At 71.6% G+C, this 56129-nt stretch carries 48 protein-coding genes and 2 pseudogenes (2 of these 50 running past the window's edge); 21 read left to right on the top strand and 29 right to left on the bottom strand.

Annotated features, from left to right (window positions below; all coding sequences use genetic code 11):
• Together adhE and ACFY6U_RS25115 are read left to right on the top strand one after the other, a co-directional pair.
• On the top strand, window positions 1–752 hold the 3' end of the coding sequence (gene adhE / locus ACFY6U_RS25120; protein ID WP_390041616.1) for a bifunctional acetaldehyde-CoA/alcohol dehydrogenase. The gene continues 1912 nt to the left of window position 1, outside the view; 752 of the gene's 2664 nt are visible here — the last part of the coding sequence; its start codon lies off the left edge, out of view; the stop codon is at window positions 750–752.
• Window positions 753–850: 98 nt separating this feature from the next.
• Window positions 851–1003: pseudogene (locus ACFY6U_RS25115) on the top strand (hemin transporter); the annotation flags it as partial.
• A gap of 308 nt (window positions 1004–1311) precedes the next feature.
• Here the strand turns inward: ACFY6U_RS25115 and ACFY6U_RS25110 are convergent.
• Entirely contained in the window at window positions 1312–2142 is an 831-nt protein-coding gene (locus ACFY6U_RS25110) for a universal stress protein (RefSeq protein WP_390041615.1), read from the bottom strand.
• Window positions 2143–2448: 306 nt separating this feature from the next.
• On the opposite strand from ACFY6U_RS25110, the gene ACFY6U_RS25105 reads away from it, so the two are divergent.
• The 3 genes from ACFY6U_RS25105 (at window position 2449) to ACFY6U_RS25095 (ending at window position 6307) form a co-directional block, all read left to right on the top strand.
• Window positions 2449–2898, top strand: a complete 450-nt coding sequence (locus ACFY6U_RS25105) for a hypothetical protein (protein WP_390041614.1) — start codon at window positions 2449–2451, stop codon at window positions 2896–2898.
• A gap of 396 nt (window positions 2899–3294) precedes the next feature.
• Window positions 3295–5718, top strand: coding sequence for a SpoIIE family protein phosphatase (locus ACFY6U_RS25100; RefSeq protein WP_390041783.1), 2424 nt, complete (start codon window positions 3295–3297; stop codon window positions 5716–5718).
• Window positions 5719–5857: 139 nt separating this feature from the next.
• Window positions 5858–6307: a pyridoxamine 5'-phosphate oxidase family protein gene (locus tag ACFY6U_RS25095; protein ID WP_390041612.1), complete on the top strand. Its 450-nt coding sequence runs from the start codon at window positions 5858–5860 to the stop codon at window positions 6305–6307.
• 203 nt (window positions 6308–6510) lie between these two features.
• Here ACFY6U_RS25095 and ACFY6U_RS25090 read toward each other — a convergent pair whose 3' ends face one another.
• The 5 genes from ACFY6U_RS25090 to ACFY6U_RS25070 form a co-directional block, all read right to left on the bottom strand.
• On the bottom strand, window positions 6511–8466 hold the full coding sequence (locus ACFY6U_RS25090; RefSeq protein ID WP_390041610.1) for a PAS domain S-box protein: 1956 nt from the start codon (window positions 8464–8466) through the stop codon (window positions 6511–6513).
• A gap of 113 nt (window positions 8467–8579) precedes the next feature.
• Window positions 8580–9563 carry a LysR family transcriptional regulator gene (locus ACFY6U_RS25085; RefSeq protein ID WP_390041609.1) on the bottom strand — a complete coding sequence of 328 codons (984 nt, stop codon included), beginning with the start codon at window positions 9561–9563 and terminating at the stop codon, window positions 8580–8582.
• A 72-nt stretch (window positions 9564–9635) separates the two neighbouring features.
• Complete coding sequence (locus tag ACFY6U_RS25080; protein ID WP_390041607.1) at window positions 9636–10997, bottom strand: aminomethyl transferase family protein; 1362 nt, start codon at window positions 10995–10997, stop codon at window positions 9636–9638.
• A gap of 376 nt (window positions 10998–11373) precedes the next feature.
• A complete protein-coding gene (locus ACFY6U_RS25075; RefSeq protein WP_390041605.1) occupies window positions 11374–12300 on the bottom strand; it encodes a LacI family DNA-binding transcriptional regulator in 927 nt (308 codons plus the stop codon).
• 146 nt (window positions 12301–12446) lie between these two features.
• On the bottom strand, window positions 12447–13685 hold the full coding sequence (locus ACFY6U_RS25070; RefSeq protein ID WP_390041603.1) for an NAD-binding protein: 1239 nt from the start codon (window positions 13683–13685) through the stop codon (window positions 12447–12449).
• A gap of 718 nt (window positions 13686–14403) precedes the next feature.
• On the opposite strand from ACFY6U_RS25070, the gene ACFY6U_RS25065 reads away from it, so the two are divergent.
• Window positions 14404–15039 (top strand): TetR/AcrR family transcriptional regulator C-terminal domain-containing protein, encoded by a 636-nt coding sequence (locus ACFY6U_RS25065; protein ID WP_390041601.1) that lies wholly within the window; start codon window positions 14404–14406, stop codon window positions 15037–15039.
• Window positions 15040–15155: 116 nt separating this feature from the next.
• Window positions 15156–16280: a cobalamin-independent methionine synthase II family protein gene (locus ACFY6U_RS25060; protein ID WP_390041599.1), complete on the top strand. Its 1125-nt coding sequence runs from the start codon at window positions 15156–15158 to the stop codon at window positions 16278–16280.
• A 32-nt stretch (window positions 16281–16312) separates the two neighbouring features.
• Here ACFY6U_RS25060 and ACFY6U_RS25055 read toward each other — a convergent pair whose 3' ends face one another.
• The 6 genes from ACFY6U_RS25055 to folP form a co-directional block, all read right to left on the bottom strand.
• Complete coding sequence (locus ACFY6U_RS25055; protein WP_390041598.1) at window positions 16313–17371, bottom strand: chorismate-binding protein; 1059 nt, start codon at window positions 17369–17371, stop codon at window positions 16313–16315.
• Window positions 17372–17448: 77 nt separating this feature from the next.
• Entirely contained in the window at window positions 17449–18312 is an 864-nt protein-coding gene (locus ACFY6U_RS25050; RefSeq protein ID WP_390041596.1) for a bifunctional 5,10-methylenetetrahydrofolate dehydrogenase/5,10-methenyltetrahydrofolate cyclohydrolase, read from the bottom strand.
• A gap of 239 nt (window positions 18313–18551) precedes the next feature.
• Window positions 18552–19460, bottom strand: coding sequence for a formyltetrahydrofolate deformylase (gene purU, locus ACFY6U_RS25045; RefSeq protein ID WP_390041595.1), 909 nt, complete (start codon window positions 19458–19460; stop codon window positions 18552–18554).
• Window positions 19457–20329, bottom strand: a complete 873-nt coding sequence (locus tag ACFY6U_RS25040; protein ID WP_390041593.1) for a methylenetetrahydrofolate reductase — start codon at window positions 20327–20329, stop codon at window positions 19457–19459. The genes purU and ACFY6U_RS25040 overlap by 4 nt, the downstream gene beginning before the upstream one ends.
• Before the next feature lie 134 nt (window positions 20330–20463).
• Window positions 20464–21810 (bottom strand): aminomethyl transferase family protein, encoded by a 1347-nt coding sequence (locus tag ACFY6U_RS25035; RefSeq protein ID WP_390041591.1) that lies wholly within the window; start codon window positions 21808–21810, stop codon window positions 20464–20466.
• Between the two features lie 100 nt (window positions 21811–21910).
• Window positions 21911–22876, bottom strand: a complete 966-nt coding sequence (gene folP / locus ACFY6U_RS25030; protein WP_390041781.1) for a dihydropteroate synthase — start codon at window positions 22874–22876, stop codon at window positions 21911–21913.
• Between the two features lie 208 nt (window positions 22877–23084).
• Here folP and ACFY6U_RS25025 point away from each other — a divergent pair, with 208 nt between their 5' ends.
• The 3 genes from ACFY6U_RS25025 to folE all read left to right on the top strand — a co-directional run bounded on the left by ACFY6U_RS25025 (window position 23085) and on the right by folE (window position 26646).
• Window positions 23085–24044: a LacI family DNA-binding transcriptional regulator gene (locus tag ACFY6U_RS25025; protein ID WP_390041589.1), complete on the top strand. Its 960-nt coding sequence runs from the start codon at window positions 23085–23087 to the stop codon at window positions 24042–24044.
• Between the two features lie 497 nt (window positions 24045–24541).
• Window positions 24542–25888: an aminomethyl transferase family protein gene (locus ACFY6U_RS25020; protein ID WP_390041587.1), complete on the top strand. Its 1347-nt coding sequence runs from the start codon at window positions 24542–24544 to the stop codon at window positions 25886–25888.
• Between the two features lie 152 nt (window positions 25889–26040).
• Complete coding sequence (folE, locus tag ACFY6U_RS25015) at window positions 26041–26646, top strand: GTP cyclohydrolase I FolE (protein ID WP_390041585.1); 606 nt, start codon at window positions 26041–26043, stop codon at window positions 26644–26646.
• Between the two features lie 80 nt (window positions 26647–26726).
• Here folE and ACFY6U_RS25010 read toward each other — a convergent pair.
• Window positions 26727–26900: pseudogene (locus ACFY6U_RS25010) on the bottom strand (FCD domain-containing protein); the annotation flags it as partial.
• Window positions 26901–27007: 107 nt separating this feature from the next.
• Here ACFY6U_RS25010 and ACFY6U_RS25005 point away from each other — a divergent pair.
• A complete protein-coding gene (locus ACFY6U_RS25005) occupies window positions 27008–27988 on the top strand; it encodes a D-cysteine desulfhydrase family protein (RefSeq protein WP_390041779.1) in 981 nt (326 codons plus the stop codon).
• A 135-nt stretch (window positions 27989–28123) separates the two neighbouring features.
• On the opposite strand, the gene ACFY6U_RS25000 is transcribed toward ACFY6U_RS25005, so the two are convergent.
• Together ACFY6U_RS25000 and ACFY6U_RS24995 are read right to left on the bottom strand one after the other, a co-directional pair.
• On the bottom strand, window positions 28124–29797 hold the full coding sequence (locus ACFY6U_RS25000; RefSeq protein WP_390041583.1) for an esterase-like activity of phytase family protein: 1674 nt from the start codon (window positions 29795–29797) through the stop codon (window positions 28124–28126).
• Window positions 29798–29943: 146 nt separating this feature from the next.
• Complete coding sequence (locus tag ACFY6U_RS24995) at window positions 29944–32706, bottom strand: lectin (protein ID WP_390041581.1); 2763 nt, start codon at window positions 32704–32706, stop codon at window positions 29944–29946.
• A gap of 363 nt (window positions 32707–33069) precedes the next feature.
• On the opposite strand from ACFY6U_RS24995, the gene ACFY6U_RS24990 reads away from it, so the two are divergent.
• On the top strand, window positions 33070–34557 hold the full coding sequence (locus ACFY6U_RS24990; RefSeq protein ID WP_390041579.1) for an FGGY-family carbohydrate kinase: 1488 nt from the start codon (window positions 33070–33072) through the stop codon (window positions 34555–34557).
• A gap of 46 nt (window positions 34558–34603) precedes the next feature.
• On the top strand, window positions 34604–35032 hold the full coding sequence (locus tag ACFY6U_RS24985; RefSeq protein WP_390041577.1) for a VOC family protein: 429 nt from the start codon (window positions 34604–34606) through the stop codon (window positions 35030–35032).
• A 54-nt stretch (window positions 35033–35086) separates the two neighbouring features.
• Here the strand turns inward: ACFY6U_RS24985 and ACFY6U_RS24980 are convergent, their stop codons facing one another.
• Window positions 35087–36076, bottom strand: a complete 990-nt coding sequence (locus tag ACFY6U_RS24980) for a helix-turn-helix transcriptional regulator (protein WP_390041575.1) — start codon at window positions 36074–36076, stop codon at window positions 35087–35089.
• Between the two features lie 92 nt (window positions 36077–36168).
• Between ACFY6U_RS24980 and ACFY6U_RS24975 the strand changes: the two genes are divergently transcribed.
• Complete coding sequence (locus ACFY6U_RS24975) at window positions 36169–36567, top strand: VOC family protein (RefSeq protein ID WP_390041573.1); 399 nt, start codon at window positions 36169–36171, stop codon at window positions 36565–36567.
• A 28-nt stretch (window positions 36568–36595) separates the two neighbouring features.
• Here the strand turns inward: ACFY6U_RS24975 and ACFY6U_RS24970 are convergent, their stop codons facing one another.
• Window positions 36596–37111, bottom strand: coding sequence for an adenylate kinase (locus tag ACFY6U_RS24970; protein ID WP_390041571.1), 516 nt, complete (start codon window positions 37109–37111; stop codon window positions 36596–36598).
• Window positions 37112–37238: 127 nt separating this feature from the next.
• Here ACFY6U_RS24970 and ACFY6U_RS24965 point away from each other — a divergent pair, with 127 nt between their 5' ends.
• A complete protein-coding gene (locus ACFY6U_RS24965) occupies window positions 37239–38444 on the top strand; it encodes a cytochrome P450 (RefSeq protein WP_390041569.1) in 1206 nt (401 codons plus the stop codon).
• A 79-nt stretch (window positions 38445–38523) separates the two neighbouring features.
• Here ACFY6U_RS24965 and sbnA read toward each other — a convergent pair whose 3' ends face one another.
• The 7 genes from sbnA to ACFY6U_RS24930 form a co-directional block, all read right to left on the bottom strand.
• Window positions 38524–39615: a 2,3-diaminopropionate biosynthesis protein SbnA gene (gene sbnA / locus ACFY6U_RS24960; RefSeq protein ID WP_390041567.1), complete on the bottom strand. Its 1092-nt coding sequence runs from the start codon at window positions 39613–39615 to the stop codon at window positions 38524–38526.
• A 36-nt stretch (window positions 39616–39651) separates the two neighbouring features.
• Window positions 39652–40722, bottom strand: coding sequence for a 2,3-diaminopropionate biosynthesis protein SbnB (sbnB, locus tag ACFY6U_RS24955; RefSeq protein WP_390041565.1), 1071 nt, complete (start codon window positions 40720–40722; stop codon window positions 39652–39654).
• Window positions 40719–41723, bottom strand: a complete 1005-nt coding sequence (locus ACFY6U_RS24950) for a TauD/TfdA family dioxygenase (RefSeq protein ID WP_390041563.1) — start codon at window positions 41721–41723, stop codon at window positions 40719–40721. The genes sbnB and ACFY6U_RS24950 overlap by 4 nt, the downstream gene beginning before the upstream one ends.
• Window positions 41724–41762: 39 nt before the next feature.
• Window positions 41763–45035: an amino acid adenylation domain-containing protein gene (locus ACFY6U_RS24945; protein WP_390041561.1), complete on the bottom strand. Its 3273-nt coding sequence runs from the start codon at window positions 45033–45035 to the stop codon at window positions 41763–41765.
• Window positions 45036–45048: 13 nt separating this feature from the next.
• Window positions 45049–47625: a Pls/PosA family non-ribosomal peptide synthetase gene (locus tag ACFY6U_RS24940; RefSeq protein WP_390041559.1), complete on the bottom strand. Its 2577-nt coding sequence runs from the start codon at window positions 47623–47625 to the stop codon at window positions 45049–45051.
• A 321-nt stretch (window positions 47626–47946) separates the two neighbouring features.
• Entirely contained in the window at window positions 47947–48225 is a 279-nt protein-coding gene (locus tag ACFY6U_RS24935; RefSeq protein ID WP_390041558.1) for a hypothetical protein, read from the bottom strand.
• Window positions 48226–48302: 77 nt separating this feature from the next.
• Window positions 48303–48743 carry an ATP-binding protein gene (locus tag ACFY6U_RS24930; RefSeq protein WP_390041556.1) on the bottom strand — a complete coding sequence of 147 codons (441 nt, stop codon included), beginning with the start codon at window positions 48741–48743 and terminating at the stop codon, window positions 48303–48305.
• Between the two features lie 268 nt (window positions 48744–49011).
• On the opposite strand from ACFY6U_RS24930, the gene ACFY6U_RS24925 reads away from it, so the two are divergent.
• From ACFY6U_RS24925 to ACFY6U_RS24915, 3 genes are read left to right on the top strand one after another with little or no spacing between them, the layout of a single operon-like run.
• Window positions 49012–49887, top strand: a complete 876-nt coding sequence (locus ACFY6U_RS24925) for a helix-turn-helix domain-containing protein (protein WP_390041554.1) — start codon at window positions 49012–49014, stop codon at window positions 49885–49887.
• Entirely contained in the window at window positions 49884–50156 is a 273-nt protein-coding gene (locus ACFY6U_RS24920; RefSeq protein ID WP_351495562.1) for a DUF397 domain-containing protein, read from the top strand. The genes ACFY6U_RS24925 and ACFY6U_RS24920 overlap by 4 nt, the downstream gene beginning before the upstream one ends.
• Before the next feature lie 35 nt (window positions 50157–50191).
• Window positions 50192–50998: an SAM-dependent methyltransferase gene (locus ACFY6U_RS24915; protein WP_390041552.1), complete on the top strand. Its 807-nt coding sequence runs from the start codon at window positions 50192–50194 to the stop codon at window positions 50996–50998.
• Window positions 50999–51070: 72 nt separating this feature from the next.
• On the opposite strand, the gene ACFY6U_RS24910 is transcribed toward ACFY6U_RS24915, so the two are convergent.
• Window positions 51071–51928, bottom strand: coding sequence for a chitosanase (locus tag ACFY6U_RS24910; RefSeq protein WP_351495566.1), 858 nt, complete (start codon window positions 51926–51928; stop codon window positions 51071–51073).
• 141 nt (window positions 51929–52069) lie between these two features.
• Window positions 52070–52270: a hypothetical protein gene (locus tag ACFY6U_RS24905; protein ID WP_390041550.1), complete on the bottom strand. Its 201-nt coding sequence runs from the start codon at window positions 52268–52270 to the stop codon at window positions 52070–52072.
• A 188-nt stretch (window positions 52271–52458) separates the two neighbouring features.
• On the opposite strand from ACFY6U_RS24905, the gene ACFY6U_RS24900 reads away from it, so the two are divergent.
• Window positions 52459–53241, top strand: coding sequence for an Fpg/Nei family DNA glycosylase (locus ACFY6U_RS24900; protein WP_390041548.1), 783 nt, complete (start codon window positions 52459–52461; stop codon window positions 53239–53241).
• A 29-nt stretch (window positions 53242–53270) separates the two neighbouring features.
• Here the strand turns inward: ACFY6U_RS24900 and ACFY6U_RS24895 are convergent, their stop codons facing one another.
• The gene (locus ACFY6U_RS24895) at window positions 53271–53843 is read right to left on the bottom strand and encodes a dihydrofolate reductase family protein (protein ID WP_390041546.1); all 573 of its coding nucleotides are present in this window, start codon (window positions 53841–53843) and stop codon (window positions 53271–53273) included.
• Between the two features lie 199 nt (window positions 53844–54042).
• Between ACFY6U_RS24895 and ACFY6U_RS24890 the strand changes: the two genes are divergently transcribed.
• Window positions 54043–54339 (top strand): hypothetical protein, encoded by a 297-nt coding sequence (locus ACFY6U_RS24890; RefSeq protein WP_390041544.1) that lies wholly within the window; start codon window positions 54043–54045, stop codon window positions 54337–54339.
• A gap of 2 nt (window positions 54340–54341) precedes the next feature.
• Here ACFY6U_RS24890 and ACFY6U_RS24885 read toward each other — a convergent pair whose 3' ends face one another.
• Window positions 54342–54686: a DUF6343 family protein gene (locus ACFY6U_RS24885; RefSeq protein ID WP_390041542.1), complete on the bottom strand. Its 345-nt coding sequence runs from the start codon at window positions 54684–54686 to the stop codon at window positions 54342–54344.
• 138 nt (window positions 54687–54824) lie between these two features.
• Here ACFY6U_RS24885 and ACFY6U_RS24880 point away from each other — a divergent pair, with 138 nt between their 5' ends.
• Window positions 54825–55184, top strand: a complete 360-nt coding sequence (locus tag ACFY6U_RS24880; RefSeq protein WP_390041540.1) for a tetratricopeptide repeat protein — start codon at window positions 54825–54827, stop codon at window positions 55182–55184.
• A gap of 84 nt (window positions 55185–55268) precedes the next feature.
• Here ACFY6U_RS24880 and ACFY6U_RS24875 read toward each other — a convergent pair whose 3' ends face one another.
• Window positions 55269–56129, bottom strand: partial view of a M56 family metallopeptidase gene (locus ACFY6U_RS24875; RefSeq protein WP_390041538.1) — the 3' portion only. The gene runs 60 nt beyond the window's last position; the window shows 861 of its 921 coding nt (coding positions 61–921); its start codon lies beyond the right edge, outside the window; it ends in the stop codon at window positions 55269–55271.

Genomic DNA, 56129 nt, shown 5'->3' with positions numbered 1-56129 from the left:
CCACCGGCAAGAAGTACCCGTTGGCCGACTACGCGCTCACCCCCAGCGTGGCCATCGTGGACCCGCTCCTCACCGCCGGACTCCCGCCCGCGCTCGCGGCCGACAGCGGCTTCGACGCGCTCACCCACGCCATCGAGGCGTACGTGTCGGTCTACGCCAGCGACTTCACCGACGGACTCGCCCTGCACGCGATCCGGCTGGTCTTCGAGAACATCGAGGCGGCGGTGAACGACCGTGCGGCCCGACCCGAGGCCCAGGAGAAGATGCACAACGCCGGCACCATCGCCGGCATGGCGTTCGGCAACGCCTTCCTCGGCATCGTCCACGCCATGTCGCACACGCTCGGCGCCACCTTCCACATCGCGCACGGCCGCACCAACGCCGTCCTGCTGCCCCACGTCATCCGCTACAACGGCACCGTCCCCACCAAGCTCACCGGCTGGCCGAAGTACGAGCACTACCGCGCTCCCGAACGCTTCCAGGACATCGCCCGCGCCCTGGGCCTGCCGGCCGCCACCGCGGCGGAGGGCGTCGAGTCACTGGCCGCGGCGGTGGAGCGGCTCCGGAACGCCGTGGGCATCGAATCGTCGTTCCAGGCTCTGGGCGTCGACGAGACGGCCTTCCTCGACGCACTCCCCCAGCAGGCCCTGAACGCCTTCGAGGACCAGTGCGCCCCCGCCAACCCTCGGATGCCCCTGCTCGACGACATGCGACGGCTCATGCGGGCCGCCTACTACCGGCGCGACGCGTAGCCCGCCCGGCCGCATCCGGCCACCGCCGGTCCGTTCCCCTCATCCGTCCTGACAGGGAGTTTCCATGCTGTCCGCAGAGTCCGCCGCCCCACGACCGGCCAGAACTTCTCGACGGCATGTTCAACCGCGGCAACCAGGCGAGCGGCGGCCAGCGCCGTGCGCTGGCCGGTTCGATCGCCGGATTCGCCCGCGCACTGCTGGAGAGTCCCGGGACCCGGCCGGACCGGCTGCTGTCGAGGATCGCGCACGAGCCGATGAGGCTACGGCCACGGAGGCCGTCGACCGGCTCCAGGACCGACTGCGCCGCCAGACGGACAGGGCCGCCCGGTCCTGGAGCGACGGACGCCGAACGGCCACCCCGCCGTGGCGCGGCGGCCGCACGCGGTCCCCCGGCACGGACACCGACGGCACCGACGAGGGCTCTCGCCCGGCATGACACCACGGTCCCGGGCGCTCGGAGGAGCAGCGCGGGAGACGCAGGACGACCGGAGCGGCACCGCTTCCCCGCGGTGCCGCTCCGGATCCCGGGTGGCAGGACGTCGGCCGTGGCAGCGGGCTTTCATCCCTCCGGTACGACGATCAGGGGGCAGTGCGACCGGTGCAGCAGCGTGTGGACGACCGGACCCAGGCGCGGTCCGAACACACCGGTACGGCGGTGGGCACCGACGACCACCACGGCGGCTTCCCGGGACGAGGTCAGCAGTGCGGGGGCGGGGGCGGTACGGACCGTATCGGACTCCACGACGATGTCGGGGTGCTGGTCGTGGAGGTGACCGAGGGCGTAGCGCGCCACGGCCTCCTCGGCCCGGCTCTCCATGGCCGTCCGCTCCGGCCCGGAACTGCGGACCCCCGTGAGCGAGGGCAGTTCGGGGGTGGTGTGCCGACGCGTCCGGGAATGCAGGACACGGAGGTTCACGCCGCGCCGTTCGGCCTCCTGGAAGGCGTACTCCGCCGCCCGCATGTCCGAGTCGTCGGCAAGACCCAGCACCACGGGCCTGCCCTCGTCGCAGGGGTGGTCCCCGCGGACGACCAGGAGCGGTCCGCGGGCGAGGGCGGCCAGCCTCAGGCTCACCGAACCGAGCGCCGAACCCGCCACCGTGCCCAAGCCGCGGTTGCCCACCACGGTGAGAACCGCGTCCTCGCTCGCGCGCGCCAGGGCGTGCACCACGCCCCCCTCGACCGCGACGGTCTCGACGGACAGCCCCGGACACCGCTCACCGGTGCGGGAGACGGCGTAGGCCAGGACCGGTGCGGCCTCGTCGAGGTCGGGAACCGCGTACAGCACGCGCAGCGTGCCACCGTGCCGTACGGCCTCGGCCGCGGCCCGGTCCAGAGCTCGCACGGAGGTCAGAGAGCCGTCGACTCCGACGGCTATGTGACGCAGGGTCATGGTCGTACCTCTCCTTCCCTCGGCCGGCGGTGCGACGGCAGCGCCGATCGACACCGCGCGGCGGATTCTCCGGACGATGCTCCTCGTGCGCCCCGGCCCTCAGCAGATGCCGATGGAACCCGGGCAACGGCCGAACGGCCCACGGGGCAGGGGCCGTTCAGCCCGGATGGCGTCACTGGGCGCCCCAGGCCGCGGAGTTGGTGCCGATCGGCCCTGTGACGGCACCAGGTCGGCTCATGCACCGGCACGGCGCCGGCTGTCACCTTCGGGGATGTCACCAGGACGACTGGAAGGAGGTGCGGACCGATGCCCAGTGGCAAGTACGCGAGGAAATGGCTGTGGCGGTGGCGGAGCAACCCGCTGCGGCGCCACGACGGCATCGTGCTTCTCGACGACGTGCCGCGCGCGACCCCCGCCATCGGCACCACGACCGATCGCCGGGCGACGACGGTGCGCTGGACCACAGCCGACGGCGCGACGCACACGGGCCGGACCCTGGCGGACGCCGGTCTCAAGGCAGGGTCCGAGGTCACGGTCTGGCAGGACCGCGCCGGCCGGTTGGCCTCGGCGCCTCCGGACCCCACGGAAGCCGCGATCGAGTCGGGCGCCCTGGGCACCGCGGCGGCGGCCGCTCTCGGAGGCCTTGTCTTCGGTGGGGGCGCGGTCGCCCGACGGCTGCTCGACCGGCGCCGCATCGAGGAGTGGGGCAGGGAATGGGCGCTCGTGGGACCCCGGTGGGGCGACAAGACCAGCTGAGCGCACGCCGGGGTCCGGGCCGCCGGTCCGGGGCACCCTCGACCGCGAGCCGCGCCTCCTGCAGCACCCCGCGCGGCCGGCCCGCTACGGCCTGTGGCAGGTGGCTCGCACCGCACGTCATCGCGGCCGTCGCCTCCGCGCCGAAGCCCTTCGGCCCACCGGTGGCGACACCGGTAAGGCCGCTGTCCGCCCCGGAGGCCGGACGGTTCCGCGCGAGGGGCGACGGCAGGAAGGGCGATGGAAGTGCCGCGCGGGAGCGAGTGGACAACGATGGGAACGACAGAAGCGAGGGACGTGGTCGACGCGGTGAGAGCGGCCGTCTCGGGCATCCCCGGCCCTTCCGGCGTTCGTCCGGAGGCCACGGTGTCCGAGCGGGCAGAACAGGCGGTGACCGACATGCGCGATGCCAACCCACTCGGCGGGAGTCCCGGCACACCGCCCGATCCGGTCGACCCGGCCACGGCGGTCGTCGACGACCGGGGAATCGTGAGGCGGTGGAGCCCCGGCGCCGAGCGTCTGCTGGGCTACCCCTGCCAGGAGGCCGTCGGCAACCACGTCAGCCGTCTGGTCGCCTCGGAAGCGGGGAGCGTGAACGGCCTTCCGCCCCTTGGCGGGACCGCGACGACGGCCCTGCTCCGGCACCGGGACGGCCGCCCCGTGACCGTGTGGGTGCGTGCGTATCCGTTGGTCGACCGCGAGGGCCGCGCCCAGCGGCTCCTCGTGGTGACGCCACCGGAACGGCCACGGCCCGACCTGGTGACGGGGGACGAGGCGTTCGCCCAGTGCCGGCTGCCCGTGATGGTGTACGACTCCGCGCTGCGGGCCGTGCGGGCGAGCGCCGGTGCCACGCGGGAACTCGGACTGAGCGAGGAGCGGATGCGCGGCCGGCGTGTCACGGAGATCCTGCCGCCGCACCTGTGCCACCGGGTCGAGGACGGCATGGGCCGGGTCCTCGAAACAGGTGAACCCGAGGACTTCCACGTCCGGGGGCGGGCCCAGCCGGACGCCCCGGAGAAGGTCTGGTCCGTCACCGTCTCCCCGCTCGTCACACCGGCGGGCCGGGTACGGCACGCCGAGGTCTCCGCGCTCGACGTCAGCGAGCAGTACCTGGCCAGGGAGCGGCTCACGCTGCTCAACGACATCAGCGCCCGGGTGGGCAGCACCCTGGACATGATGCGCACCGCGCAGGAGATGGCCGACGTCACGGTGGACCGGCTCGCCGACTTCATCACCGTCGACCTGCTCGACTCCCTGTGCCGCGGCATCGAGCCGAAGCCTTCCACGGCAGGCACCGTCCTGCTGCGCCGCGCGGCGCAGCAGTCCGTGCTGCCCAGCGCGCCCGAGGCACTGATCCGGCCCGGGGAGACCGACAGCTACCCGGCCTCCGCGCCCCCCGTCCGCTGCCTGGCCACCGGCAGGTCCTCGCTGCACACCACCGAGGACCAGGCGATCCGGGCCTGGGTGCAGGCCGATCCCGAGCGGTCGGGTGTGGTCCGCAGGTTCGGGATCCACTCGATCATGGTCGTCCCGTTGCGCGCCCGTGACATCACGATCGGCGTGGCGGTCCTCGTCCGGCACCGGCGCGAGGACCCCTTCACCCATGACGACCTGCTGCTGGCCGAGGAGATCGCCGCCCGTACCGCCGTGGCCGTCGACAACGCCCGCCGGTACACCCTCGAACGCGGCACCGCCCTGGCCCTGCAGCGCAGCCTCCTGCCGAGCCGGCTCTCGGCCCAGGACGCGGTCGAGGTGGCCCACCGCTACCTCCCGGCCCGCACCCGGGCGGGGCCGGGCGGCGACTGGTTCGACGTGATCCCGCTCTCCGGCGCCCGGGTCGCCCTGGTGGCGGGCGACGTGGTGGGCCACGGGCTGCGGGCCTCGGCCACCATGGCACGGCTGCGGACCGCCGTGCGCACCCTGGCCGACGTCGAGCTCCCCGCCGACGAACTGCTGACCCACCTCGACGACCTGGTCACCCTCCTCGCGGCCGAGGAGGAGAGCAGCGCGGACCACGAGCCCGAGCTCGCCGTCCCGACCGATGTCATCGCCACCTGCCTGTACGTGGTCTACGACCCGGTCTCCCGCCGGTGCACGGCCGCCAGCGCCGGCCATCCGCCACCCGCCGTCGTCCGGCCGGACGGAGCTGCGGAGCTCGTCGACGTGCCGCCCGGCCCGCCGCTGGGAGTGGGGGGTCTGCCGTTCGAGACCGTCGAGTGGGAACTGCCGACGGGCAGCCTCCTCGCGCTGTACACCGACGGCCTGCTGCAGGGTGCCCGGCACGATCTGGGGAACGGGCAGGCGCGGCTGCTCCGATGCCTCGACCAGTCCGTGCCCCGGCCTTTGGAAACGCTGTGCGACGAGCTGCTCCGGGCGCTGCTTCCCCCGCGGCCCGAGGACGACGTCGCCCTGCTCCTCGCGCGCACCCGGGCGCTCGACGCCGACCAGGTCGCCGCCTGGGACGTGCCCGCCGACCCGGCCCGGGTGGCCGACGCCCGCGCCCGGGTACTCGCGCAGCTGGAGGCCTGGCACCTGCCGGACGTGGCGTTCACGACCGAGCTGGTGGTCAGCGAACTCGTCACCAACGCGATCCGCTACGGGCAGCCGCCCGTCCAGCTGCGGCTGATCCGCGGCGCCGCGCTGATCTGCGAGGTCGCCGACGGCAGCGGCACCGCCCCGCACCTGCGCCGGGCCCGCACCTACGACGAGGGCGGGCGCGGCCTCCTGCTCGTCGCCCAGCTCGCCCAGCGCTGGGGCACCCGCCACCAGACCGGCGGCAAGACCATCTGGGCCGAGATCGGACTGGGCGTGGGAGACGGATGACGGCACGCGGTCATGACGCCCGCGTCCACTCGCCGTGTGCGCACGCCCGGCCGGCAGGGTCCGGGTGTGCCTACGGGCCGGCCCGACATAGGGCCTGTCGGCCCTACAGCGACGAATACACCAGGAGGACCATGGGCCAATGCTCCCGAACGACGGCTTTCACGTACTCGACCGCCAGGAGTGCCTGCGCCTGCTCGCCAAGGTACCGGTCGGTCGCGTCGTCTACACCCAGCAGGCGCTGCCCGCGGTCCTCCCCGTCAGCTTCTCGGTGGACGCGGATGCCTCGGTGCTGCTGTGCACCGCTGCGGGTTCCGCTCTGGTCCGTGCGATCGCGGGCGTGGTGGTGGCCTTCGAGGCGGATGAGTTCGACGCGGAGAACCGGTCCGGTTGGAGCGTGGTCGTCACCGGACGGGCCTCCGTGGTGCGCGATCCCGCGGAGCACGCCCGGCTGGCGCAGGGTGGCCCCCGCTCATGGATGCCGATGACGGACCCGGTGTTCGTCCGGATCGAGTCCGAGATGATCACAGGGCGCGAACTGGGTCGACCCGGCGGTCCCGGGGCCCCGCGGGACCGGCAACCGGAAAGCTGACTCCGGCGACCCGCCTGGTGACCGCGATCGTAGGACGGCCGTCGCCGCCGTCGCGTCCGGCAGCGGACGGCCGTTCCGTCGCAGCCGTCATCGCAGGCCGTTTCATGGTCGGGGCGCCGGCCGGCCGTGGGGGAAGTGGCACCGCCCGCGTGCGTTGCCGAGGATGCCGTCAGTCCGCGCGCCCGTGAGCGGCGTGCGCCGCGTCACAGCCGCAGCGTGAACCAGGTCGTCTTGCCCTCGTCGGTGGGACGCACGCCCCAGGTGTCCGCGAGGGTGCGGACCAGGAACAGGCCGCGGCCCGACTCCTCGTCCCCGGCCGCGTTGCGGGGCTGGGGCAGGTGTGGGCTGCGGTCGCTGACCTCGACGGTGAGGTCCGTGGCGGTGCGGCACAGGTGCAGTCCGATGGGACCCTCGGCGTGCTGCACGGCATTGGTGAGGGTCTCGGACAGCAGCAGGAGGGCCTCGTCCGCCGGGCCCGTGCAGTCCCAGGAGAGCAGCGCCTTGCTGAGGAAAGCGCGGCCCTCGGGCACGGAGGAGGCGACGGCCGGAAGGTCGGTCGTGGCGGCCGCCGGGGGTGCGGCCGGCAGTTGGGCGAACAGGAGCGTCACGTCGTCGTCATGGCTGTCGGCCTCCGGCAGCAGCCGGGCCAGGACGTGGTCGGCGGCGGTCTCCAGACTCGGTGGGGCGGTGAAGAACCCGCCCAGTACCGAGGTGAGTTCGGCGATCCTGACCTCGATGTCGCTGCCGGGCGTCTCGACCAGGCCGTCGGTGTAGAGGATGAGGGTGGCGCCGGGCGGTACGGACGTCGAGGACTGCTCGTAGAGGATGTCACCCACCCCGAGCGGGGCGTTGACCTGCGCCGGAAGTCTGCTGACGGAGCCGCCGGGGGTGGCCACCAGGGTCGGGAGATGACCGGCGGAGCAGACGGTCACCGTGCCCGCGTCCGGGGCGATGGTGAGGTAGCAGCAGGTCACCAGCTGGTCCGGTACGTCGAGGTCCTGGACGCAGGTGTCGAGGGCCTGCATCAGCTGCCGGGGCTGCATACCGGTCTTGGCCAGCGCGTGCGCGGCCGACCGCAACTGGCCCATCACCGCGGCGGCTTCGAGGCCGCGGCCCATCACGTCCCCGATGAGGACGCCGACCCGGCCGGCGCCCAGCGGTATCAGGTCGAACCAGTCGCCGCCCACGCCCGCGCCCTGCGTGGCCGGCCGGTAGCGGCTCGTGGTGGCCAGCCCCGGGATCGCGGGCGGCGTGCCCATGAGGCTGCGCTGCAGGGTGAGCGCGATGTGCCGCTGCTGCTCGTACAGCGCGGTCAGTTCGGCCTCCGCACGCTTGCGGTCGCTGATGTCCCGCACGATGGCGCACGCCCCGACGACCGTGCCGTCGGTGTCGCGGGTCGGCCAGAGGGTGACGTCCACGTCGAGGAGACCGCCGCCCTTGGTCATCCGGAGCGTCTCGAAGTGCTCGACCTTCTCGCCGTGCAGCAGCCGCTCCAGGAGCGCTCTGATCTCGCCGCGCAGTTCGGGCGGGGAGAGCAGCGACACGTGCCGGCCTATGACCTCCTCTGCCGTGTAGCCGTACAGCCGCTGGGCGGCCGCGTTCCAGTAGGTGATGTAGCCGTCGAGGGTCTTCGCGAGGATCGCGTCCTGGGACGACTCCACGAGCGCGGCGAGTTCGTTGATGCGGGCCTCGGCCGCCTTGCGGTCGCTGACGTCGCGGACGGCGGCGGAGACCAGCAGTCCGTCCGCGGTCTCCAGCGGGCTGAGGCTGATCTCGACGGGGAACTCGGTGCCGTCCTTGCGCAGCCCGTGCAGGTCGAGCCCCGCGCCCATCGGGCGGACCTGGCGGTTGGCGGCGTACCCGTCGCGGTGCACCGTGTGGTGGCCGCGGAACCGGTGCGGCATCAGCAACTCGACCGGACGGTCGAGGAGTTCCTCGCGGCCGTAACCGAAGAGGGCCTCGGTCTGGGCGTTGACGAGTCGGATGGTTCCGGTGTCGTCCACGATCACCATGGCGTCGGGTGCCGCCTCCAGCAGGCCGCGGAACCTTTCTTCGGCGGCCTTCGGCCCGTCCGTTCCGACGGCCTCGCCACACCGGCAGGCCCCCCGGTCCGCTCCGGTCGCCGAACAAGCCAGACCCGACTCGGCAAACGTGCCCATGCCGCCCCCTCCCGCCGGTTGCGATGAATCAGGCCATCTCAGCGCAACAGGACTTCGACCGTGGTGGCATGTCGCTTACTGTCCGCCGTCCGGCCGAACCTGTCCGTCGGGGCTCACTGCGGCACGGTTCCGTGAGAGGACACGGAAGCAACGAGGCCGCCGAGCGCGCACGGCCGTGTCGAACGCGGTGCAGGCCGGCCGTCCCGTGGCCGGTCCTTGTACCAGCGGGCGAGGAAGTCGAGGAACACGGTGATCTTGCGGGGGACGGGCTGCCCGGGCCCGTAGACGGCGTAGAGCGGCCGGTCGGGCACCGTACGTCCGGGAAGCACTGCCAGCAGCTTGCCGGACATCAGGTCGTCGTGGGCCGGCCCCTCCGGAAGGAGGGCGATGCCCCGGCCGTGCACGGCGGCCTTCTGCAGCGCGAGGTAGGAGTTGGACGAGTACGCGACGTTACGGATCTTGTGCAGTGTCGAGGTGGCTCCGTGCCCGAGCCGCCACACGGGCTCGTTGACGTGCACGAGGCAGTCATGTGCCGACAGGTCGTTCGGGTGGGCGAGCGCCCCGTGCCTGTCGATGTACTCCTTCGACGCGCAGAGCACGAAGGGCAACGAGGTGATCTTCTTGAGGCGAACGCCGGAGTCCCGCAGATCTCGGGTGTGCAGGGCGACGTCGAAGCCGGTGTCCAGGAATTCGTAGGTGCGGTCGGACAGGGCGCCCAGTTCGAACCGTACCGAGATCCTGGGATGGGCGGTGGCGAAGGCGGCGATCGCGTCACCGAGGTCCAGGCTGCCGATCCACTCGGGTGAGACGACGGCGAGGTTCCCCTCGGCACGGTCGTGGACGCACGCGATGCCGGCGTCCTCGGCCTCGATCTCCTTGAGGATGCGGGTCGCGAACTCGGCGTAGCGCACTCCGGCCTCGGTGAGGCTGACCGAACGGGCCGTCCTGTTGACGAGCCGGACACCGACCTGCCGCTCCAGCTCCGCGACATGGCGCGAGACGAGCGATCCCGAGGACCTGAGGGTTCGGGCGGCCTGGCTGAAGCTGCCCGCCTGCGCGACGGTCACGAAACTGTTCATCAGGAGAATGCGGTCCATGGCGTTCCTCCCCTCGGCCTGGGCGTCGGCCCGAACCGCCGATCCGGATCCGCCCGCCTGCCTGCCTTCACCTCACAACGCGGATGTGTCGGTTCGCCGCCGGTCGGGCTTGAAGGGAAGCGCCGTCACGGTTGCCCTGACCTCGCGCTGCGCCGTACCGGGCCTGCCCCACACCACGACGACGTCGGTTCCGGGTGCCGCACGGCTCTCGTCGATCACGCACAGCGAGATGGTCGACCGGAGATTCACGCTGACGGTCCGCCCCGTGGAGACGCCCACCGGAAGTCCGTCCACGAGAACCTGGTCGAAGACGGGGCCGCGGCCGCGCGGAAGCTCCATGGGGTCGGGCAGGTCGCCCTCGCCCAGAGAGGCGGCGAGGATGCCGACGACGTCCGCCGTGTTCCAGTGCAGTCCCACCAGGATCCGCCGGGGTTCCCCGCCGGCCGCGTCCGCGACCAGCGCGTCCCGCCCGAGGAAGTCCCGGCCGGGCACTCCCTTGCGGAAGCCCCAGCCGAGCTCGGCGGGCTTGCGGAAGTAGTCCGTGATGCCGTTCTCCGGCACGTAGCTGCCGCCGGGCCTGCCGGTCCGGAACTGGGTGGGCGCCCCGGGGGTGAGGATCGAGGCGGGGAGGTAGTCGAGACCGTTCGTCGCGATACCGGCCTCGATGTGCTGCACCGGCTGGGACCTCAGGCCGAGTTGACTGATCCCGAACTGACGTCCGGTCTCCACGGTTGCCGACCAGATCTCGTTGGCCTGTTCGGCGGGACCGTGGATCTCGTAACCGAGTTCACCCGAGATCCCCGTACGCAGGAGCCGCACCGGGACTCCGGCGAGCCGCGACATGCGGCTCCGGCTGAAACCGATGTCCCGCAGGCTTTCGCCGGTCAGCTTCTCCAGCGTCGCCAGGGACGCCGGACCCTGGACACCGAAGATGAACCGCTCGGGGCTGACATCCTCGAACTCGGCGTCCCAGCCGCCCTCGCCGAGCTGCCACATCAGCCAGTCCCCGCTGCCGGCCGTGTACAGGAATTCCTCCTCGGACAGGCGGCACAGGATCCCCTCGGAGGCCACCCACCCGTGGCCGTCGAGCTGGACATGATGCTTGATCCGACCGTGCTCGAAGCGGGACAGGTCCCGCATCCCCAGCCAGGCGAGGAAGTCCAGCGCCTGCGGCCCCCTGACGACGACCTTGTGCAGGCTGGACCAGTCTCCGATGTAGCACGCGTGCACATGCGCGGCGCTCTCCTCGGTCCAGTCCGTGTACTCGAGGGGCAGGAGCGTCTGCGCGAACTCACCGAAGCCCCCACGGGCGTTGCTCTCGTCCTGGGCCGCCGCGGCGGGGCTGAAGTACGCCGGCCGCCGAGTGACGAAGGGGGCGCCCTTCGACCGCTGGACCGCGTCGTACGTGGTGCGCTGGATGCCGGCTGTACCCATGACGTTCTCCTGCTCGCGGGCGCTTCTGACGTTCACCGACCCAGCCCGGTCGCACCGGCCGCAGCCCAGGTCGCACGGAACGGTCCGGCGCGGGCGGGCGGGGGCGTACGACGAGCTCTCGAAGCCGCTCGAATCGTGCGTGGCCTCTTCGTTCGTCCATAACGAAGAAGCAACTAGATCGGTTAAGTGGGACGGTAGCAGACGCGTCCGGCATCGGCGAAGGTCCTGACGGAGATCAGTTTTTCCGATCGGCGCAGAGCATGCGGCGGGCCTGTGCCTCCGAAGGCGCCCGGCTCCGGACCACGGCGCGCCCGGTCGACGGCATCCGGCCTCGCGCACGGTTTTGCCGGCATGCGGCCCCGGCGACCGCACGGCCTCATGCCGACGCGCGCACCACGACCCGGCCGGGTACCGGGGCCAGGTCCCCGGTGTCCAGCCCGAGGGCCTCTCGCGCCGCGATCCGCCCGAGGACCTCGGCGTCGATACGGACGGTGGTGAGGGCGGGAGTGGACAAGGAGCCGTACTCCGTCTCGTCGAAGCCGATCACGGCCACGTCGTCGGGCACCTGACGTCCGAGATCACGCAGGGCCGTGAGGCTGCGCAGCGCGATGTCGTCGTCGAACGCGGCGAGCGCGGTCACTTCCGGGTGCGCCGCCAGTGCCGCCGCCACCGCGGCCTCGCCGGCCCTCCGCGGCCGCGGTACGACGAAACGCCTCAGGGACGGCAGCCCCAGACGCCGGGCTGCCTCCCGGGCGAATCCGAGACGTGCCTCGGTCAGCGGGAAGTCATGATCGGGCATGGCCATGGCGATGTGGCTGTGCCCGCGTTCCGCGAGGTAGCCGATCTGCAGGCCGGCGTTGAAGGCGAATCCGCGCTCCCAGTCCTCGTCGTCGGGCTCGTGGCCCTGCATGTAGGCCTCACCGAGCCGGAGGACCGCTCGCGGGGCGATGGCGTCGAGGATCCTCTGCAGGTTCTCCGGCGCCGCACGCCCGTGCCGTACGAGAAGCACGTGGTCGTGTGCGGCCAGTTCCTCGTCGAGGCCCAGGACGTAGCTCCGGGAGAAATTGCCCTCAAGCCCCTGGTCGACGTTGAGCACGACGATGCGCGACGCCCCCTCGCGCAATGCCCGGGCGATGCCGTGCGGGACATACCCGAGCTCGCGGGCGGCCGCCAGGACGCGTTCGCGGGTGGCGGTGGAGATGGTCTGCCGTGGGTCGTCGTTCAGTACGAAACTCACCGTCGCCCGCGACACGCCGGACGCCTTGGCCACGTCGGTCAACGTCACCCGGCCGGAACGGGCCATGTCGGACGGACTCCCTCTCCTCGGAGCACACCGGCCCGAGCGATCACCGGTGGGCCGGCCCGCCAGGACGATGAAGCGGCTGTCCGCCAACCTTACGGGACGGGATCGTTGCGGACGGGGGCGTCTCGTTCTCCCTCTTCCTCGTCTCACCCCAGGTAGGGGAGGAAGAGCGGCGATGCCCTTTCCTGGCGCGGCACGGACGGATGGCCGCAACGGGCCCGGGCGGGCAACTCGCTGCGCCTGAAGGAGCCCTCGGAGTCGTGCAGGTAGATGTGTTCCCTGTGGGCGACCACTCCGGCGACCGGCTCGCCGAGGAGGCGAGCGACGACGTACGCGGCGGCCATCCCGGTGACGTCTCGGACCGTTCCCATCGGGAGCAGCGAACGGGTCTCCGCGATGGCCTCGTGTTCGCCGGCCCTGATGAGAACACGGACTTGAGGGGCGACACCGTGCGCGGCGATGGCGACGGCGATGTTGTCGAGGTCGTCGGAACCGACCGCGGCGAGTGCGCGGGCGTGCCTCAGGCGCACCCGCTCCAGTACGTGCCGGTCACCGCCGTTCCCGGTCATGACCGGCACCCCCAGAGTGCGCGCAAGCCTCGCGGCGGATGCCTGTGGGTCGCGCTCGACGCCGACGACGGGGACGCCCAGGCGTCGCAGCTCGACACAGAGGCGCATGCCCACCTGGCCCATACCGACCACGACGACGTGGCCGGTGCGCGGCAGGGTACGCGGCCCGATGAGGCCGATCAGCCGGGGACCAAGCATCCGTTCGACGACCCCGGCCGTGAACAGCGCGGTGAAGGCGACGGTGCCGAGCATGGCGAGGGCCGCGAGGGTCTGGTACTCCGCATCGTCCGGCGGAGCCACGGCGGGGCCGACACCCGAGACGACGCGCGCCGCGTCGAAGAACGCTTCTGCGGCGGGGCGGCCGTGCCCGGTGAGCCAGGCCCAGTCAGCGGCCAGGACCGCCAGCATGGCCAGCATCCCCAGGACCAGCAGGCGGGTGCCGCCGTCGTGCGGCCGCAACTGGCTCAGGGCTCTGCCCGCCCGGTTCCGCCATCGCGCCCGTGGCCTCTCCTGCCAGTCCTCGGCGTACAGGCCGTCCTTCCTCTGACGCACCGCTCGGACCTGGCCCCCGTACCGTCGGACCGAGACGATCCCGGGGTCCAGGGACGGGCCGGCCAGCGCGGGCGCCACCAGGTCCGCCGGCGACGTGATGTCGCACTGCGGCAGCAGGCGCCGCAGTTCCTCGGCCACGGTGCGGTCGAAGACCGTGGCGACCAGCGGAGTGGCGGGCGAGAGGTGGGCGACGGCGAGGGCGTAACGCAGCGCTGCCACGTCGTCGTGCAGGAGCACGGCCACGCCTCGCGGCCGGGTGCTCATCGCGGTGCGAAGGTCCTCGTCACCGGGCCGCGCAAGGTGTTCGACCGTCCGGGGGCCGGCGCGCAGCGTGGCGCACACACGACTGGCCACGTGCGTTTCACCGATCAGGATGTAGTGGTGGGGACCGGGGCCTGGCGAGTGCGTGGTCACGTTCCGGGCTTCCTGCCGTAAGAGGGCTTGAGTCGGCCTCGCCACGCCGGCCGTGAGCCGCGTCGGTGTGCCGACGACGGTGTCCGCACGTCGTCGACGCGCCGGGCTGTCGTTGAGGGCGAGGGTGTTCGGTCACTCTTGCGGTGGGGGGATACTAAGCGGCACGGACGCGCTGTGGGCGCAAGCTAACGTTGCGAGCGGATGGGCGGACTCTCCAGGGCGTGACGCTCGATCAGCAGGCGCTCGCCGTTGGCCATGCCGGTCCGGAGGCGCCGCGACCGCGCCGGACTCACCCTCCGACGGGAAGAGTCAGCAGGCCCTCCCCCTCCCAGGAGCGCCGAGCCGGTGAAGCCGCCTCGGCGTGCGCTGTCCTTGCGCACCCGGCGCCAGGTCGCATCGGATACCACGTCCGGGTCGCCGGGCCGAGATGGGTGACGACCAGCATTCCCACGTCGGCCTGCGCCGCGATCCGCCGGCCGGCGGCGCCGGACCGGCGTTCCTTCCGGCGGCGGGCCGGGCCGCCCCGACCCGCAGGGAGCGGGCTCGGCCGTCCCATAACATCCAGGACATGGCAAGCGAGCGGAGAATGACCGCGACGGACCGACGGCGACTCATTGCGCGGGCAGCGGGCGAGCTCTTCGTCGTACACGGCTACAGCGGCGTCTCCATGGACGACGTCCTGGCCGTGGTGGGTGGGTCGAAAGGGACGATCTACCGGCATTTCTCCGACAAGAGCGCACTCTTCCGTGCCGCAGTGGAATCGCTCTGCGACGAGTGGTCGGGTCCGTTGCACGCCTTCTCACCGAGCGGCAGGAGTCTCCCCGACACCCTGGTGGCCCTGGGCGAGCACTTCGCGTCGATCGTCCTCACCCCGGAGGCCATTGCGCTGCACCGGCTGGTGACCGCCGAGGCCGGACGGATCCCGGGGATCGGGGACGTGTTCTTCGAGCACGGGCCGGCCGCGGGGTACGCGGTGCTCGGGCGCGGCCTGCGGCAGGCGTGCAAGGACGGCCTGATCGAGGTGGAGGATCCGGTTCGCGCGGGGGCGCAGCTCTACCAGGCCATGCTGGGCGACGCCCAGATGAGGCTGCTCACCGACGCCCCGCACAAGCTGACGGAGGCCGAGGTGCACGCGTCCATCGTGGAGGCCGTGCGGGTCTTCCTCCGCGGGGTGTCGGGGCCTCGGGCCGACGACCGGGGCTGATGCCCCCCGCGGCCGGCCCCTTGCCCCTGGACCGTACCGTACCGTACCGTACGGTCGCTGCCACCGTCGGCGGCCGCCTGCGCGCGCACCTCGGGCACCGCACGGAGGGCAGACCCATGGCTACGACGACCATCCGGGCCGAGCATGTGGGAAGCATGCTGCGCCCCGCCGAACTGCTGACGGCGCGTGCCGAGGTCAGGCGCGGCACGATGCCCCCGGAGCGTCTCGGTGAGCTGGAGGACGCTGCCGCGGCCGCCGCGCTCAGGTTGCAACAGGACGCCGGGATGCAGGTGTTCACCGACGGCGAGATGCGGCGCGACGACTTCATGGCCTCCGTGGTGGAGACCGTCGGTGGCCTGGTGCCCGCGGAGGAGTCCTCGGCCCGCCCTCGCTGGCACCGCGACGCCGACGACGCCGACGACGCCGAACTGGAGGGCGAGGTCGCTCCGGTCACGATCGGCGGCCCGCTGTACCGGCGGACGCCCCTGTCGCTCACCGAGGCGAAGTGGCTGGCCGGGCACTCCCCGGGACCGTACAAGATCACCATGGCGAGCCCCACCACGGTGGCGGGCTGCTGGCGGCCGGAAGTGTCCCGTGCCGTCTATCCGGCCCGCGAGGACGCAATCGCCGCGCTGGCCGGGATCTACCGGCAGGACATCGCCGACCTGATCGGCTCCGGGGTCACCTGGCTCCAGCTCGACTCCCTGGCCTACTGGGCCGGCATCGACCCCGAGGCCGCCCGGATGCGCCGGGTGAAGGACCTGGACGGTCATCTCAGCCATGTCATCGACACCGACAACTCCCTGATCCGCACGGCGCGTTCCCACCAGACCCGGGTGACCGTGGCCATGCACTTCTGCCGCGGGAACATGCGCAGCGCCTGGTCCGCCCAGGGGGGTTACGAGCCCATCGCCGAACGCGTCTTCGGCGAGGTGGAGGTCGACCGCTTTCTGCTCGAGTACGACACCGAGCGCTCCGGTGGTTTCGAGCCGCTGCGGTTCGTTCCCCCCGCCAAGACCGTGGTGCTGGGGCTGGTGTCGTCCAAGGTGCCGGAGCTGGAGTCGGTCGACGCGCTGCGCCGCCGTATCGACGAAGCCTCCCAGTACATTCCCCTCGAGCAGCTCGCCCTCAGCCCGCAGTGCGGATTCGCCTCGACGAGTCAGGGGAATCCGCTGACCGTCGACGACCAGCGCCGCAAGCTGGAGCTGGTGGCCGAGACAGCCCGACTGGTGTGGGGCTGACAGGTCTTCGAGGCCGTCGTTCGAACCGGCGATCAGGTCGCCGAGGGTCGGCGGGCGGGTCCACCGACGGGTCGGGCCCCCGAGGACGCGATGGCCAGGAGCTTGGCCGCCTTCAGTTCGGTCTCCTCCCACTCCCGTTCGGGATCCGACCCCCAGGTGATGCCCGCTCCGGTCCCGAAGAGAAGCCGGCTCTGTGCCCGGTCGATCCAGAACGTCCGTATGCCCACGGCGAGTTCGCCGGTGCGGCGGTCGGCGTCGACCCATCCGACACCACCGCAGTACGGGCCGCGCGGCCCGGTCTCCAGGGCCTCGATGATCCGCAGGGCGCTCGTCTTCGGCGCGCCGGTGACCGAGCCCGGCGGAAACGCGGCGGCCAGCAGGTCCCCCCAGCCGGCGCCGTCCTTCAGCTCTCCTCGGACGGTGGAGACCAGGTGCACCAGTCCCGGGTGCTTCTCGACGGCGCAGAGTTCCGGGACGGTGACACTTCCCGTGGCGCAGACTCGGCCGAGATCGTTGCGGACCAGGTCGACGATCATGACGTTCTCGGCGTGGTCCTTGTCCAGGAGGTCGGCCTCGGTGCGTCCGGTGCCCTTGATGGGACCGGACTCGATCACCGTCCCGGTCCGCCGGAGGAACAGCTCGGGGGAGGCCGAGGCCACCTCGATGCCGTGCCCCGGCAGTCTGACCATCCCTGCGTACGGCGCCCGGTGGCGCGCGGCCAGCAGGTCGGCCAGGGCTTCGATGTCCGCGCTCGAGGTGACGGGGGCGGACAGGACACGGCACAGATTGGCCTGGTACACCTCGCCGGCGGCGATGTGCTCGCGAATGCGCCGTACACCCGCGGTGTACGCGGCCCGGTCCAGCGACGTCGTCCACTGGGCCCGTCCAGGCCCGTGCCAGCGGGCTCCGGGAGTCGCGGGCCGCGGCGGGGGCCGGACGTCGCGGAAGCGGGCGCAGGTCAGCCTGCCCTCGAAACCGGCCACGACGGCCCACAGACCCTCGGAGTCGAGTGCCCCCGGGTCGGAGGTGACGTCGAGGAGTCCGCTCATGACGCGGCCGCCGAACCGGGCCAGCGAGGGAAGGTCCTTCATGTCCAGCGCCTTCCTGTGCGCAAGAAAACGGCTCGGTGGTCCCGCGTGCCGCTCGGCGGCACGCGGGCGGGTACCGACTACGCGGGGACGGCCTCGCGTTCGGCGCCCCATTCGGCGGCCTGGAGTGTGTTGACCAGGAGCATGGCTATGGTCATCGGGCCCACACCCCCGGGAACCGGGGTGATGCGGCCGGCGATGCCGTCCAGCTCCGCGGCACGCACGTCGCCGGTCAGACCGTCCGGTGTGCGGTGGATGCCCACGTCGATGACCGTCGCGCCGGGCTTGACGTGTTCCTGGCCGATCAGGCCGCGAACGCCGGTGGCGACCACGACCACATCGGCCGGACGGGTCACGGCGGCGAGGTCGGCGGTGAATTCGTGGGCGACGGTCACCGTCGCCCCACGGCGCAGCAGCAACTGGCTCAGGGGACGGCCCACGAGTTCACCCCAGCCGACCACGGCGACGCAGGCACCCTTGAGTTCGACGCCCTCGGCGTCGAGGAGCTCGATGACGCCACTGGGCGTGCACGGGCGCAGCCCGCGTTCGCCCCGGGCCAGTCGGCCGGCGCTGGCCGTGGTCAGGCCGTCGACGTCCTTGGTGACGGGGATACGGTCGGTCAGAGGCGCGGCATCGAGCTGCGCGGGCAGCGGCAGTTGGAGGAGGATGCCCGAGACGTCCGGGTCGGCGGCCAGTTCGTCGATGACCGCCGCCACCTCGGCCTGCGTGGCATGGCGCGGTAGATGGCGGTGGACGTCGCGCATGCCGGCTTCGCGGATGGCGCGGCGTTTGGCGGCGACGTACACGGCGCTGGCGGCGTCGTCACCGACCAGGATGGTGGCGAGTCCCGGGACCCGTCCGGTGGCCGCGGCCGCGGCCACGCGCTCGGCGACCCGGGTCCGTATGCTGCGGGCGATCTCCGTGCCCTTGATCGTGTGTGTCATGGTGGCGAACCGCTTTCTGTCAGCGAACGATTCGCCCGGTGGAGAGGACTGCGTGCGGGGACCGCGGCGGGTGCCGCCACGGTGTACGGCGCCGGGGGTCGGGGCAGCGGCGAGCACCGCGGCGGACCGTGCGGTAGTCCGCCGCGTCCGCCGCCCGACGGCCTGTTCCGGCGCACGACAAGACCACCTGTCCCTGTTCCGGGCGGGTTTCCCTGTCGGGGGTACGAGTGAACGGTGATTCAGGCGAAGACGATGGTGTGGTTGCCGTCGCGGATCACCCGGTCCTCGGCGTGCCACAGCACGGCACGGGAGAGCACCGCGCGTTCCACGTCGGCGCCGCGGCGGGTGAGGTCGGTGGCGGTGTGGGCGTGGGTGACGCGGACCACGTCCTGTTCGATGATCGGGCCCTCGTCGAGGTCCTCGGTGACGTAGTGCGCGGTGGCCCCCACCAGCTTCACGCCCCGTTGCTTGGCCTTGGCGTACGGTCCGGCGCCGATGAAGGCCGGCAGGAAGGAGTGGTGGATGTTGATGATCGGCACTCCTGCCTTCTCGATGAAGTCGCCGGACAGGATCTGCATGTAGCGGGCCAGGACGACGAAGTCGACGTTGTCCTTGAGCAGGCGCAGGTGTTCGGCCTCGGCCGCCGACTTGTCCGCCCCCTGGCACGGGACGTGGAAGAAGGGAATCCCGAACGAGCGCACCTCCTCGGCCAGATCGGGATGGTTGGAGACCACCATGGGGATGCTGACCGGGAGTTGGCCCTGCCGGTGTCGCCAGAGCAGGTCGAGCAGGCAGTGGTCGGACTTGGAGGCGAAGATCGCGACGCGCTTGGGCGCCGACATGTCGCGCAGGGTGTAGGTCAGCCCGAACTCCTGCGCGAGCCGCTCGTCCAGGTCGGTGCGCAGCGCGGGCAGAACGGCCTGGAGACCGGGGAGGGTGAAGACGGTGCGCTGGAAGAAGGCGCCGCCCTGCGGGTTGTCGGAGTACTGGTCGAGGGAGACGATGTTCGCACCGTGCTTGCTGAGCACCGAGGTCACCGCCGCGACGATCCCGGTGGCGTCGGCGCCCTGGACGATCAGCGAGGCTCGGTGGTCCGTCTCCTTGCCCGTCTTGGCGGTGCCGGTGGGCGCGGTCTGCGTGATCGTCATGCGAGAGGTTCCTTCCTGAACTGGTTGATCCATTCGGAGGTGGCCTTGAGCCCGCCGAACGTATAGAAGTGGATCTTCACGGTGCCGTGCCGCTCCGGGTCATGGCCTTCGGCGAGGGCGTGCAGGAACTTGTCAGGTCCTGCGGTGCCCATCAGGTTGGTGATCGACAGCCCGTACTTCCTGGCGATGGAGGCGCTGGTCCCGACGCCGAACCGGGCCGCGTAGCCCATGAGCCGACGTACCCCGGCCGGGCCGGGGACGCCGATACGGATCGGCAGGGCGATGCCCTCGTCGCGGACCCGCTCGACCCAGGCGAGGACCGGATCGACGTCGAAACCGAACTGGGTGATGATGCTGCCGTCCAGGCCCTGAGCGGCTATGGCCGCGCTCTTGTCGCGGAGCGCCGCCCACAACTTCTCCCCGCTGATGGCGGGGTGGCCCTCCGGGTAGCCGCTGATGCCGACGTGCCGTACGCCGTGGTCCCGGAACAGGCCGGACTCGATCAGGGCGAGAGAGTCCTCGTAGGGCCCCTCGGGACGGATGGGGTCACCGCCGATGGCGAAGACGTCGGCTTCGGTCCCGTCGGCCTGGAGTCCGCCGAGGAACTGCTCGAAATCGGCACGCGAGCCGAGCCGCCGGGCGGAGAAGTGCGGGACCGGCACGAAGCCGAGCCTCTTGACCGCGCGAGCGGCGTCGAGCCGCATCCGCAGGTTCTCGTTGCCGAGGAAGGTGACGTTGATCCGGGTGCCCTGCGGGATGAGGCTGCTGGCCTCCTCCAGTTTGGGCACGTCCTTGCCGGTCATTTCCAGGGAGAAGTCCTCCAGCAGCGATGTGCTGACCGCTGCGGAAGCCGTGCTGAGCTGGCTCATCGTGCTCCTAGTCGTCATGGACGCGGTCCGGCCGGCCCAGCGGGGCACCGGGACGGCGGCCGCGTCGGCCGGGGGTCCTGGTGGCAGCCGCACGGTCGGGCGCCGGACCGGACCGCGTGGGGCACCGCTCCGCGTCAGGCGTTGCGGCGGTATTCGCTGCGGGCGTGGCGGTCGTACGGGCTGGGCTGGACCGTGGCGCGGATGCGCGCGAACCCGAGGTCGGCCTCGGGGTCGGTACCAGTACCGGGGTGCTCGCCCCAGACCACCTCGACCTCGGTGCCGGGCTCGGCGTGCGCGGCGTCGATCAGCGTCTGCGACAGGAGGGTGCCGACCGGGTCGATGGACGCCGTCTGCATGGTGACGCCGACCAGACCCGCGGAGGTCTCCACCCGGTGGCGGGCGTAGCTGAGCACGAAACCCGGGTCCGCTCCCCCGCCCAGCACCCGGCGCACGTCGTCCGGATCGAAGACCAGCGTCACCTTCTGGCGCAGGCCCGTGTCCTCCCTGGCCTTCAGCAGGGCGTCGCGGCCCAGGAAGTCGTGACCGAAGTGGATCATCTTCCCGTAGCCCAGCTCGTACGGGGACACGTAGTAGTCCTCGATGTTCCCGGAGAAGTAGCTGCCGTTCAGCGGACGCTTGCCCTCGATGCCGAACAGCGGAAGCCACTTGCGGTACTCCGCAAGGTCGGGGTCGGAGTAGATCCCGGGAACCGGCGAGGGGATCCATCCGCTCTCCACGCTCGGCGTCGCGTACGCCAGAGCACCGACCTGGATCAGGCCGAGCGGCTCCCCGGCCCTGAGGAACGCTTCGTGCACGTGGGCGGCGTGTTCCCAGGGGCCGATGAACTCGTAGCCGGCCTGGCCGGCCATGCCGTGGCGCAGCGCCTTGAAGGCGCGGCCGTCCAAGGTGACCGCCGTGGAATGGAAGAACTTGGTCTCCGGGACCGGAGCGCCGAAGACCTTCTCGATGAGGTCGAGCGCCTGTGGGCCCTGGATCTGGTAGCGGAACAGTTTCGGGTCGCCGCCGCCCGGCCGGAAGGCACTGGAGGCGTCGGTCTCGAAGGCGACGTCGTAGCCGCCCTTCTCCGCGTGGTACTGCACCCAGTGCTGGGCCGCCGGGATGCCGCTGAGCAGGTAGGCGTTCTCGGCCTCCCGGGCGAGGATGCCGTCGGTGACGATGTGACCGTGGCGGGTCACCGGCACGTACTGCTTGGCCTGGCCGACGGCGAACTTCTCGAAGTTGTTGGCGCCGTGGTCGGCGAGGAGCCGGGTGGCGTCCGGGCCCTCGATCCACAGGTCGTACATGTGGTGCGACAGGTTCAGCAGCGCGACGCCCTCGTGCCAGGCCGTCTGCTCCTGCCGCCAGCCGCGGTACTCGCGGGCGACGACTTCCGGGGTCCACGGCTCGGCACCGGGCTTCCACAGCAGTTCGACGGGCGAACCGGCCTTGTCGATGCCGTCCTGGAGGCTGGGGATTGCCATGCGGCTCCTTCTTTCATGGTTTCCGAGAGGGACTAGATCGATCTAGCGACGGACAGACCGCGGCTCATCCAGGCAGGGTCGACTGGGTAACTAAATCGATCTAGCGCAAGTTAGCAGAGACCGCCGTCTCCGGCGAGGCCCAGGAGGCGGATTTGTCACCGGGCGTCCGGCGGGTGACTCCGGGCGGCAGCGTGCGGCCTCCGCCGGCCCAGGCAGCGGCCATGCAGACCGCGTGGAGACTGGAGCGCACATCGTGAACCCGCACGCATGCCGCTCCGGCGGCCGCCGCGAGCGCGGAAACGGCGGCGGTCGCGGCGTCCCTGGCACGGGGCAAGGACCCGCCGTCCGCGCATCCGCGCAGCGCGGCGCCGATGAAGCGCTTCCTGGACGCACCCACGAGCACCGGGAAGCCCGCGGCCCGCAAGGTGCGCAGCTCCGCGAGCAGCCGCCAGTCATGGTCGGCATGCTTGGCGAAGCCGAGGCCGGGATCGACGATGACGCGCCCCGGATCCACCCCCGCCGCGGCAAGCGCGTCGATGCGCCCGAGAAGCTCCGAGACGACCTCGGACACGACGTCACGGTAGATCGCGTGACGGTCCATCTCGCGGCTCGGCGCCCGCCAGTGCGTCACCACGTAGGGGACGCCCAGCTCGGCGACGGCGGCCGCCATGGCCGGGTCCGCAAGGCCGCCGCTGACGTCGTTGACCAGGCATGCCCCCGCCGCCACGGCGGCGTACGCGACCTCGGCATGCATGGTGTCCACGCTGACGGACACCCCGGCGCGCGCCAGTCCCCCCACCACCGGCACGACCCGGGACAGCTCTTCGGCCACCGGGACCGGCCCGGCTCCCGGACGCGTCGACTCCCCGCCCACGTCCACGAGGTCGGCACCTTCGCGGGCCATCCGCATGCCGTGCCGAACCGCGCGCCGTGTGCCGGCGTGGAGACCGCCGTCGGAGAACGAGTCAGGCGTCACGTTCAGTATCCCCATCACGAGGCACCTGCCGGGCCGCGGAAGACCATCGGGGACTTCGTACGCCGGTCGCGGCGCGACAGGGGATTCCATCTCCATCACAGCTCGGGAACCTCCTCGGTCCGAGGATCGGGGACCTGCGGACGGGGTGCTGCTGAATCGATATGACGGCCAGGTTACATGAGTTTGCTAAATCGATCTAGTTGTTCTGCTGCGGAAGGTGCCGGGCCCTGCGGTGGCCGCCCGCGTGACGGGCGGGTCCCTAGAATGGCGGTCGCGCCGGCCCGGAGGAGGATGCGGTGTGCAGGACCGCATCGGAGCAGGGGTGATGGGCGCTTCCGGAAGAGTGACGCTGAAGGACGTGGCCGCGGCCAGCGGCGTCTCACGTGCCACCGTCAGCTTCGTCCTCAACGACGACCCGCGCCAGACGATCTCCGCCGCGACGCGCGACCGCGTCCAGCAGGCCGCCCGCGATCTCGGTTACGTACCGCACGGCGTCGCCAAGGCCCTGAGAGAGGGAGCCTCGCGCGTCGTCGTCCTGAACATCGACACGGGCATGGAGGGCAACTACTCCCAGAGTTATGTCCGCGGTCTCGATGCCGAACTCGGCGCCCACGACCATGTCCTGCTCGTCCGCCACGGCCACCACACGCCGCGGTCCACCCGGCAGGTGCTCGACGCCATCGCGCCCCGCGCGGTCATTCGCTTCGGTGAGACGTATCTGACCGGCGACGAACTCCATGACCTCGGAGGCGGCTGGCGCGGCGGGCTCGCCGCCCACTCCGCGCTGCAGCTCCGTCATCTGGTGGAGCACGGCCACACCCATGTCGCCGTTGCGCTGCCGGACATCCAGGCCCCGCTGACCGCGGCCCGGCTGAAGTTCACCGGACATGCCGCGTTGAACATGGACATCCCCGTCCCGGTCACCTTCGTCGCCCCGCGGGACCGGACCGCATGCGCCGAAGCCGTCGAGACGTTCCTCGCCGGAGCACCTGAGGTCACCGCCGTGGCGGGGTTCAACGACGATGTCGCGCTGCGCGTGCTCCTGGCCCTGCGTGACCTCGGCCGCGACGTACCGCACGACCTCGCCGTCATCGGCTTCGACGACAACGGGTTCGGCGCCTACTCCAGTCCCGCGCTGACCACGGTCAGCATTGACGCCGAGGCCCATGGACGGCTCAGCGCCCGCCTTGCCCTGGGCCTCGAAACCGGTGGCCTCCGCCCGCCGCCCGCCCGGGTCGTCACGCGCCAGTCCGTCTGACCGCCGCCCGGCACCGTGACCCGGCGCCGTCCGGGGCCACGCACACATCGGCCGCGACACAAGCGGCGCCGGGATGACGCACAGGGCCGGCGAGGTTGCCCGCCTCGTGTCCGGCGGTGCCGCGATGCCGCACGGCACCCGGACAGGGATCACGGCTGTGAAGGGCGGACCCCTCCACGGAGCGCAAGGTAAGCCTGCACCGGGAGCAGTCTCTGGCATCTGGGCAGCTCAGGGGGCAGAAAGCCCTGCCGGAGGCGGCGCTCGGATCTCGGTGTGCACCTTGTGACGCCCCGAAGGCGTACCGTACCGTACGGTTCCACGTTGACGTGGGCACCTCGCCGACGGGCCCCGCGTGGGCCGACGTGATCACGGTCGGACGCCCCCCGCGCCAGTTCGTTGAGGACACCAGGCGCCCTCACCCGCCGGTCGCTTCGCACGGCGACGGCCGCCGCCCCTGCCGCCCATCCCGCACATCGCGCGACGACATGGAGAACCCGATGGCACACCTCGAAGACCAGATCCAGGCCGCCGGAGGCCCGCTGGCCCTCATGCGCAGCGGCCGCTCCGGCGCCTACCCCTTCCCGATCAGGGCCGAGTTCACCAACTGGCGTGACGAGCAGGAGTCGTGGCGCACCTCGGCGGCGCTGATGGACCTGTCCCACCACATGACCGACCTGACGGTCGAGGGCCCGGACTGTTACCGGCTGCTCTCGGACGTCGGCGCCAACACCTTCGCCGGTTTCGGACCGATGAAGGCGAAGCAGTTCGTCGCCGTCAACTACGACGGCTACATGATCGGCGACTGCATCCTCTTCTGCCTGGCCGACAACCTGGTCCGGCTCGTCGGACGGCCGCCGGCGCTGAACTGGGTCCAGTTCCATGCCGAGACCGGCGGCTACGACGTCACCCTGCGCCGCGACGAGCGCACCGCGCAGAACCCGAACGGCCGGGAGTTCTTCCGTCTCCAGCTCCAGGGCCCGTATGCGGCGGCCATCTTCGAGGAGGTCAACGGCGGCCCCATGCCCGACATCCCGTTCTTCTCGATGGGGAAGTTCCATATCGGTAAGCACGAGGTCACCGCCCTCAACCACCGTATGTCCGGCTTCCCCGGCCTGGAGTTCTTCGGCCCCTACGAGCACATCGACGACGTCCGCGACACCATCCTGGAGGCCGGCGAGTCCTTCGGGGTCCGCCAGGTCGGCGGCCGCGCCTACGCGTCGGTGGCGACGGAGTCGGGCTGGATCGCCAACACCGTCCCCGCGGTCTACTCCGGCGAGACGATGAAGCCCTATCGCGAGTGGGTGAACGCGAGGAGCTTCGAGGCCAACCTCTCCCTCGGCGGCAGCTTCGTCTCGGACCGGGTCGAGGACTACTACGTGACTCCCTGGGATCTCGGCTACGGCCATATCCTCAAGTTCGACCACGACTTCATCGGCCGGGAGGCCCTGGAGTCGAAGCGTGGCCAGAAGCACCGCAAGAAGGCGTGGTTGTCCTGGCACCGCGACGACGTCGCCCGGATCTTCGCCAGCCAGTACGAGCAGGGCGAGCGTCGTTTCAAGCACATCGAGATGCCCGCGGCCTTCTACGCGGCCTCGCACTTCGACCGCATCGAACGCGACGGCCGTCTCATCGGTGTGTCGACCCTGTGCAGCTACACCGCCAACGTCCGCGGCTGGATCTCCGTCTGCATGATCGACGAGGACGCACTCACCTACGGCCAGGAAGTCGAGCTGGTATGGGGCGAACCGAACGGCGGCTCCGCCAACCCCACAGTCGAGCGTCACTCCCAGACGAAGATCCGCGCCACCGTCTCCCGCCGGCCCTTCGCCGGCGACAAGCACTGACCCACCTTTCACCCCCAGGCCGTCAACAACGGGGCGGATCACCAGGCAGAGGCTGCTCGGCCGGCACGGTGATCCGTCCCCGCACACGGGTCCGCGACATCCTGAGACAGGCTGTCCGGTGTCGCGGACCCCGCCCCGGAGACGAGATGCCCATGACCGACCTCGTAATGCCCCGCATCGGCGCTCGTACGGGCGGATTCGATGCCCGGCGGGCCGAGAACGCCGTTCGCGAACTGCTGCTCGCCGTGGGCGAGGACCCGGATCGCGAAGGGCTGCGCGCGACACCCGCCCGCGTGGCACAGGCGTACCGAGAACTCCTCGCGGGGATGCGGCAGGAGCCCGAGGACGTCCTGACCACGACCTTCGAGCTCAGCCACGACGAGATGGTGCTGGTCAAGGACATAGAGATCGTCAGCCTCTGTGAGCACCATCTGCTGCCGTTCCGCGGTACGGCCCATGTCGGCTACATCCCCGCCGAGGACGGCAGGGTCACCGGACTGTCCAAACTGGCCCGCCTGGTGGACGTCTACACGCGCCGCCTGCAGATCCAGGAACGGCTCACCGGGCAGATCGCCGATGCCTTGATGCGCCTGCTCCACGCGCGCGGCGCGATCGTGGTCGTCGAAGCGGAGCACATGTGCATGTCGGCCCGTGGCATCCGCAAGCCCGGCGCGCGGACGACGACGTCAGCCGTGCGTGGACAACTGCGCAGGCCGGCAACGCGCGCTGAGGCGATGAGCCTGATCCTCGCACGCTGACCGCTCGGAGGCATTCCGGCGTCGGGCGCCCGCCGCGCCCGGCCTCGTGTCGCGGCCGGCTGGAGGGCACGGCCGGGCCGCCTCAGTGAGGTGTTCACCAACCGGGAGTACGCGAGCTGGTTCATCAGTATCTGGTGGGGCGCCTGCAGCCTGCTGTTGTCGGAGCCGACGATGAGCAGGTGGTGGAACTCCTGGACCAACTCCGCGTACCGCTCCCGATCGTCCCGCTCCACGGTTTCATCGGCGTCGCGCAGGTTTCGGACGACCGGCAGGCCGCGCGAGCTCGGGCCGCGACCCTACCCTGAGGTGAATGCGGGACCGGCAGGCGGGCGCGGAGAGGAAGGACCGTCGTATGGACGCGATGCGCGAGGGGTACCGCAAGGTCACCCTGGCCTCCTGGCCGACTCCGCTCGAACCCGCCCCGCGGCTCGCGCAGGCCCTGGGACTCGGGCCGGACGACCTGTGGATCAAGCGGGACGACCTGATCGGGCTGGGCGGCGGCGGGAACAAGGTCCGCAAGCTCGAGTGGACCTGCGGACAGGCCCTCGCCGAGGGTGCGCGCACCCTTGTCACCAGCGGTGCGCCGCAGAGCAACCATGCCCGTCTCACGGCGGCGGCCGGAGCCCGGCTCGGCCTGGACGTCGTACTCGTCCTCGCGGGCGAGCCCACCGGCACGGCCGCGGGCAACCTGGCCCTCGACGGCCTCCTCGGCGCGAGGGTCGTGTGGGCCGGCGCGGTGGACGGGGCCGGACTCGCGGCCGTCCTCGACCGTGTCGTCGGGGAGCTGCGCGACCAGGACGCGGCTCCGGCGCTCATTCCCTTCGGTGGATCGAGTCCCGTCGGGGCACTCGGCTATGTCGACGGCGGGCATGAACTCCTCGCCCAGGCTCCCGACCTGGCCACGGCCGTGGTCGCGCTGGGCAGCGGTGGCACGATGGCCGGGCTGGTGCGTGCCCTGGGCGAGGACCGCGTCCTGGGCGTGCACTGCGGGGCCGTGGCGGATCCGGGTCACACACTCGACCTGCTCCTGGCGGACCTGTACGCGCCCTCCCCCGCGCCGCGGCGGCCACGGCTGCGGCTCGACCAGGTCGGCGCCGGGTACTCCCACCTCACCGAACCGGTCGCGGAGGCGGTCCTGCTCGCCGCCAGGACCGAGGGGATCGTGCTGGATCCCGTCTACACGGGGCGGGCCATGGCCGGTCTGGTCGCGGCCGTGCGCGCGGGGGACATCCGTCCGGGTGAGCGCACCGTCTTCGTCCACACCGGAGGACTCCCCGGGCTCTTCGGTCACCAGGAGGCGCTACGACGGGCCGCAGCGGTTCTCGCGGACCGCACCGTGTGACCGACGGCCGCCGCGGCGGCCCGCGAACCGCTGCCACGCCGGCACCGGGACGGTCCGGCGATCTTCTCGGGGCGCCGCTTCCGGCCCCGGGCCCGTCCGGCGAGTGGACGGTCCCGGGGCGGGGCAGGGAGTGCGTCAGTTCACGCGGACCGTGACCGTGACGGTCTTGAGCACGGCCGGCAGCCTGGTGGTGTCGACCTTCAGGATCTCGCCGTTGTCGGTCTGGCCCGTGGCCGGCAGCACCTTCTGGTGGACGGTCCATGTGCCGTCGGGGTCGACGGCGACGGTGTCGATGCCGAAGTCGTCGTCGTTGGACAGGTACAGCGTCTTGCCGGCGTCCGTGGTGGCGACGCCCTCGACCTTGTCGTGCGCGAAGAACTTCCCGCTGGGGTCGAGCTGGCTCACCAGCGTCCCGACATTGACGTACGGCTGCTTCTGCGCGACCTGGACACCGGCACCGGTGAGCGCGGTGAGAGCGGCATTGGTGCCGACCTTGCCGACGAACGCCTCGGGCGACTTGCCGCCGATCGTCAGCCCGCTGACGTCGGTCGCGCCGTTGATGTCGACCTCGTAGAGGGACTTCTGGGCGAACGGCTCGACGTTGCCGTCCCGTTCGTCGATGACGAACTTCGTGTCGGACAGCGCCGTGATCTCACTGTTGGCGTCACCGGTGGTGGCCGGGTCGTCCAGCAGGTACAGGTACTGCCTGGTCTTGAACGTGCGCAGATCGACGGTGACGATGCGGGTGGGCGGGAGGTTCGACGCCTTGGTGCCGCCGAGGTCCGGCTGCTGCAGCGCGGCCTGCATGACGCCCACCAGGGTCGAGCCGTCCGGCGTGACCGTCAGGCCTTCCATGCCCTTGTTCTTCAGGCGGTTGGCCAGTTCGGCCGGCAGGTAGCCGACGATCTTGTGGTACCGGTTGTCCGGGCTGTCCTTGTACGGGGTCAGCCGGCCCAGTTCGTAGCCGTTCGCGTCGAAGTGCGTGAGGTACGGGCCGTACTCGTCCGAGACCCAGAACGTGCCGTCGGGCAGCGCCACCAGGCCCTCGGAGTCGTAGCCGTAGGGGTCCCGGGCGACGGGCACGGGAGTGCCGCCGTTGGCGTTCGTCGCGGCGACGTCGTCGATCACCTCGCTCGTGTCGTGCGGCGGACGGCCGCTGTACGGCACGCCGCCAAGGCTCTTCGGCCCCTTCAGGGTGACCTTCCTGACCAGCTCGGCCCTGCCCTTGTCCAGCTTGAACTCACCGATCTGCGGGGTGAAGCCGGTGAGTATCTCGGACTTGTTGCCGTCCGGGGCGTCGGCGTTCGGACCACGGTCGGTGAGGCCGTAGAAGCGGCCCTGCTTGCCCGGCACCGGGGCGAGCGCGGAGCCGTAGCCCTCGCCGGAGATCCGGGTGGTGGTGCCGCCCGGTCCGGCGACCGTCGCGAGCGAGGGCAGCGGGTCGCCGTTGCGCCGCGTGTCCTTGAACAGCTGGACGGCGTCGGTCGCCGTGTACGTGAAGGTGTCCGTGCCCTTGAAGCCGGAGTCCGGCGTGTACGTGAACGTGCCGTCCGCGTTGACCGTCGCCGTGCCGTGGGACGGGGCGGTGTGCCGCACGACCGCGGTCGCGCCCGAGTCGTTGCGCAGCACGTCGCCCGTCACCTTGTCGTGGCCGGAGAAGGAGTCGGCGACCGCGTCGAAGTCGTGCGTCGGGGCCGACAGCCGGCCGTGGGCCTGGGCCACGACCGTGCCCGTGCCCGTCACGGCGGCGGTGACAAGGATCGCTGTGCCGAACCGGGTGCGCTTGCGCAAGCGAGATCTTGAGGTCATGTCCATGAACTTGTAGGCCGGTGATGAACTCTGGGTCGTCTTTCGGTGAACCGACGGTTCAGGACGGACATGATTTCGCTCCTCGGGCGCACTCCGCGCGAGCCGGCCGGGCGTGCAACCACCCGGCCGGCTCCCCGCTGTTCGGCTCAGCTCGGCAGTTTCCAGTTCTGGGCAGCCGTGCCGTTGCAGGTGTAGAGCTGCAGCTGGGTGCCGTTCGTCGTCGAGGAGTTGGGGTCGTCGAGACACAGCTTCGACTCGGGGTTGACCAGCGACCCGTTGGCGCCCGCGGTCCACTGCTGGGCGCCGGTGCCGTTGCACGTCCACAGCTGGATCAGCGTGCCGTTGGTGGTCCCGCTGTGATCGGCGTCCAGGCACTTGCCGAGGGACCGGATCGTTCCGTCGCCCGCGACGATCCAGTCCTGGGCGTACGTGCTGTCACAGCCCCAGATCTGGACGTGGGTGCCGTCGGAGGTACCGGAGGACGCGACGTCCGCGCACAGGTTCGAGGTCACCGCCGAGTCGAGCGGACCGATCCGCGGCGAGGCCGGTGCGGTGGTGTCCCCCGGGTAGGAGGGCGGTGCCGCCGTGGCCGCGGTCGCCCACGACGTGTCGGCGCCGGTGCCCAGGGTGAAGTCCAGTGTGCCGCCTGCCGTGATCGCCGTGGTGGGGGCGTAGGCGTTGTTCCACGCCGTGCCGTTCCACGCCGCGGACTGGACGTACGGGGCGTTGTCGGCGGCGCCGTTGCCGTTGATCGTCAGCGACTTGCCGGAGGGAAGGGTGACCACGGCCTGCGTGAACAGCGGTGAGCCGAGGGCGAGGTCGGAGGTTCCGGGCGTCTCGGGGAACATGCCGAGCGCCGACCACACGTACCAGGCGCTCATCGCGCCGAGGTCGTCGTTGCCGTCGGCCAGGCCGCCCGGGGTGTTCGACCAGATCTGGTCCTGGATCGCCCGCACCGTGCCCTGCGTCTTGTAGGGCTGCCCGGTGTAGTCGTACTCCCACGGGAGCTCGATGCTCGGCTCGTTGCCGACCCAGGCGTAGCCGCTTGCGCCGGTGTAGCTGCGCAGCACGGTGTCCAGGTAGTGGTTCATCGCCGTGTTGCCGCCCTTGGCGTGCGCCAGGCCACCGATGTCGAAGGGCACCATCCCGGTGTAGATCCACGAGTCGGCCTCGACCATGTCGGTGCCGCTGGTGGGGTCGAAGCCGCCCGTCCACGACCCCCCGGCGTTACGGGGTTCCACGAAGCCGGAGGCGGGGTTGAGCACGTTGCGCCAGTCCTGCGCGCGGTTGGCGTAGGTCTTCTGGTTCGCGGTGTCGCCGAGCGCTCCGGCCATCGCGGAGACCGCGAAGTCGGCGGTGTCGTACTCCAGGGTGGTGGCCACCGGACCGTAGAAGTTGCAGCAGCCGTAGCTGCCGTCGTGCGGCATGTATCCCGGCGAGTTCAGGTAGGCGAGTCCGGGCCGGTCGTTGTTGGTGGTGCTCGCCTGCCTGACCATGTCGGCCAGGGCGGTCGTGGTGTCGAAGTTCCGGGCGCCGAAGGCGTAGTAGTCGGCGAGGACGGCGTCCGCCGGGTCACCGACCATGACGTACGACTCCCCGTTGTTCTCCGACCACTTGGGGAAGATCCCGGTCTGGGTGTAGTCGTCGACCATCGACTGCGCGGTGTCCGAGGCGGCCTGGGGCGCGACGAGGGCTTCGAGCTGGGCCTGCGAGCGGTAGATGTCCCAGCCGGAGTAGTTCGCGTACACCGCGCTGTGACCGGCGTCCACGGTGTGCGTCTTCCCGTCGAAGCCGTAGTACTGGCCGTTGCTGTCGCTGATCACGTTCGGGTGCAGCAGCGAGTGGTAGAGCGCCGTGTAGAAGCTCTGCTGCTGTGCGGCCGTCCCGCCGGCGATCTGCACCTTGCCGAGCGTGCTGTTCCACGCGTTCTGCGCCGCGGTGCGGGTCGCGTCGAAGTCCCAGCCGGTGTTCTCCGCGGTCCGGTTGGCGGCCGCGCCCGCGACCGACACGTAGGAGATGCCGACCTTGGCCTGCACGACCGGGTTGCTCGTGGTGTTGAAGGTGACGTAGCCGTTCGAGGCCGCGGCGTCGGGGGCGGCGCCGTCCTTGGCGGACTTCGCCGAATTGCCGTGCAGGACCGGCTTGTTGGGCGTCTCGGCGGCGTTCTTCGACGCCCCGCCCGTTGCCGGAGACGTGGTGGCCGACGCCTTGGCGAGCGAACTGCCCTGCGAGACGAACGGCTGGTCGAAGACCATGTCGAAGTACACGGTGTAGGTGTTGCCCGCGCCGCAGAAGTGGCCGCTGGTGACCTGCCCGCTCACCTCCGTGTTCGACACCTTGGTGAACTGGGTCGAGGTGGCGCCGTTCTGGCTGCCCGTCAACTTGAAGACCAGGTTGGCCTGGCTGGTCGAGGGGAAGGTGAAGCGGGCCATGCCGCTGCGCGTCGTGGTGGTCAGCTCGGTGGTCACCTGGTTGTTGAGCGCGACCTTGTACGACCCGGCGGAGGCCGACTCGTTGGCGTGCGAGAACGCGTCCGTGGCACCGGTGTTCACGGCTCCCACCGTGGGCAGCACCGGTATGTCACCGGCCGCGCCGCAGCCGGGTCCGGCGATGTGGGTCAGGCTGAAACCGGTGATCGACGAGTCGTTGTACTCGTAGCCCCCGCCGTCGGGTCGTGACGGCGTGTCCGGGCTCCACTGCACCATGCCGAACGGGACGTCGGCCCCCGGGAAGTCGTCGGCCTGGTTCGACGTGCCGATGAACGGATTGACCAGGGTCGCCGGCGCGGTGACGAGCGCGGCCTTCCCGGCCGCCCACGCCGGCGTGCACAGCCCGGCCGCGGCGAGCGCCGCGGCCGCGAGGAGACCGACCGCCATGGTTCCGGGAGGTCTCGACAGTCGTGTGATCACGGGGTTTGCTCCTCTACTCGGGAGTGGAGGTCCGACAACGTTGTCGTCGCGGCGGAGCGCGACCCCGGGTGATGAACGACGCGCCGGGACGGCTTGATCACCGAAGGCTGACAACGTTGTCCAACCGTGGAGACGAGGTGCCTGAGAGACGAACGCTTCGATGGATCCCTGGGCTGCGAGCGCCCCAGGAGCACAGCGGGAACTGTTCGTGAAGCTAGCCACAAGGCAGGAGCATGTCAACGACTGCTGCACAGCGGTCCGTTGAGTGCGACGTGAGCCGAGGGGCCGGCGTGCGGGTCGCGGACGGCATCACCGCGGAGCGGCAGGCTACGGTGGCACATCCGGCGCCGAAGGAGGCAGCGCATGATCGACGTCGTCCTCGGAGTGGACGTCGGCACTTCCAGTACCAAGGGCGTGGTGGTGGACGCCGCCGGCCGCGTCCTGGGCGAGGCCGTACGCGGGCACGCGGTCGACCGTCCGCGGCCGGGGCACGTCGAGATGGACGCACGGGTGTGGTGGGACGAGTTCGTCTCGATCGCGGCCGAACTGCTGGACCGCGCCGACATCGCCGTCCGGGCCGTCGGAGTCAGCGGCATGGGCCCGTGCACCCTGCTGGTCGACGACGCGGGAGAACCGGTGCGGCCGGCGGTGCTGTACGGCGTGGACACCCGCGCCGAGGAGCAGATCACGCGGCTGAACAGGGAGTTGGGACCGGACACGGTCTTCGGCAGGTGCGGTTCGGCGCTGTCGTCCCAGGCCGTCGGGCCGAAGCTCGCCTGGATCCGCGAGCGGGAGCCCGCGGCGTGGGCACGCGCCCGCCGCCTGCTCATGCCCGCTTCGTGGCTCGCGCACCGGCTGACCGGCGCCTACGTGCTGGACCTGCATTCCGCCAGCCAGTGCACCCCGTTGTTCGACATCCACGCACAGCGCTGGATCCCCGAGTGGGCCGAGCACATCGCGCCCGGCATCGAACTCCCGCCGCTGCGCTGGCCGGGCGACGAGGCCGGCCGGGTGCGCACGCCCGTCGCGGGCATCCCGGCCGGGACGCCGGTCGTCGTGGGGACGATCGACGCCTGGAGCGAGGCCGTCAGCGTCGGCGGCCACGGCGTCGGTGACCTGATGCTGATGTACGGCACCACGATGTTCCTGGTGAACACGGTCGACAGGCTGGTGACCAGCCCGTCGATGTGGTCCACGGTCGGTGCCCTGCCCGGCACCCGCTGCCTGGCCGGCGGCATGGCCACCTCCGGAGCCGTCACCGACTGGCTGGGGCACCTCTGCGGCGACATCGGCCCCGGCGAGCTGTTCGACGAGGCGGCCGCCGCGCCCCCGGGTGCCAACGGCCTGGTGATGCTGCCCTACTTCGCCGGGGAACGCACACCCCTCATGGACCCCGACGCGCGGGGGGTGATCGCGGGCCTGACGCTGGGTCACACCCGCGGCGACCTGATGCGGGCGGCGCTGGAGGCCACCGCCTACGGTGTCCGGCACAACGTCGAGACGATGCTCGCGGCCGGTGCCGACATCCGGCGGATCGTCGCGGTCGGCGGCGGCACCCGGGGCGGGCTGTGGCCCCGGATCGTCAGCGATGTCACCGGCCTCGAACAGATCGTCGCCCGCACCACCGTCGGCGCCTGCTACGGAGCCGCCTTCCTCGCCGCCGGGCTGATCGGCCGACCGGACATCACGGCCTGGAACCCGCCGGCATCGGTGGTCCGGCCCGATCCCGCCACCGCGGACGTCTACGACCGCCGGTTCACCCAGTACCGGGACCTGTACGAGAGCACCACCGCGGTCACCCACGCCCTGGCCCGCGACCAGGTCACCGGCGTCGGGAGGGAAACCCCGTGACGCCGCGGGGCGTTCAGGGGCGGAGTCCGCCTGCTATGGTGCGCCGATGTCAGCGATCAAGGAGTTCCAGGTCACCTTCGACTGCGCGGAACCCGAGCGTCTCGCCCGCTTCTGGTGCGAGGTGCTGGGGTACGTCGTACCGCCGCCACCGGCGGGGTTCGCCACCTGGGACGAGTACCAGCGTGCGCAGCCGGCTGAGCAGCGGGACTCGTGGTTCGCCTGCACAGATCCCTCAGGAGCAGGCCCGCGTCTGTACTTCCAGCGCGTCCCCGAAGGAAAGGCCGTCAAGAACCGGGTGCATCTGGACGTGCGGGTCGGCACCGGCCTCGTGGGCGAGGAGCGCCTCGCCGCGCTGGAGGCCGAATGCGCGCGGCTGGTCCCGCTCGGTGCGGTACACGTGCAGACGCTGTACGACGGCAACGACGCGTGCATCCCGATGCTGGACATCGAGGGCAACGAGTTCTGCATCGACTGAGCGTGCTCCGGGACGCGGTGGGCCGTACTCGGCCCGGTACCGGCTCGCTCGCCGTCAGGACCGGCGGGCGTAGGACGCGAGCCGGTCGGCGAGGGCGGCGACGAGGTGACGCAGTTCGTCGGGGCGCTCGATGACGAACGGCCGGTCCAGTGCGGCGAGTACCGGAGGCAGCCAGTCGAGCCGCTCCGCCCGCAGCCCGACGCGCAGCCAGCGTTCGGCCGCCGGATCGCGGCCCGCCGTCGGCTCGTACTCCTCCAGGGTCGCGACGCCGGCGGGAAGACGGGCCCGGATCTGCTCGGCCGTCCCGTGGATCCGCAAGGTCACCTCGTGCCGGTACCCGGCCGCGGCGAACCCCGACAGCACGCGCTCTGCCGGACCGGGACCCGCGGGCGCCTCGAAGGAGCCGGGCAGGGTCCGCGCGTCCGCGATGCGGTCGAGCCGGAAGGTCCGGTCCTCACCGATCCCGGCGTCCCTGCCCGTGACGTACCACCGGCCCGCATGGGCGACGATCCCGTACGCGTGCAGCGTGCGCTCGCTTGGCCGTCCGTCGCGGTCGGTGTAGCGGATGGAGACCGGCCGGCGGTGGCGTACGGCATCGGCGAGGGTGAGCAGGACCCCGGCGTCCGGGGTGTCGAACTCGCCGGGCCGGTCCGTGAAGGCGAGGGCCTCCAGCAGGGTGTCGAGCCGACGGGCGAGGTGCTTGGGCAGCACCCGCCGGATCTTCGCCGATGCCGTCTCGCTCGCCGTCAGCTCCGTCGTCGTCAGTCCGGCCCGGCGGCCGGCGACCAGGCCGAGCAGCACGGCCAGCGCCTCGTCGTCGCCGAGCATGAGCGGGGGCAGCCGGTACCCGGGGGCGAGCCGGTACCCGCCGTAGCGGCCGCGCACCGATTCCACCGGCACGTCCAGGTCGATCAGCTGGTCCACGTACCGCCGCACGGTACGCCCTTCGACGCCGAGCCGGTCGGCGAGTTCGGCCACGGTCCGGGTGCCGCCCGACTGAAGCAGCTCCAGGAGGGTCAGCACGCGGCCTGCGGGTCGGGACATGGACACAATCTAACGCGAATACCGGACCGATTCTGTCCGCTATTTCTCCTAGCCTCTGCGGTGCACGCGTTCAGCACAGCCAAGGAGAACCCATGGACTTCGTCTCGATCCGCATCATCACCGGCGACGTGGCGCGCCTCGTCGAGTTCTACGAGCGCGCCACCGGGGCACGGGCGACGTGGGCCACCGAGGACTTCGCCGAACTGAGGACGGCCGGCGCGACCCTCGCGATCGCCGGTACCCGTACCGTCCCGCTGTTCGCCCCGGGCTCCGCCCGCCCGGCGGAGAACCACAGCGTGATCACCGAGTTCCTCGTCGACGACGTGGACCACGTCCACCGGAACCTGAAGGGCTTCGTCACCGACTTCGTCACCGAGCCCACCACGATGCCCTGGGGCAACCGCTCGCTGCTGTTCCGCGATCCTGACGGCAACCTCGTCAACTTCTTCACCCCCGTGCCCCCGGCGGCCCGCGCGAAGTTCGGGCGCTGACGCATCGCCCGACGCGGCGACCGTGGCCTCAGAGGGATGCCAGCCAGGCGGCCGTGTCGTCGGGGGACGCGAAGCGGTGGGTGTGGAGAGGGGCGAAGCGGGGATCGCCGACCCGGCGGCCGATCTCGCGGCTTCGAGCGTGTTGCGACCAGGCCCACCAGGCCGGGTGTTCCCGGCTCAGCCACCCCGACCAGGTCTCCCTGTTGCCGCCGAAGAGTGCCTCGCGTGTGACGGTGCGCCGGACGGACCGGCGCAGCACGCGAGGCATGACGACGCGTCTGGGACGGTCCAGCCAGACCACGGTGTCGGCCCGGTCCCACAGCAGGTCACGGACTTCCGGATAGCCTGGCGAGTCGATGATCCGGCGAGGCCCGGCGGTGAGCCGTGCGACGTCCTCGGCCAGTTCGCCGTTGACGGCCCGGCCCGGGCCGCTGAAGTACATGGCGTCCATCTCGTGGTAGGGCAGGCCCAGCCGGCCGCTCAAGGTGCGGGCGAGGGTGGACTTGCCCGCGCCCGTGACCCCCACCACCAGGATCCGTTCCACCGGTGCACCCTGTCCCGCGGGCGACCTCGTCCGCCGGGCCGGCTCCGGGCACGGCTGCCGCGCGCTCCCCCGGGTGCGGTACGGGTGACCGGCCGCCGCCGCTGCCCGCACTGTCTAGGGTTGGGGCATGGACGCCAGTACAACACCCCCCACTCCGGCCGCCGTTGACCCCGCGGAGCTGCTCGCCGACCCGTACGCCGGGTACACCCGGCTGCGGGAGGCCGGGCCCGTGCACCGGGTCGCCGGCACCGACGGGCTGCCGGCCTGGCTGGTGACGCGGTACGAGGACGTGCGGCAGGCCCTGGCGGACCCGCGGCTCTCCCTCGACAAGGCGAACGCCAAGCCCGGTGGCTACCGCGGGCTCGCGCTGCCGCCCGCGCTCGACGCCAACCTGCTGAACATGGACCCGCCGGACCACACCCGTGTCCGGCGCCTGGTGTCCCGGGCGTTCACGCCCCGCCGTGTCGCCCTGCTGCGCGAACCCGTCCGGCGGACCGCCGACGCGCTGCTCGACGCCATGGCGCCCCTCGGCCGTACCGATCTGATCGCCGCCTACGCGGCGCCGCTGCCCATCGCCGTGATCTGCGAACTGCTGGGCGTCGCCGAGCAGGACCGGCCGGACTTCCGGGCCTGGACCGACGCCCTCGTGGTCCCGGACCCGGCCCGGCCCGAGCGGGCGAAGGAGGCCGTCGGGGCGCTGCTGGCCTTCTTCGCCCGGCTGCTCGCCGGCAAGCGGGCCGAGCCCGCCGACGACCTGCTCTCCGCCATGATCGCCGTACGGGACGAGGAGGACCGGCTCAGCGAGGACGAGTTGATGTCGCTGGCCTTCCTCATCCTGTTCGCCGGGTACGAGAACACCGTCCATCTGATCGGCAACGCCACGCTGGCGCTGCTGCGGAACCCCGGGCAGCTGGCCGCGCTGCGCGCGGATCCGGACCGGATCGGGCCGGCCGTGGAGGAACTGGCCCGCTACGACGGGCCCGCGCCGCTCGCCATCCGCCGTTTCCCGACCGAGGACGTCACCATCGGCGGGGTCACCGTCCCGGCGGGCGAGACGGTGCTGCTGTCCCTGGCGGCGGCCCACCGCGACCCGCGCCGCTTCCCCGAGCCCGACCGGCTCGACCTCGGCCGCGACGCCACCGGGCACCTGGCCCTCGGGCACGGCATCCACTACTGCCTGGGCGCGCCGCTGGCCCGGTTGGAGACCGAGATCGCCCTCGGCGCGCTCCTCGAACGCTTCCCCCGCCTCGAAATCGACGTCCCCGTCGAGCGGTTGGACTGGCGTCCGTCGATGCGCACCCGCGGGCTGCGCGCCCTGCCCGTGCGCTACTGAGAGGCCCGGCGGACACGCGGCCCCCCGGATGCCGCCGCGTAGGCGTCTCCGGGGGGCCGCGCTCCGGCGTGAACCGCCGTCAGGTGCTGCTGCGCCGTCGGGCCGGTGCGCGGGAGGCGGACTTGGGCTCCCGGGGCAGGGACTTCGGCGGCGGGGTGTCCCCGGCGTCGAGTACCTGGTCGCCGTCCCCGGTGCCGGGCACCCGGTCGCCGTCCCCGGTGGCCAGCACCTGGTCGCCGTACAGGTCATGCAGCCAGTTGGTCTGGTAGATGGTGTCCAGGTAGCGCTCGCCGAGGTCCGGTGCGACGGCGACCGCGGTGAGGTCACCGGCGTCGTGCCGGGTCAGCCAGTCCGTCGCGCCGCTGACCACGGTCCCGGTGGAGCCTCCGAAGAGGAAGCCGTGCCGGGCCATGCGGTGGCACATCCGGATGGTGTCCGGCTCCTCCACCCGGATCACCTCGTCCACGAAGGACTCGTCGAGCAGCGGCGGCCGCATGCTCATGCCGAGGCCCGGGATCATCCGGCGGCCCGGCTCGCCGCCGAACGCCACCGAGCCCGCCGCGTCCACCGCGACGATCCGCACCGGCCGGTGCCACTCGCTGAAGTAGCGGGCGCAGCCCATGAGGGTTCCGGTGGTGCCCGCCCCGACGAACAGCACGTCCAGTTCGGGGAACCGGCGGGCGATCTCCGGGGCGGTGGTGCGGTAGTGCGCCGTCCAGTTGCCCGCGTTGGTGTACTGGCTGAGCCACACGTACCGGTCGTCCGACGCGCACAGCGAGCGGACGTACTCGATCCGCGTGCCCAGGAACCCGCCATTGGAGTCCTGGTCGGCCACGATGTGCACCTCGCTGCCGAGCGCCTCCATCAGGAGCCTGGTCGACAGGTTGCAACGGGAGTCCGTCACACACAGGAACCGGTAACCCTTGCTCGCGGCGATCATGCTGAGCGCGACGCCGAGATTGCCGGAAGAGGACTCGACGAGGACGGAGTCCGCTTTCAGGATTCCGTCCCGTTCGGCGTTCTCCACCATCTCGTTGGCGGCCTTCAGCTTGATGGATCCGGCGAAGTTGAAGGCCTCGCACTTCAGGTAGAGCGGGTGTCCGCAGATCGACTCCAGGTCGACGTAGAGATCGCCCTCGTTGAAGGCGTAGGGAGCGGAGATGACAGGCACGGCGGGCCTCCTGGTGCCGGGCCGAGGACGACGGCCTCAGCCGTAGCGGCGCAGTTCGTGGAAGAAGTCATCGATGAGACAGAGGTCCCCGGCCCGGGACACCTCGTCGTAGACGTACTTGCCGACGGCGAGGTCGAGGACGCCGAGTCCGAAGGGCGAGAAGATCACGGTACGGTCGGGCGGTGGGGCGGCCCGGCCGGCCATGACGTCGCCGAGGGTCCCGTTGAGGAAGTCACGGTTCCCGGTGAGCTGTTCGACGAGATGGGGTGACGTGTCGGCCTTGAGGCAGTGGTCGACGTCGTCGACGAAGTTGGCCGCTCCCAGCAGGACCTCGGGGGCGAGGTCGCGCAGGGACACGTGCAGGACCAGCGGGTTGTGGGTGAACCAGGCCGGGTCCGTGACATGGGGCCGGCCGGCGATGGTGGCGAAGACCACCAGGTCGCTGCCGCGGACCAGGTCCTCGGCGTGTTCGTGGACGGTGATCCGCGCCCCGGTGCCGGTCTGTTCCAGGTAGCCGCGGAAGCCGCCGGCGCTGTCGGCGGACAGGTCGTGCACGCCGATCTCGTCGAAGTCCCAGCCGGTGCCGGCCAGGAAGGTGTGGATGTAGCGGGCGATCAGGCCGGTGCCGAAGAAGCCGACCCGGGTGGGGCGGGCGCGGTTGCGGCTGAGCCAGTCGGCGGCCAGGGCGGCGGAGGCCGCGGTCCTGGTGGCGCTGATGATCGAGCTCTCCAGGCAGGCGAACGGGTAGCCCGTCTCCTGGTCGTTGAGGATGAGCACCGCGGACGCCCGCGGCAGCCCGCTGCTCACGTTCTCCGGGAAGCTGGAGACCCACTTCAGGCCGTCCACGTGGACGGAGCCGCCGAGGGAGGCCGGCAGCGCGATGATCCGCGAGGTCGGCCGGTCGGTGAAGCGCAGGAAGTACGACGGCGGGTTGACCGAGTCGCCCGCGTCGTGCAGCCGGTAGACGGTCTCGACCAGCTCCGTGAGCTGTTTCTCGCGCCCGCTCAGCGCCTGGTGCACCTGCTCGCCGGTGACGACCGCGAAGGTCGGGACGGCGGGCCGCCCGGGTGTGGCGGACCGGCTGGTGGTCGACAGGGTGTCGGTCATCGCTCGCTCGCCTCCGTCGCCGGGCAGTCCTCGGCCGGCCGCAGGGGTTCGCCCATGCCGACCAGCACCTGCCGCTCGCCGGTGAACGCCTCCCGGCTGTGCGCGGTGCGGATGTTGTCCACGAGCAGCAGGTCGCCCTGCTGCCAGGGCTCGCGCCGGGTGTGCGCCTCGTAGGTGCGGTTGATCAGCTGGACGACGTCCTCGCCGATCGGGGTGCCGTCGCCGTGGCGGGTGTTGAACGGCAGTCCGTCCGCGCCGTAGACGTCCACCAGGTACTCGCGCACCTCGGGTGCGAGGGTCCACTCGTTGAGGAAGGCGATCTGGTTGAACCAGCAGCGCCGGCCGGTGAGCGGGTGCCGGACGACGGCGTTGCGGCGCTGTTCGGTGCGCAGGATGCCGTCGGGCTGCCAGGTGAAGTCGATGGCGTTGGCCCGGCAGTAGCGCTCGATCCCGGCGCGGTCGCCGGTGCCGAAGGACTCCGTGAGGCTCGCGCCGATCTCGTCGTTGTAGGTGCGGGTCAGGATCCAGCCCTCCCGCTCGAACCGTTCGACGAGCCCGCCGGGCAGGGCCCGCAGCACCTCCTCGGCGTCGGCCACCGCCGTCGCCCCGCCCTGCTCGGGAGCGGTGAGGCAGGCGAAGAGCATCAGGCCGGGCACCTGGAGCTGGTAACTCAGCTCGTGGTGCATGCACATGGGCTGGTTGGCCGGCCAGGGCGTGGACGCGTACACGCCGGGACGGTGGGTCTCACGGGGGGCGAAGGCCTCCCGCTCCGTCATGAGTTCCCCGGCCAGGCGTTCGAAGACGGCACCGGCCTGGCCGGTGTCGCGGAGTCCGAGGCCGCGGACGACCAGTGCCCCGTGCTCGGTGACCTGGGCGCGCAACGCCTCGCGGTGCTCGGCCGCCCACTTCGGCGGGTCGTCGGGGGGATCCACGCGCAGCAGCGCCGGCTTGTCCGGCCGCAGCTCCACGTCGAGCGGTGATGCCAGGGAGGAGAACGGCATCTCGGGTTCCTTTCGGTCGACCGCCTGGGGTGTGACGGGTCAGGAGGAGGCGAGGGGGAGGACGGTGGTCAGGACGGCCTGCGCGGTCTCGGCGGGGCGGGTGCGCAGGAAGTGGTGGCCGCCGTCGGCGAGTTCGTGCAGCTCGACGCGGTCGGCGAGGAGCAGCCAGTCCCGGTGGTGCCGGGCGTGCCCGGCCGTGTGCGGGTCGTCGGCGGCGACGACCACCGAGACCGGGGCGGACAGCTTGACGGCCGGCGGGGCTTGCAGGACCGTGCCGAAGTAGCGGTGGGCCGCGGCGCAGTCGTGCCGGTAGGCGGCGGCGATGTGGGCGGCGTGCTGCGGGTTCAGCTCGGCGAGTTCGGGGTGGCCGCCGTCCGCGGCCAGGCGCGTCGCGATCTCGGTGTCGCCCAGGTGCGCCAGTTCGGTGACGGCGGTGTGCCGTTCGGTGGCGGTGCCGAGCAGTTGTGCGCCGAGGAAGAGCCGTTCCACGTGGACGCCCCGCTGCTGGAGCCGCCTGGCCGTCTCGACGGCCGGTGCGGTTCCCGAGGAGTGGCCCCAGAGCATGACCCGGGTCAGGCCGCGTGCCGTGATCTCGGCGGCGACCTGCTCAGCCACCTCCTCGACGGGCGCGAACGGCTCCGGGGGTGCGGCCAGGTTGTGGCCGGGCAGGTCCACGGCGAGGACCGTGAGGCCGCTGCCCGCCAGGGCGCTCGCCATCGGCTGGTAGTTGACCGCGTTGCCGCCCGCGTACGGGAAGCAGACCAGCGCGCACTCGGGGGTGCCGCTCCCGTCCGCCAGGGTCAGCAGCAGCTCCTGGCGCTGCCGGGCCGGGCCGTCGAGGAGGGCGGCCAGGTCGGCGAGGACCGGATGCCGGGTGATGTCCTTGAGGGACACCGCCCGGTCGAGGGCGAGGCTGAGCTTGACCGCGGTCAGGGAGGTGCCGCCGGAGTCGAAGAAGTGGTCGGTGCGGCTGACCTGCTCCACGGGCACTCCCAGCAGTTCGGCCCAGGCGGCGGCCACTCTCCGCTCGGTCGCGTCGAGCCGGCCCGCGGCCGCCCGCTCCGTGCCACCGGACGCCCGGTGGACGTCGCCGGCCGGCGTGGTCTCGGCCAGCTTGGTCAGGGCCTTCTTGTCGATCTTGCCGTTGGCGGTCAGCGGAAGGCTGTCCTGCCAGTGGCAGGCCGAGGGGACCATGTAGGCGGGCAGCCTCGCGCCGAGCGCGTCGCGCAGGGCCTCCGGCCGCTGCCGGGTGCCGGAGTAGAAGGCGATGAGCTGCTTGCCGCCGCCGTTCCGTTCGGCGACGACGACCGCGCCGTCCCGTACACCGGCCACCCGCAGCAGGCAGTTCTCGATCTCGCCGATCTCGATCCGGAACCCGCGGATCTTGACCTGGCTGTCCCGGCGGCCGAGGAACTCCAGCTTGCCGCCGGGGTGCCAGCGCCCCCAGTCACCGCCCAGGTAGAGGCGTTCGCCCGGCCGGTACGGGTCGGTGCGGTACGCCTCCCGGGTGCGCTCGGGGTCGTTGACGTAGCCGCGGCCCACGCAGACGCCGGAGAAGGCGATCAGTCCCGGGGCGCCCAGCGGTACCAGGGCCAGGTGCTCGTCGACGACGTGGACGCGGACGTTGTTGACGGCCCGCCCGAGCAGAACCCGGTCGGGCACCTCCCGGAGGAGTTCGTGGTTGGTGTCGTCGGACGTCTCGGTCAGTCCGTAGGCGTTGAGCAGGCCGATGGCCGGCTGGACCGCCAGCCAGCGCTGGACCAGTTCGCGTTTCAGCGCCTCGCCGGTCACCGACACGTACCGCAGGTCGGGCAGGGTGCGCGGGTGCTGCTCCAGGTAGGAGACCACGACCTCCAGGTACGACGGCACGAGCTGGGCCACGCCGACCCGGCCGCGCTCCAGGGTGTCGGTGAACCGTGCCACGTCCGTGATCACGTCCTGCTCGACCAGCAGGGTCCGCCCGCCCGCCAGCAGCGGGGCGACGAGCTGCCACAGGGAGATGTCGAAGCACTGCGGGGCGGTCTGCGCGACCACGGTCCCCTCGCCGATCTCCAGGTCGTCGATCTTGGCGTGGAGGTGGTTGAGCAGGCCCGCGTGCTCGCACATCGCGCCCTTGGGCTCGCCGGTGGAGCCGGAGGTGAAGTAGATGTAGGCGAGTTGACCGGCGTCGACGCGGATCCCGGGGTCGTCGTCGGCGTGCGGCTCGGCGTACGCCGTGTCGAAGGGCAGCTGCACGACGTCCGGCAGGGCGGCCAGCGCCCCGTCGAGGGTGCCGGTGCTGCCGGGCTCGGCCAGGGCGATCCGGCATCCGGCCCGGGACAGGGTGGCCTCGATGCGGCCGGCCGGGAAGTGCGGCTCGATCGGCAGGTACACGCCGCCCGCCTTGAACACGGCCAGCACCGCCGCCAGCCAGTCGAGGGTGCGCTCGGAGACGACGGCGACCACGTCCTCCCGGCCCAGGCCCCGGGCCAGCAGGGCGCGCGCCAGCCTGTTGGCGCGCCGGTTGAGCTCGTCGTACGTCCACTCCCGCGTGCCGTGCACGGCCGCCACGGCCTGCGGATGCGACCGCACCCGCTGCTCGAACAGTTCGTGCGCGCGGGCGTCCGGCAGCGGGCGGTGCGGACCGGCCAGGCCTTCCAGCTGCTCGTGCCGTTCCTCGGCCGAGAGCAGGCTCTGCCGGGTGTGGTCGGCGTCGGGGTCCGCCGTCAGCAGCCGCAGCGCGGTCAGGTGGTAGCCGCCGATGCGGGCGGCGGCCTCGGCGTCCAGGACGTCCGTGCGGTACCGCAGACGCAGCGTCGGCCGGTCGTCCCGGTCGGACCAGCGCACGTGCAGGACGCCGTGGTCGGCGTGGGTCTCCGCGGCGCCGAGGGGACCGCAGACCACCTCGTACGGCGGCTCCGTCAGCCCGAGTTCGCGCCGCAGCGCGGCCACCGGGTGGTCGCGGTGTGCGAGCACCTCCGCCTCGGCCTGCGCGGCGGCCGCGAGCAGGGCCGCCCAGCTTCCGGAGGGGACGGCCACCCGGCACGGCAGCGGTGCGCCGCCCGGGCCGGTGGCGTGGCCCGTGACCACTTCCGGCTCGCCGGAGAGCGCGGCCAGCACCTTGAGGTGGGCGGCCAGCAACACGGTGCCGAACGACAGGCCCTGCCGCGCGGCCAGCTCACGCACCGCCCGTGTCACGTCGTCCGGCAGCGGTGTCTCGTGCCCGGCCGTTCCCGGCACCGGTTCCCGGACCCAGCGGGGCACGGCGGTGGCACCGCCGGCGGTCAGTGTCCGGGTCCAGAACTCCCGGTCCGTCTCCACGCGCGTTCCCATCGGATGCCCTTCCTCAGCTCAAGGTCGCCGTGGTGGCGTCGGCTGGTGTCGTGACCCGGGCTGCGCCACCGGACCGGCTGCCGCTGTCCGGCATGTCCACCGCGGGGTTGCCGCCCCACCGGGCGTTCGGGGGCACTTCCTCGCCTTTCATGAGGAAGGAGTCGGGTTCGAGCACCGCGCCGTCGCCCATGGTCACGCCGTAGTGCACATGCGCGGCGACGCCCAGCGTGCAGCCGGCGCCGAGCGTGGTGACGTCGGACTTGAAGGTGCCGTCCTCCTGCGAGTGGCACTGGATCTTGCTGCCGGCGTTGAGGGTGCAGTCGTCGCCGATGGTGGCGAGGGTCCGCTCGGTGAGGTAGCAGCCGTCGTCGAACACCCGGCGGCCGATGTGCACCCCCAGCAGCCGCCAGACCAGGCTCTTGAACGGGGTCCCGTTGAAGATGTTGAGGAAGTGGTCCGGCACCTTCCACAGCCGTTCGTGCCACCAGAAGTACGGGTCGTAGATGGAGCACAGCCGGGGGCGCAGCGCGCAGAACGAGGCGAGGCAGCGCTCCACCAGGATGAAGTAGGCGGCGGAGAAGGCGAGGGTGAACGCCAGGTAGCCGGCGATCACCACCTGGCCGACCACGCCGTACAGGTCCACGGAGGCGAGTCCGAACAGGGTGAGCGCGAAGGCGTGCAGCCAGCGCACGAACAGCATGAGCGCCATGGAGCGGAGGTTGTAGCGGTTCTTCGCGGCCAGCCGGCGGCGGAACGTCTCGCCGGTGCGGAGGTGGTCGAAGCCGGCGTCGCGGTCCACCGAGCGGGGGATCTCGAAACAGGGTGAGCCGAGGAGCCCCACGCCTTCCCGGACTTCGCCGTCGAGGGGAACCATCACCTTCGTCGCGAGCAGGCAGTTCTCCCCGGTTCTGGCGCCCGCCGGGTAGGCGATGTTGTTGCCCAGGAAGCTGTGCGCCCCGATCGAGGCCCGGGACAGCCGGAAGGACGTGCTGGAGAAGTCCGCGTTGAGGACGGAGAGGCCGTCGGCCACCATGGTCCCGCTGCCGACGCTGACCAGCAGCGGTGTCTCGTGCTGCACTTCCGTGCCGAAGTTCGACCCGGTCTGCTCGACCCGTGACAGGTCGTATCCGATGCCGCGGAGGTAGCCCACGATGTAGGAGCTGTCGCCGAAGAGCCAGGCGAAGAACTTGATGTTCGTCATGCGGGCCGTGGTCCGCTGCAGCGCGTAGTGGAATCCGTAGAGCGGGTAGACCCTGTCGGGCTTGACCACGAGGCCCACCAGGCGCGGCAGGGTGCACAGGGCCGCGAGTCCCAGGACGAGGAACCCGAAGAAGAGCACGGCGGAGAGCAGCAGGGCGTCGGAGAGGAGTTCCGACCAGCCGAGCGCGACCGTGACCGGGTCGAGCCGCTTGCCGATCGCCGGTACCTCGGTGAAGAACATGTAGACGCCGCCGATGGCCAGCGGGACGTACAGGAGGAGCAGCTGAAGCAGTGTGCCGAGGCCGAACCAGGCGCGGCGCAGGGTGCCGCAGCGTGCCGGGGCGATCCGGACGTAGTCGGTCCGGGTGGGCTCCGCGGGGGATCCGTGCCAGCGCTCGCCGTCCGGGACCGCCTGACCGCTGTGCAGGGCCGAGGAGTGGCCGAGCTGGGCGCCGTGGCCGACGGAGGTGTCGATGTCCAGGACGGTCTTCTCGCCGACGAAGGCGTTCGTGCCGAGGGTGATGCGGCCGGTCTGGATCCGTCCGGCGCAGGCCCGGTAGCCGAGGAAGAAGGAGTCCTTGCGGATCACCGTGCCGGCCCCGACGGTCAGCAGGTCGGTGCAGACGGGGACGGAGTGGGAGAGGATCGTTACGCCCTTGCCGATCCGTGCGCCGAGGGCCCGCAGGTACAGCACGTACAACGGGGTTCCGGTGAGGAAGACCATCGGGTTGGCGTGCAGCAGCGCCTTGACGACCCAGAACCGCAGATACGTCAGGCCCCAGACGGGGAACTCGCGGGGGCGCCAGCGGCCGACGAGCAGCCATTTCGCGACGACGGGGAAGGCGCACAGCGCCACGAACGCGCCGCTTCCGAAGAGCAGCGACCGCAGATAGATGTCGGCCAGCCCCTTGCCGGCGGCGATCCACTCGTATCCCGCGGCGGTGACGAATCCGGAGACCAGGGAGTAGCCCAGGAAGACCAGCAACTGGAGGGTGCCGCAGACCAGATGGTTCCACCGGCCGGTGCGCGGGCCCGGTGCCGGCGACGGCTCGGGCGGCTGCGGGGCGGGCACCGGATCGGCGGGGGCGGCGGTCTGGCCGAGTGCCGCCGCCAGGCTCTGGATCGTGGGGTGCCGGTAGATGTCCCGCATGGACGGCGACGGAAGGTCGGCGGCCTTGCGTATTCGTGCGCAGAACTGGGCCATGACCAGGGAGTTGGCGCCGAGGTCGGTGAAGAAGTGGCCGTCGACCGGGACGGTCTCGGCGTCGAGGAGGTCGGCCAGTGCCTGCGCGAGCCTCCGCTCGGTCTCCGCCGCCCTGGGGCCGCTGCCGGTCGGGGCGACGGCAGGTTCATCCGGCTCCGAAACGACCTCGGAGGACTGTTCCACCATGCGATCTCCTGGAGAACGTGGATGTTCCTGATCACGAACCGGCGGATTCAGTTTGTCCGGATAAGAGCATTACCTGCCACTTGTCCCACAGGCATGAACGAGCGCCCGGCATGAGCTGCCAGGCCTGCATTCCCTTGGTTTCACGCCCGGAAGGGGAGCGGGCGAATCACCCGAACGGCGGCCCCCCGGCCGGCAGCCCCCGTCGCGGGTACCGGCATCGGCCGAGGCATGGGGCCGTGGCGTGCGGTGGTCCTACGCGGATCCGTGCCGCGCCGGCGGGAGTCCTCACCGGCGGCGCGGGGCACGGATCATCAGCTCGTGTCAGCCGTCGGCACCGTCCGCCGCCGCGGCGGTCTCGTGTGCCGCGATGCCGACGAAGCGGCGTACGGCCTCCACGGGCATGTCGAGCCCCTCGGAGGCGGCACGCTCGTCACCGAACACCTGCACCGCCTCGGCGACGGCCACGGCCAGTTCGGCTTCCGCCTTGCGGACCTTGACCTCGGCCTTGTCCACGGTGTCGACGACGGCCAGCTGGCGGCGCTGCTTCTCCTGGAGCCGCTGCTTACGGGAAGGCGTTTTGTCAGAGTTCTGCACAGTCACGGCCAAGATCATATGCGGGCCCGTACACCCGCACGAAATCGGCAACTCCGAACCGTCGACGCCCTGTTGACCCCCCGTCAGGCCGTCAGTATCGCCCACACCGCGTGACCGCTGGTGAGCCGCGACCGGTCGACGCCCCAGGAGTCGGCGAGCTGCTCGACGAGCAGCAGCCCCCTGCCACCCTCGTCGTCGGGGCCGGGATCGCGCCGGGGCAGTCCGTGGCCGGAGTAGTCGTGGTCGTGGACCTCGAGCCGCAGACACCCGTCGGCGACGAGCCCCATGCCGCACAGGATCCGCACGCTCAGCGTGTGGATGACGGCATTGGTGGCCAGCTCGGACACCAGCAGCACCGCGTCCTCGCACAACTCGCGGGAGAGTCCCCACTCGGTGAGCCGGGCTCTCACGGAGCGGCGGGCGACTCTGACGCTGGAGCGGTGCGAGGGCAACTCGATCCAGTGCGCACGGTCGGGCGCGTCTACGTCTAACAGGTCGCGGGGGGAGGTCGCGTGGGGGGACACGATGGCTGCCTTCCGTAAGGCGGGCGCGGCTGAGAGCAGGCAGAACGGGCGGAGTAGAGCGGCAGAGCGGGCACGACGGGGCAACGGCCGCACGGGAAGCGGGACATCGCCCGTGATCGTGACCGCGATTTACTCAAGTAATCATGCGCGCATGCGAGTTCATGCTGCAACCGACTCCCTGATAATTTCAGGATGCCGGTATCCGTCTGGCCGCTTCAGCAAGTGCCTGTCACACTCGTCCGGGTGACAGTCCCTCAGGAGGTAGGGCGTGAGCGAAGGCCGTTCGAACGCGGGGAGCACCAGTGCGCCCACCGTGCTGCGCATGGTCCTGGGCCGCAGGCTCCAGGAGCGGCGCCAGGGAGCGGGAGTGTCACTGGAGGACGCCGCGCGGGCGCTTCGGGTCACACCCCTGACCATCCGCCGGCTGGAGAAGGCGGAGGTCACGCTCAAGCCCCTCTACGTGGAGAAACTGCTCGAGACCTACGGCGCCGACCGGCAGGAGCGGGACGAGTTCGTCGCCTTCGCCGAGCGGGCCAACGAGCCCGGCTGGTGGCACACGTACCGGGATGTGCTGCCCACCTGGTTCAGCGCCTACGTGAGCCTGGAGACCGGCGCGACGACCCTGCGGACGTACGAGCCGCACTACGCCACGGGGCTGCTGCAGACCCGGGAGTACGCGCGCCACGTGCTCAGCGGGGGTTTCCCCAACGACAGCGACGAGGACCTCGAGCGGCGGGTGAACCTGCGGCTGCGCCGTCAGGCCCTGCTGGAGCGCTCCGACGCGCCGACGCTGTGGGTGGTGATGGAGGAGGCGGTCCTGCACCGGGTGGTGGGCGGGCCCGAGGTGATGCGGGAGCAGATCGAACGGCTGCTGGAGGCCTCGGAACTGGCGCACGTCAGCGTCGACGTCGTCCCGTTCACGGCCGGTGCCCATCTGGGGGTGTGCGCCCCGTTCACCTACTTCCGCTTCGCGGAGCCCGAGCTGCCGGACGTCGTCTACACCGAGGTCCTCTCCGGCGCGATGTACCTGGACCAGCGCTCCGACGTCGTCGCCCACCTGGAGGCGCACAACCGCATGTCCCTGCTCACTTCCGACGCGCAGAGCAGGGCGCTCCTGAACCGCATGCGCAAGGAGTACTCATGACCACCTTCGACACCTCCTTCGACGGCGGCGTCCACGACGTGTACAACGGCATGCCCGCATCGGACCTGGGGGAACAGGGCTGGGAGTCGCCCTGGAGCGGCCCCAACGGCGGTCAGTGCGTGCAGACGAAGCAGCTCGCCGACGGCAGGATCGCGCTGCGGCAGTCGACGGATCCGGCCGGCCCCGCGCTGATCTACACCCCGGAGGAGATCACCGCGTTCGTCGCGGGGGTCAAACGGGGCCTCGCCGACCACCTCACCACCGGCTGACCTCTCCCCCACCCACCCCCTCTGAAAGGTTCAGGATGACCAACTCGCCCGCGGCGCGGGACATCGACACCAGCAGGCCCCACTCCGCCCGCATGTACGACTACTACCTGGGCGGCAAGGACCACTTCGACGTCGACAAGGTGGCCGCCGAGACCGTCGCGTCCGTCTACCCGGGCATCTTCGTCTGCGCCCGGGAGAACCGTGCCTTCATGCACCGGGCCACCCGCGTCCTCGCCCGCGAGCACGGCATCCGGCAGTGGCTCGACATCGGCACCGGCATCCCCACCGAGCCGAACCTGCACCAGGTCGCGCAGTCCGTGGTCCCCGAGGCCCGGGTGGTGTACGCCGACAACGACCCGCTGGTGCTCAAGTACGCCGAGCGGCTGATGCGCAGCACGGTCGAGGGCCGCACCACCTACATCGAGGCGGACGTCAACGACCCGCAGTCGCTGCTCGACGCCCCGGAGCTGGCGGAGGTGCTGGACCTCGGGCGGCCGGTGGCGCTGTCCCTGAACGCCCTGATGCACTTCGTGACGGACGCTCAGGACCCCTACGGCATCGTGAGCCGACTGCTTGACGTGCTTCCCCCGGGCAGCGCGCTCGCCCTGAGCCACTGCACGCCCGACTTCGACCCGGACACCTGGCAGAAAGTCACCGACATCTACAACAACGCGGGCACCCCGGTGCAGTTCCGCTCGCGTACGGACGTGACGCGCTTCTTCGACGGGCTCGAACTGCTCGACCCCGGTGTCTCGGTGGGCCACCGCTGGCGCCCCGACGCCGAGCCGACCGCCACCGACGCGGAGGTCAGCCTGTGGACCGGGGTGGGCATCAAGCCGTAAGGCCGCTGCGAGGGGGGATCCGCCCCTGGGCTGTCGTACCGCATGGGGGTGCGGTACGACAGCCCGGGGGTGTCAGCCGATGTGGTAGCTGTCGCCGTACACCTTCCAGTCCAGCGGGGTGTTCAGGCACAGGTTGCCCTTGTTCAGGAAGACCCGCTGCTCGGTGTCGACCCTGGTGGTGTCGCTGTGCGCCTCCTCCTGCTTCATGGCCCACACCCGGGCGTCGAGGAAGGCGTTGAGGTACGTCTTCTCGTTGCCGCCCTGCGCCGGCGGCTTGGCGTGGCCGAGGGCGCGCTTGCGTATGTTGCGGAAGCTGGTGGCGTCGTCGCCGTCGCCGTGCATGACGATGGCGTCGTAGTAGGTGAACTGCCCCAGCGTGCCCAGGCCGTCCGTCTTGCCCTGCTGCACGGCCGGGTTGAAGTACACGCGGTCGCGTTCGTCGTTCTGCGCCTGCTGGAAGGCGGTGTCCTGGGCCGCCTTGCGCCAGTCCGCCGGGAAGTTCGGGTCGAGACCGCTGTGCGAGTCGGTGCCGTTGACCCGGCGCAGGGCGGGGAGGTACTTGGCGAGCACGTTGCCGGGCTTGCGGTCGGTGTAGAGCTGGACGAGGTCGAGCATGTCGCCGGTGCCGGAGCAGAAGCCGATGATCCCGGCGGTGTAGCCGCGGCCGTCGCCGATGTCCTCGATGTACTTGTACTGCGCCTTCCAGTCGAGCGAGGAGTTCTCCGCGCTCGACACCAGCTTCATGGCGATCTCCTTCTTCGCCGGGTCGTCGAGGCCCACGCAGCTCGCGGCCGGCGCGGCGGCGGAGGCGTGCGCCGGGCGCAGCAGCACGGCTCCGGCGCCGACGGCGGACGCTCCGAGCAGGGCGAGCAGGGTGCGACGGGAGGTCAGGACGGGGTTCGTCGGGGTGGTGTCGTTCGGATTCCTCACAGCGGGCTCCCGTGGGGGGTTGGGGACTTCACCGATAGGAAGGTTTCCTATCAGTCGGACCCACTGATGTGTACCCATCACGCGAAAAGTTCGTAGGGTCGAACAAGTCCGCCGGTGCGGTCCGGTGCGGTCCGGTGCGGGTCAGCCGGTGGCGGTCCAGGCCTTCGGGCCGATGCCGCGCCACTCGATCAGCTCGGGGTCGTCGACCGTCGTACTGGCCTCGGGCAGGCCCGCGCGACGCAGGAACTCGACGATGTCGAGCAGGTGGTACGCCATGCCGACGTACTCCCCGCGGATGGTGACCCGCCGGCCGCCGTCGGGGCCCGGCGGCTGCACGATCACAGGCGCGCCTTCCATAGTGTCCGGATGCCCCCGAGGGACACGGATCATGCGGCGGGCCGCGCCCTCGAACGACGCATGGAGGGGCGGGGGCACCCACCTCCGGCTGCCGCTCCTCGCGAGGGTTGGCCGGGGCGAACGCGGCTACCCGGGATGCGGTGGGTGCGCCGAGACCGCCCCCGGGAGGAACCATGCCGGAGCTGCCGGACGTCGAGGGTTTCCGCGAGGTGCTGGACTCCTGCGGCCGGGGGCACCGCGTCCGGCGTGTCGACGTGCGGGACGCGGGAGTCCTGCGCGGTGTCGGCGCACGGCGGCTGCGGCGCGAGGTCGAGGGCCGGCGACTGGGCCGGCCGCACCGCCACGGCAAGCTGCTGGTCGCACCGGTCGGCGACGGCCCGGCCCTGGTGTGGCACTTCGGCATGACGGGCGAGCTGATACCGGCCTCGGCCGACGACCCCCTGGACCGGCACGACCGGGTCGTCCTCACGCTCGACGGCGAACGGCAGCTGCGCTACCGCGACCAGCGCAAGCTCCAGGGCGTCCGACTGGCCGACGGGCCCGACGCGGTGGAGCACATGCTGGCCGGCCTGGGACCCGACGCCCTCGACATCGACCGCGGGGACTTCCTGGCGTTGCTCGCCGGGCGGCGGGGCGCCGTCAAGGGCCTGTTGATGGACCAGTCCGCCGTCGCCGGACTCGGCAACCTGCTCTGCGACGAGATCCTGTGGCGGGCCCAGGTCGCCCCGGGGCGGCCGGCGCGCGATCTCGACGAGGCCGAGGCCCGCCACGTGTTCACGGCGATGCGACGGGTGCTCGCCACCTCCTGCCGGGCCGCTCGCGTACCACCCCGCCGCAACTGGCTCACCGGCCACCGCGACGACACCGAACCGAGCTGCCCGCGCTGCGGCACCCCGCTGCGCTCCCGCCGCGTCTCCGGCCGCCGCACGGTCTGGTGCCCGGCCTGCCAGCACTGACGCGACCACGCGGCTGACGGCGGCGCGGCTCAGCGGACGACGTCGAAGACGTTCTTCTGCACGCCGTTCGCGTAGACCTCGTGCTCGACCAGCTTCAGGTGCTGGGTGTCCTTGTCCGAGGCGCTGAAGAGCCGCTTGCCCGCGCCGAGCAGCAGCGGGTAGACGAGCAGGTGGTAGCGGTCGATCAGGCCCGCGTCGGACAGGGCGTGGTTGAGCGAGGCGCTGCCGTGGACGATGACGGGGCCGCCCTCGGTCTCCTTGAGGGCGGCGACCTCGTCGAGCGAGCGCAGGATCGTGGTCTCCCCCCAGTTGGACACCAGGTCGCCCTCGGTGAGGGTGGTGGAGACGACGTACTTCGGCACCGTCCTGTAGTGCGCGAACTCCGCCATGTCCGGCCACACCGGACTGAACGCCTCGTAGCTGGCCCGCCCCATCAGGATCGCCGTCGACTCCTTCTGTTCCCGCTCCTTGATCTCGAACGCCTCGGGGACGAACTCGACGCCCTTGAAGGTCCACCCGGAGTTCCGGTAGCCGGGCTCGCCGCCGGGACCCTCGACGACACCGTCGAGGGAGATGAAGGCAGTGCTGATCAGGGTACGCATCGGGGTTTCCTCGCCGCCTGGGATCCGCCGCGGTCGTCCGCGGTCCCTCCCAGCCTCCAACCGACAACTAATATTGTCAAGAAAATCCAGCTTGTCGGCTGGAGACCGTGGCAGCCGCACCGGTGCCCGGCGATGCCGTGTAAAGCGCCGTACCGCAGGTACTCGACCGGGCAGGACCATTTCCTGGGGACCTGAGGAGATGACCGGGATGCTGTTCCTCGGACTGCTTCTGCTCGCGGCGACCGTCGCCTTCACCGCTCTGGCGATCGCCGGCAACCTGTCCGGCGGACCCGGCTACACCGTGTCCGTGCTCGACCACCACATCGCCACGCTCGGCCCGCTGGCGATCTTCTGTGCCGGTCTCGCGCTGGCGCTGATCTTCTGCCTGGGCCTGGCCGCCATGACCGGCGGCGCGGTCCATCACCGCCGCGGCCCGCGCGCGGGCAACACCCGTACCGCGCCCGGCCGCTCCACTGGACCCGCCGCCGGGGCCTGACCTCACCGGGAGCCGGCACGCTCCCGGCGCAGGCCGCGGGCCACGACCAGCAGGTCCACGGCCGCCGCCACGGCGAGGGCCGCACAGACCGCGGCGAGGGTGACCAGAGCGCCGCGGCCAGGGCTGTCACCGGCTCCGGAGCGGGCGGCCCAGACGGCGAACAGGACGGCCGCCGCGGCGAACAGAGGCAGGAAGACGCCGCTCAGCAGCCGGCGCAGACGCACCGGGCTGCGGGCGGTGACCGGTTCGGTGCCGGACCGCGGGCGGCGGCCGCCGGGCGCATCGGAGCGCTCCCGGGGCACCGGCCGGGCCTGCTCGCGCCCGCGGTCGGGAAGTTCGTGGTCCACGGCTCTCCCCTTTCCGGGCGGTCGGACATCCGTCCACAGTCGCGTTGCCCGCACCGGCACCGCCAAACCAGCCCCTCCGCAGAGTTGGTGGAATATTCAACCACCTCGGTCCGTTGTCGGCCTCGAAGGAGGTCACGAGTGGACACGACGTACGAGACGACGTACTACGACCAGGGAACCGCCGCCGAGCGCTGGGCCCGGGCCCAGCTGTTCTTCGACGCCAAGGACTACGCGGGCGCCGCGCGGGTGCTCGCCGGGCTGGTCGAGGAGGCGCCGGAGCAGACCGGACCGCGGCTGCTGCTGGCGCGCGCCTACTACCACTCGGCCCAACTGCGCCGCGCGGAGGCCGAGTTGCGCGAGATCGTCGAGCGCGACCCGGTCGAGCACTACGCCCGGCTGATGCTGGGCCGTACGCTCCAGCGGCAGGCCCGGCACGAGGAGGCGGAGCCGCATCTGCGGATCGCCTCGGCGCTGGCCGGGGACTTCCCGGAGAAGTGAGCAGCGGCTGATGAAGAGGGGCCCCGGCACGGCCGGGGGCCCTTTTCGCCGTCGTCGGGTGCTTCGCCGTCGTTCAGGCGGCGGTCACGGTGGCGCCGCCGCGCGCAGGACCAGGAACAGCGTCACCGCCGAGTTCGCCGAGGACATCGCCGAGACGAGGGTGCCCGCGGCGGCGCCCCAGACGGCGAGGCCGGCCGCGGTGAACGCGGAGGGCCAGGTGCGGGCCACCGGGGCGGGGCCGAGCAGGGCGGCGACCCGGCGCGGCACCGCACCGGTGGCGGCCAGCGCGGCCAGCGTCGGCGCCGGGGTGCCCGCGGACAGCAGCGCCGCCTTGCCGATGGCCCGCGCGACGGTGCGCCGGTCCCCCACCGAGCGGGCCGCCTCCTCGTCCGCCCAGCGCTCGGCCGTGTAGCGGACGGCGGTGCGCAGGGGCCGCAGGAAGGGGTTGGCGCGTGCCGCCAGGTGGACGGCGAGCAGGTGCCGGTGGTGCCGGGCGGCGAGGTGGGCGCGCTCGTGGGCGAACAGGGCCCGGCGTTCGCCCGGGGCGAGGCCGTCCAGGAGCGCGGAGGTGACGACGATCCGCTCGGGGAGCGCGTAGGCGTAGGGCGTGCTGTCGGGCAGCACGGCGACCGCCCGACCGGGCAGTGCGGTGAGCGCCCGGCGGGCCCGCCGGATGACCCGGCCGTGCCGGTGGAGGGTGCGGCCGCACAGGACCGTGACCGCGGCGAGGGCGGGGATGGCGGCGCGGCCGGCGATCTCGTCGTGCGGGACGGCGGCCCGTACCTCCGGGTCGGACCAGCCGTCCGGGAGGGGGTTGCCCGGGAGCTGGGCGGTGCCGACCACCATCAGCAGGGCGAGGCAGAGCGTGCTGCACCCGGCCATGACCACGGCCACCGCGGTCAGCAGCCGGGCGGCGGTGCGCGGATGCAGCCGCCCCTCGGCCAG

The sequence above is a fragment of the Streptomyces sp. NPDC013157 genome (genome assembly GCF_042899865.1).
GTDB lineage: Bacteria > Actinomycetota > Actinomycetes > Streptomycetales > Streptomycetaceae > Streptomyces.
Note: the sequence above shows the minus strand (reverse complement) of the source record. Positions and strands in the feature narration are given on the sequence as shown.

What these genes read in the sequence shown, in the direction of transcription:
- ACFY6U_RS25110 (WP_390041615.1), bottom strand. Translation starts at nt 2,142, where the DNA reads ATGACCCTGCGTCACATAGCCGTCGGAGTCGACGGCTCTCTGACCTCC.
- ACFY6U_RS25105 (WP_390041614.1), top strand. Translation starts at nt 2,449, where the DNA reads ATGCCCAGTGGCAAGTACGCGAGGAAATGGCTGTGGCGGTGGCGGAGC.
- ACFY6U_RS25100 (WP_390041783.1), top strand. Translation starts at nt 3,295, where the DNA reads ATGCGCGATGCCAACCCACTCGGCGGGAGTCCCGGCACACCGCCCGAT.
- ACFY6U_RS25095 (WP_390041612.1), top strand. Translation starts at nt 5,858, where the DNA reads ATGCTCCCGAACGACGGCTTTCACGTACTCGACCGCCAGGAGTGCCTG.
- ACFY6U_RS25090 (WP_390041610.1), bottom strand. Translation starts at nt 8,466, where the DNA reads ATGGGCACGTTTGCCGAGTCGGGTCTGGCTTGTTCGGCGACCGGAGCG.
- ACFY6U_RS25085 (WP_390041609.1), bottom strand. Translation starts at nt 9,563, where the DNA reads ATGGACCGCATTCTCCTGATGAACAGTTTCGTGACCGTCGCGCAGGCG.
- ACFY6U_RS25080 (WP_390041607.1), bottom strand. Translation starts at nt 10,997, where the DNA reads ATGGGTACAGCCGGCATCCAGCGCACCACGTACGACGCGGTCCAGCGG.
- ACFY6U_RS25075 (WP_390041605.1), bottom strand. Translation starts at nt 12,300, where the DNA reads ATGGCCCGTTCCGGCCGGGTGACGTTGACCGACGTGGCCAAGGCGTCC.
- ACFY6U_RS25070 (WP_390041603.1), bottom strand. Translation starts at nt 13,685, where the DNA reads ATGAGCACCCGGCCGCGAGGCGTGGCCGTGCTCCTGCACGACGACGTG.
- ACFY6U_RS25065 (WP_390041601.1), top strand. Translation starts at nt 14,404, where the DNA reads ATGGCAAGCGAGCGGAGAATGACCGCGACGGACCGACGGCGACTCATT.
- ACFY6U_RS25060 (WP_390041599.1), top strand. Translation starts at nt 15,156, where the DNA reads ATGGCTACGACGACCATCCGGGCCGAGCATGTGGGAAGCATGCTGCGC.
- ACFY6U_RS25055 (WP_390041598.1), bottom strand. Translation starts at nt 17,371, where the DNA reads ATGAAGGACCTTCCCTCGCTGGCCCGGTTCGGCGGCCGCGTCATGAGC.
- ACFY6U_RS25050 (WP_390041596.1), bottom strand. Translation starts at nt 18,312, where the DNA reads ATGACACACACGATCAAGGGCACGGAGATCGCCCGCAGCATACGGACC.
- purU (WP_390041595.1), bottom strand. Translation starts at nt 19,460, where the DNA reads ATGACGATCACGCAGACCGCGCCCACCGGCACCGCCAAGACGGGCAAG.
- ACFY6U_RS25040 (WP_390041593.1), bottom strand. Translation starts at nt 20,329, where the DNA reads ATGAGCCAGCTCAGCACGGCTTCCGCAGCGGTCAGCACATCGCTGCTG.
- ACFY6U_RS25035 (WP_390041591.1), bottom strand. Translation starts at nt 21,810, where the DNA reads ATGGCAATCCCCAGCCTCCAGGACGGCATCGACAAGGCCGGTTCGCCC.
- folP (WP_390041781.1), bottom strand. Translation starts at nt 22,876, where the DNA reads ATGGAATCCCCTGTCGCGCCGCGACCGGCGTACGAAGTCCCCGATGGT.
- ACFY6U_RS25020 (WP_390041587.1), top strand. Translation starts at nt 24,542, where the DNA reads ATGGCACACCTCGAAGACCAGATCCAGGCCGCCGGAGGCCCGCTGGCC.
- folE (WP_390041585.1), top strand. Translation starts at nt 26,041, where the DNA reads ATGACCGACCTCGTAATGCCCCGCATCGGCGCTCGTACGGGCGGATTC.
- ACFY6U_RS25005 (WP_390041779.1), top strand. Translation starts at nt 27,008, where the DNA reads ATGCGCGAGGGGTACCGCAAGGTCACCCTGGCCTCCTGGCCGACTCCG.
- ACFY6U_RS25000 (WP_390041583.1), bottom strand. Translation starts at nt 29,797, where the DNA reads ATGACCTCAAGATCTCGCTTGCGCAAGCGCACCCGGTTCGGCACAGCG.
- ACFY6U_RS24990 (WP_390041579.1), top strand. Translation starts at nt 33,070, where the DNA reads ATGATCGACGTCGTCCTCGGAGTGGACGTCGGCACTTCCAGTACCAAG.
- ACFY6U_RS24985 (WP_390041577.1), top strand. Translation starts at nt 34,604, where the DNA reads ATGTCAGCGATCAAGGAGTTCCAGGTCACCTTCGACTGCGCGGAACCC.
- ACFY6U_RS24980 (WP_390041575.1), bottom strand. Translation starts at nt 36,076, where the DNA reads ATGTCCCGACCCGCAGGCCGCGTGCTGACCCTCCTGGAGCTGCTTCAG.
- ACFY6U_RS24975 (WP_390041573.1), top strand. Translation starts at nt 36,169, where the DNA reads ATGGACTTCGTCTCGATCCGCATCATCACCGGCGACGTGGCGCGCCTC.
- ACFY6U_RS24965 (WP_390041569.1), top strand. Translation starts at nt 37,239, where the DNA reads ATGGACGCCAGTACAACACCCCCCACTCCGGCCGCCGTTGACCCCGCG.
- sbnB (WP_390041565.1), bottom strand. Translation starts at nt 40,722, where the DNA reads ATGACCGACACCCTGTCGACCACCAGCCGGTCCGCCACACCCGGGCGG.
- ACFY6U_RS24950 (WP_390041563.1), bottom strand. Translation starts at nt 41,723, where the DNA reads ATGCCGTTCTCCTCCCTGGCATCACCGCTCGACGTGGAGCTGCGGCCG.
- ACFY6U_RS24945 (WP_390041561.1), bottom strand. Translation starts at nt 45,035, where the DNA reads ATGGGAACGCGCGTGGAGACGGACCGGGAGTTCTGGACCCGGACACTG.
- ACFY6U_RS24940 (WP_390041559.1), bottom strand. Translation starts at nt 47,625, where the DNA reads ATGGTGGAACAGTCCTCCGAGGTCGTTTCGGAGCCGGATGAACCTGCC.
- ACFY6U_RS24920 (WP_351495562.1), top strand. Translation starts at nt 49,884, where the DNA reads ATGACCACCTTCGACACCTCCTTCGACGGCGGCGTCCACGACGTGTAC.
- ACFY6U_RS24915 (WP_390041552.1), top strand. Translation starts at nt 50,192, where the DNA reads ATGACCAACTCGCCCGCGGCGCGGGACATCGACACCAGCAGGCCCCAC.
- ACFY6U_RS24900 (WP_390041548.1), top strand. Translation starts at nt 52,459, where the DNA reads ATGCCGGAGCTGCCGGACGTCGAGGGTTTCCGCGAGGTGCTGGACTCC.
- ACFY6U_RS24895 (WP_390041546.1), bottom strand. Translation starts at nt 53,843, where the DNA reads ATGCGTACCCTGATCAGCACTGCCTTCATCTCCCTCGACGGTGTCGTC.
- ACFY6U_RS24890 (WP_390041544.1), top strand. Translation starts at nt 54,043, where the DNA reads ATGACCGGGATGCTGTTCCTCGGACTGCTTCTGCTCGCGGCGACCGTC.